This window comes from Paenibacillus sp. FSL R7-0333, from assembly GCF_038000365.1.
GTDB lineage: Bacteria > Bacillota > Bacilli > Paenibacillales > Paenibacillaceae > Paenibacillus_AQ > Paenibacillus_AQ silagei.
In genome coordinates, this window is the sequence record NZ_JBBOBZ010000001.1 from 346,029 (window position 1) to 403,699 (window position 57,671).

The following is a 57,671-nucleotide window of genomic DNA, read 5'->3' on the forward strand; positions in this document are numbered from 1 at the left end:
ATCGAGAAGCCCCAGACCACAATCTGGTCTGCCCCCTTCTCCTTGGCGAAGGCAATGGCTCCGAGCAGCTGCTGGGATTCTTTTTTGCCGCCGGTTGCGATATCCCTGTCGGTCTTGGAGGCGAAGCCGTAGTCGAACATGACGACATTGAATCTCAGGCTGTGCGCGTAGTGGGCCAGATCATACATGGGAACCCAGCTCTCCTCGCGGTTCGCGCCATAGCCGTGACTGAAAATAATAGTTTTGGTAGCTCCTTTGGAAGGAATATACCATCCCTCCATCATCCGGCTGCCGTCCTTGGCAGGGAAGCTGATATCCTCGTAGGCAAGCCCCTTGGCCTGATAAGGATTGGAATAGAGTGGGGCTACAGTAGGATTCGAGAGTACCCAGGCAATGTAGGCATGCAGGGCGATGAAGCAGAATACAAAGAAGAAGAATACGGATAACAGCAGGGCCACAATGATGTGCTTGAGGCGTATCATCCGAAGTGGAATTAGTGGTGACGAAGCGGGCTTACCCTCGTTAGGCATACGGGAGACCGGCGCGCCGGGATGACTAGTTGCCAGATTCATAAGGTCCCCTCCTGGAAAGTTTCAAGATTCAGAGCATGAATAGTTCATATATTTAATCGTAAATTTATGCCCTTACAAAGTCAATGGAAATGGTTCTTTTGTAATGTAACTGTAAACTGCGGACGGCTGATTATGGATACGGAATCTGCTGGACTTTATTTAGGCTTTTGCACTAAGATAGGGATATCTTAATAATTATGTAACCGGGTTTCAATAGGTGAAACATGTGAAGGGGAGATCGGGGTGGAAGACCGGAAGCTGACTGTACGCGCCGTAGAACGTGCGCTGGATATATTACTGTGCTTCACTCAGGATAATGATGATTACGACCTTAGTCTGACGGAGATCTCTGCGAAGATCGGCCTGCATAAAAGCACAGTGCACCGCCTGCTGACCACACTGGAGGAGAAGGGCTTCCTGCAGCGGGATGAGGGGACGGACAAATACCGCCTGGGCATCCGCATCTGGGAGCTGTCCACACATCTCCCGACGCTGAACGAGCCGGCGGTGCTTCTGCTGCCCGCCATGGAGCGGCTGCGCGACCGCCTGGGAGAGACGGTCAGCCTGTATCTGCGCGACAATCTGGAGCGTGTGCGCATTCAGGCGGTGCAGAGTCGGCAGGCTATCCGCCGGGTAGCCCAGATCGGGGCAAGGCTGCCGCTCTCGGTAGGCGCATCAAGCAAGGTTCTGGCTGCTTACGCGCCGCCGGAAGTGCAGGTCCGGCTGCTGGCCGACCCCGCATGGCCGGACAGTGTAGACCGCAGCCAGTACCTGGAGCAGCTGAAGGAGATCACCCGCTGCGGCTATGCAACTAGCTTCGAGGAACGGGAGCCGGGAGCGGCAGCCGTGGCTGTGCCCATCGCCGGACGGGCCGGGGGCGTGGTAGCAGCGCTCTCGATGTCCGGCCCGGTCAGCCGTTTGTCGCGGGAGACTCTGGAGGAATATGCTGTCATTTTGGCTGAGGCTGCTGCTGAAATGGGCCTAATGATGGGCTGATCTGAGGCCTCCGGCAGCAGATCTATGAAGGAAAACTTTAGGACATACAGGCTATTCAGCCTTCGTCATTCATTGTATATCTAGTTAAAATGAACTATCATTAGTGATGATTAGCTAAATTAAGAGTGAAGAAATAATAGGAATCCAGGGGCACGAGGTGATGGGATGAAAGTAGCTATACCCGATTCACTGATGGGAGAAATTCAAGAGCTCCAGGATACGTTCGGCTCTGTTACGGGCCAGGCGCTTGTGCTTACGGATCAGGCTGGGAATGTGGTTACGCGCCCGACGCTTTCCGGAATATTCTATCAGAAGATGTTTAAATCTTTACAGGTCATAGAGCGTCCCTTCGAGCCTGCATTGCTCAGAATGGGCCCCTTATCATATCCTGCTGTACTTGAAGAGTGGGTCCCCGGACTGAAGTATGTGGTCAGTCCGCTGGTTCCAGACTATGGGCAGACGTACTATTTATGGTCCGGCTTATATATGGAAGAAGGTACCCGCGGGCTTGTGCTGCAGGCGTTCGAGGCCAAGATGCGGAAACACCCCGACTATGAGATGTTGAAGGATGTACTGGCCGCCATGCCTGAGCTTAGCCGGGAAGGCATCGTCAGCATCAGGGGGAAATTGAGTGTGCTCGGGAATGTGCTCTCCAAATTGCTGGCGGGGTGCGCAGTGAAGCCGCTGGAACAGAGACGGAGCCTGGTGATTACCCAGCTGTTATCCAATCTGGAGAGTGAGTTCCTGAAGATAGAGGTTGTGCTGCAGCAGATGGCCGGTATGTTCTCTGATGCGGAGCTGTATGCCTTTGCCCAAGAGGAGGAGGCCGGACAGTTCAAGGTCAAATATTCTGCCGGCAAAGAAGCAGGACTTCTCATGAATGCCGGGTTCCAGCAGGGAGACGGCTTCCTGGGACAGGCAGTTCTGGGCAGGGAGCCCCGGCACTGGCAGGACATTGCCCAAGATCCGAGATCGTTATTCTTCACTCAGCGCGCAATGACGCAGCCGGAATATTTGTCATGCTATCCGCTGAGAATTCACAGCGGGAAGAGGGCATTGCTGCTTGCTGTAGGCTTTGGGAAGAGCCGTCCAATCCAGGATTATGCCCAGTATGAGCAGAATGTTGCTGCGCTCCTGGGCTTATCCGGACGGGGAGAGCAGCTGGTGCAGCGCGAAGCCCTGCGCAGGGAAGCCACCCAGCGCTTGAAGGAGGCTGCCCGCCTGCTGCCGCAGGCCGCATCCACTCAGGAGCTGGGCACTGTGCTGCTGGATATGGTAATGGGCATGCCGTTCTTCCCGTCATCGGTGCTCGTATTCTTCGAGGAGCAGCCGGGGGATACCCATTACGCCAAGGGGTGGAGGCCGGAGGAGATTGCGCCGTATGTCCAGGACCTCCAGTCCCGTTACTCCTCGCAGGCCTTTCTCTCTTCTGCGATCATCAACGGGGAGGCCGAGGGGCAGGTCTTGCTCGAATGTCCGCTGATTGCCGAGAAGGTATTCAAGGGCATTCTGTCAGTGGGCTTCAGACGCCGCAGCGAAGCCGAGGAGTGGCTGTCCTTAACCGGCTGTCTCGCCAGTCTGGCGAGTACTTCGATCCGTCTGATCGAGAAGGAAGCCAGACATATGAAGCAGGCAGGGGTCTTCACCGGGCAGACACTTCATTACCTCCGGCTCAGTAATCCCGAGCTGCACCGCCTGTCGGCAGAGGCTTCTGCCATGGCGTATGAGCTTGCCCGTTATACAGGACTGCCGGAGCGGGAGTCAGAGCAGATGAGAACGGCTGCTCTGCTGGCTCCGTTCAGGCTGGATTTCCTGCATGGGTACGGGTTCTACCCGGAGGAGCTTTCTTTGCTGAAGCAGGTGGACCAGTTTGCTTCGTTCTATTTTCAGATCAATAAGCCTTCGGTCTCTGTCACTGCCCAACTGCTCGCGCTAGTGCTTCATCATGCAGGCAAGGGCGCGGATAAGGAGCTGCTGGCGGATTCGGATCTGGAGTGGCTGGACCCCTCCCGCTTCAACCTGGATGATCATGTAGTCGGGGAGCTGTACAGTGAGCCGCGAACTACCTTCCAATCCTTCTTGCGCAGCCGCTCGGAAGCGATGTCCGCCAAAAGAGGCGTGTCGGCAGGGAAGCTGCTGAACAGTACGGCACTGAAGACGCCCAAGGAGGAATGGGGAATCTCGCCGCGCGAGGAGGAAGTGCTGGAGCTGATTATTCTGGGCAAGACGAACAAGGATATTGCCAGCGCCTTGTTTATCAGCGAGCATACCGTCAAGAATCATCTGAGCCGTATTTTTAATAAAATGGACGTAACAGACCGCTCACAGATCATAGCACTGGTCTACAAAAGAATATTCGATTCCGAGCGTATCGAGATGTCCTGAAAGCCCTCCTGAGGCTGCGATAATTTATCCGCTTATTTCAGAAAAATGAAATCCCCTTTTAAGCGAAAGGGGATTTTTTTTGATTGCGTGCCCAGAGGCACGCATTATCTAGTTGGTGAAAGTCCAACCAAAGGAGGGACCAAGCCACCTTTGTAGCTAGGATGCTTGCGCATGGCGAAATCTGTGTGTAAAAGCGCATCGACAAAAGTACCGGTCAGAGACCGGGCGAGCAACAATCCAGGCCGCAACATGAAGTGAATCTTGCCGCGCCGTCAAAAAGGCCTTGCGAAGGGGAAGAGAGGATGCCGAGTCTCGAATCAATAGACGAAGGCCAAGGAAACTGTAAAGAACTTGGAACAGCAGTGAAGAATCCTCCGGCGTATAGGGAACGGCATGGATTGAAAGATAATGCAGTGAACTGGGGAGACCCTCCCCCACACGGAAGAAAAAAAAGAAAAAAAAAAGAAAAAAAAAAGAAAAAAAATTTTTTTTTTAGGAACCCGTAAAGAGACGCTCTATAAGTCCAGAAGACGAAATGAACCGTCTGTGGGAAGGGAGTCCGAGGGGCTTATAGTACCGAAGAACCTAAGGACAACATAACCTTAGGGAGGGAAGGAGCCCTGCTTTGTTTACGCTTTTGGAGGAGGTACGAGTGAGTGAATGCCAAACGGCTAACGACACCCAAGGAAAAAGTTCAAGAACTCCAAGAAAAGCTAGGTCATGCGGCCAAGGAGAACAACAAGCGTAAATTCCACGCCTTGTACGACAAAGTCTACCGGTGGGATGTGCTATGCGAAGCCTGGAAACGGGTGAAAGCGAATAAGGGAGCTGCGGGAGTAGATGCCGTAACGCTCGCAGATATTGAAGAACAAGGAGAAACAAGATTCCTCAAGGAATGCGAGCGAGAACTGAAAGAAGGCAGCTACCATCCGCAGCCCGTACGTCGGCACTATATCCCAAAGAAAGACGGGAAGCCAAGACCGCTAGGCATCCCTACCGTGCGTGACCGAGTCCTACAGATGGCAACGAAACTGGTGATTGAACCCATCTTTGAAGCCGATTTTAAAGAAGTCTCCTTCGGATTTCGTCCGAAACGAAGTGCGAAAGGAGCGTTGGAGCGAATTCGTAAAGCCTGCAACCGCAAAGGAAATTGGATAGTCGACATCGATATCCAAGGCTACTTCGACAATATCAATCAGGAGAAGCTCATGAAGTTAATACAAATGCGTATCAATGACAGGCGGATCTTGAAGCTGATACGGAAGTGGCTACATGCGGGAGTGATGGAAGAAGGAAACGTACGGCGCTCCGATTTAGGGACACCCCAAGGTGGCGTGATTTCGCCACTGCTGGCGAATATCTATTTGAACTACTTTGACCGGTTATGGGAGAAACACGGAAGTGGGCTGGGAGAACTGACGAGGTATGCAGACGACTTCGTTGTGGTCTGTAAAACCAAAAAGGATGCGGAACATGCGTATGAACTCATCCGCAACATTATGGAACGTCTGGAACTCACGCTACATCCGACCAAAACCCGCATTGTAGGTCTGTGGACAGGAGACGAAGGCTTCGACTTCTTAGGAATGCACCACCGAAAAACGAAAGCAGAAACCTCTCAAGGGAAGGTGTACTATACCACACAGCAGTGGCTAACGAAGAAGGCAGAGGAACGTATCCGGGGCGTGGTCAAAGACCGATTAGCACCACCCGGCATGCGCTGGAAATCGTTTGAGGAACACGTGGAATGGCTCAATCCCAAGATACAGGGATGGAGAAATTATTATTACACGAAGTATAGCCAAAAGAGGTTAGCGAAGCTGGATTGGTATATTCTGCAGCGATTCACCCGGTGGTATGCAAAGAAGAGAAATCGGAGGAGATGGATGAGTTCATTCCCGGAGGTCAAGTATATGGCCAATAAGTGCGGACTAAAAACGCTATTGTAATCTGCATGCCCATGAATGACAAACATCGGAAAGCCGTATGAGGGAAAACCTCACGTACGGTTTGATGAGGAGGGGCTGGGTTATTACAGCCCTTTACTCTAGAGGAAATTATGATTTTTAACTATATTCTGAATCAGTAATAGGAATGACTTCGCTGATTTCACCGAACACATGGACAGCGCGTGGTCTCATCTGGGCCGAATGTGGTCGAAAAACCGACCACAATGGGGATGCTGCAGGTATTTTGTTCCTGCGGAAAGTTCTCGGGAGAGTTGTCAGCATGTCTACTCTGTGATATATTACTAATGATAATGATTATCAATATCATACATACATAGGGGGATTATCTTGCGATACTCTAAACAAAGTCTTGTCCTGATTGTCTTTACTCTCGTCATGGCTGTCCTGCTGGCAGCCTGCGGTTCATCGGGTAATTCCGGCTCTGGCTCCGGGACGGCAGCGAATGCTCCTGCACCTGCAGCTTCTGAAGCACCCACTGCTGCTCCGGCTGCTGGCGAGCCTTCCGCTGAAGCAGAGATGGTTACCTTCCAGGATAGCGCCGCTGAGGTTCAAGTGCCTAAGAATCCGCAGCGAATCGTGGATACTACAGCCTTTTATACAGGATATCTTCTGGCGTTGGGTGTGAAGCCGGTAGGGGTCATGCAGGGAGCCAAGGATAGTCCGTATCTTGCAGACATGCTTGAAGGTGCAGAAGGGCTTGGTGACGATGTCACCCCGGAGAACATTCTGTCCCTGGACCCTGACCTGATTATTGTGTATACCGGCACAGAAGGCATCGATAAGCTGAAGGAAATTGCGCCTGTGGTACAGATTCAGTATGGCGCCAAGAATTATAAGGATCAGATGCTCGACTACGGCAAGCTGGTGAACAAGAATGATGAAGCTAAGGCCTGGATCGCCCAGTGGGAGGCCCGCATTGCTGAGCTGAAGCCGCAGGTACAGGCTGCTGTTGGCAATAAGACGGTTTCTATCCTGAATCCATATGCCAAGGGACTGTTTGTATTCGGACATAACTATGGCCGAGGCGGTGAGATTCTGTATGGGGAGTTCGGGCTGAAGGCTCCCGCAGAAGCGCAGAAGGAGGCCATCGACAGCGGAACTGGCTGGGCTTCCATCTCCCTGGAGAAGCTGCCGGACTTTGCCGGAGACATTATCTTCACCTGCCCGTGGTCAGGGGATACTACAGACCCGAAGATTGTCTATGACAATCCGCTGTGGAAGGGGCTTCCGGCGGTCAAGGCAGGGAATGTATTCCAGTTGAACCCTGCTGCCGATACGTACAATGACCCGATCTCTCTGGAGAAACAGCTGGATTTCATTACGACCAGCCTGCTGTCAGTCAAATAGGGCATTCCTGAAAAAGACAAAAAGCTGCGCCGGTATCAGACTGAAATCTGATACCGGCGCAGCTTGTATAATGATCTATTCTTATGAAGCCGAATTATTCTACCGGCTGAGCCGCTTCCGAAGCTGTAGCATCTGCCAGCATCTGGCGGAGGACTGTCTGCAGAATACCGCCATTGCGGTAGTAGTCGATGTCTACGGTACTATCGAGACGGGCAATGACCGGGAAGTCGAACTGGGTGCCGTCTTCACGGGTAGCAGTGACTGTCAGCTCCTGTCCGGGAAGGACATGGTTGTCAAGACCGGTAATGTCGAAGGTCTCACGTCCGGTCAGCCCCATGCTGCTCCAGCCATGGCCTTCCTGGAACTGCAGCGGCAGCACGCCCATGCCGACGAGATTGCTGCGGTGAATCCGCTCGAAGCTCTCAGCGATGACGGCTTTGACTCCGAGGAGGAGTGTTCCCTTAGCAGCCCAGTCGCGGGAGCTGCCTGTGCCGTATTCTTTACCGGCGATAACGATCAGGTTCTGTCCGGCAGACTGGTACAGCATGGAGGCGTCATAGATCGACATGACCTCATCGCTCGGCAGGAAGGTGGTGACGCCGCCTTCTGTTCCAGGAGCCACTGCGTTGCGGATACGGATGTTGGCGAAGGTACCGCGCATCATCACCTCATGATTCCCGCGGCGTGAGCCGTAGGAGTTGAAGTCAGCGCGTTCCACGCCATGGCCGCGAAGATATTCTCCGGCCGGACCGGAAGTGGAGATATTCCCGGCTGGCGAGATATGGTCGGTAGTGACGGAATCGCCAAGCAGCGCAAGTACACGCGAGCTCTTGATGTCCTTAATGTCAGAGATACCGTCAGCCAGGTGCTCGAAGAATGGCGGATTCTGAATGTAGGTGGAGTTGTTATCCCATTCATACAGCTCGCCTTCCGGTACCGGAATGTTATTCCAGCGTTCATTGGCTGTGAATACATTCTCGTATTTGCTGCGGAACATTTCCGGACTGAGCGAGAGCCCTATGGCTTCGCGGATCTCGGCTGTAGTCGGCCAGATATCGGCCAGGAAGACAGGCTCACCCTGCGGGTCATAGCCCAGCGGCTCGGTCTTCAGGTCAATATTGACCGTACCGGCCAGTGCGTAGGCGACAACCAGCGGCGGTGAAGCCAGATAGTTGGCTTTGACCTGGGCATGCACGCGGCCCTCGAAGTTACGGTTCCCGGATATTACGGCGGCAACCGTCATATCATGCTCTGTAATGGCTTCGCTGACTTCATCCGGCAGCGGACCGGAGTTGCCGATACAGGTAGCGCAGCCGTAGCCGGCCAGGTAGAAGCCGAGCGCTTCCAGCGGCTTCAGCAGATCTGCCTTCTGCAGGTATTCCGTAACGACCAGCGATCCGGGAGTCAGGCTGCTTTTGACATAGCCCGGTTTGGTCAGCCCGCGTTCTACAGCCTTCTTGGCAAGCAGTCCTGCGCCCAGCATTACGCTCGGGTTAGAGGTGTTCGTACAGCTCGTGATGGCTGCAATGACTACCGCTCCTGTAGAGAGCTTGCTAGTGCTTCCGTTCTTATGCTGAATCTCAACTTCTTCGGCAATCTTCTCGTCGCTGAGGCCATAGCCGCCCTTGTCGACAGGTGTACGGATAATGCCTTCGAAATTCTCCTTCATATGGGTAAGCTCTACCCGGTCCTGCGGACGCTTCGGTCCGGCCAGGCTGGGAACCACAGAAGCCAGATCCAGCTCAATGACATCGCTGAATGTGGGGTCCGGTGTCTCTGCGGTGCGGAACATACCCTGCGCCTTATAATAATCCCCTACCAGCTCTACCAGTTCATCCGGGCGTCCGGTGCTGCGCAGATAGGCCAGTGTCTCCTCATCTACTGGGAAGAAGCCGACGGTTGCGCCGTATTCAGGAGCCATGTTGGCTACTGTCGCCCGGTCTGCCAGACTGATGTTCGCCAGACCCGGACCGTAGAATTCGACGAACTTGCCGACCACGCCTTTCTTGCGCAGCATTTGGGTAACGGTAAGGGCCAGATCGGTAGCTGTAGCGCCTTCCATCAGACTGCCGGTCAGTTTGAAGCCAACGACATCCGGGGTAACGAAATACAGCGGCTGTCCAAGCATTCCTGCTTCAGCCTCAATTCCGCCGACGCCCCAGCCTACTACGCCAAGGCCGTTAATCATTGTAGTATGGGAGTCCGTGCCGACCAGGGAATCCGGGTAGACAACCGTCTCTCCGTCAATGGTCTTGGTGGCCGCAACAGAAGCCAGATACTCCAGGTTCACCTGATGCACAATTCCGGTTGCCGGAGGAACCGCACGGAAATTATTGAAGGCGGTCTGTGCCCAGCGCAGGAAGCGGTAGCGCTCCTCATTACGCTCAAATTCTACGTTCATATTATATTCAAGGGCATCGGCCGTTCCGAACGCATCCACCATAACCGAATGGTCAATAACAAGGTCAACCGGTACAAGCGGGTTGATCTTCTTCGGGTCTCCGCCCGCCTTCTTAACGGTATCGCGCATAGCGGCGAGATCCACAACTACAGGTACGCCGGTGAAATCCTGCAGGACAATCCGGGCAGGAATGAACGGGATTTCCTTATTGCGGTCAATGCCGCCGGACCAGTTGGCCAGCTGCTTGACATGTTCTTCAGTAATTGCCCGTCCGTCATATTGGCGGACAGCCGCTTCGAGTAAGACCTTAATGGAGAATGGCAGGGAGGAAATGTCGCCTGCACCTTGCTCCTCCAGAGCATTCAAATGATAGTAGCGATAAGTTTTGCCACCTGATTTCAGGTTCTTGGCCAATGAAAAATGGTCCTTGCTTGGCATATATGCGCCTCCTCGTTTCATCTGGTGAAACTACATTTCATAATTCCTATACTTTAAGTATAACGTTTACAATGGGGGGAGTAAAGTTTTTTTTGCTCCTTGATGTAAGGTATATTCAGGGTTTCCACGGATGCATAGAACCGCCGGCTCCCTGACTTCCTTGCAGTTAAATCGCTCCCGCTTCCGTATAGGTGCGAGCAATCCTTCATATACATAGGACAGCAGCCATTGTGGCGGTGAAACCGTGAAGGAATATTCTTAGCTTACATCATATACATTCTTATCTGTGAACGAAAGGGCGGAGGATGAATGGAGCAGCAGTGGAAGAAAAGTCTCTATGTCTATGTGGACCAGCTGAACAAGGGGCGGGTTGCACCTGGCGCCGAACCGCGCCATACCACAATTAGGGACCCCCGGTTCCTGGACGAACAGCGCACGCGTTCCCGCCGGATCGCCCAGTGGTACACCCGCCGGGGCATTACTCCGCTGCGCGGGGAGACGGGGGTGCGGACGCTGCGAACTGTGCGGCAGAATCCTGCCGAGGTGGTCGCCGATGTGGCGCTGCACAGCGCCTTCTATTATGAGAAGGGCGGGATGACGCACCGCGAGGATGTGGTGGAGTCGGAGCGACTGACCTTTGTACGTGAAAAAGACGGCTGGGAGATTGTGAACGTGGAGCGCCGCGTGCCTGAGCGGAATGGGGTGCGCAAGGTGGTGGAGAAAGATCCGGCTCTGCGGCTCTCGGAATGGGGGGAGGCTCTGCCCGATCCGCGTCCGTCCCAGCCGCTGCTGAACCGCCGTGTCCTGAAGGGCGCAAGCGGCGTAAGGGAGGTGCGGTACCGCAGGGAGGAGGCTGCAGCCTATGCCGACCTCTGGTGGAAGGAGGGGAATCCGGAGTTCGAGATTTTTGAGGTGGACTGCACGAATTATGTCTCCCAATGTCTCTTTGCAGGGGGAGCGCCTATCAACTATACTGGTAAAAGAGAAACGGGCTGGTGGTACAAGGGCTATAATGGAGCCCAGGAATGGTGGAGCTTCAGCTGGGCGGTCTCCGACAGCCTGAAGCGTTATCTGAGCGGGAGCCGTAGCACCGGGCTGCGGGCAGAGATTGTAGAGCGGCCGGAGCAGCTTCAGCTGGGCGACATTATTCAGTATGACTGGGACGGCAACGGGCATTATCAGCACAGCACGATCGTTACCGCTTTTGATGCTGGCGGGCAGCCGCTGGTGAATGCGCGGACGGTTAGCAGCCGTCACCGCTTCTGGGATTACAAGGATTCCTACGCCTGGACGGACCGGACGGCATATCGTTTTTTTCATATCAATGACTATTTATAGATCAGAAAGAGGTTAGGGCATGGGGAACGCTAAAACTACCGTAGGACTGGTGTACGGCGGCAAATCCGGAGAGCATGAGGTATCGCTGCAGACGGCTTATGCGGTTATGAACGCTTTTGACTACGATAAATATGAGATTATTCCGTTCTATATCTCCAAGCAGGGGGTTTGGAAGGTGGGTGCAGTGCTGGAGGCTCCCTTCCCCGCGATTGAGCAGCTTAAGCTCTCCGGGGCTGCCGGAGATATGGGCATGGCCCTGAATGCCTTGTTCAGCGGACTTGGCGGAGGCGAGCAGGTAATAGACGTCATGTTCCCGCTGCTGCATGGCACGAACGGCGAGGACGGTACCATTCAGGGTCTGTTCGAGATGGCGAATATCCCGTACATTGGTGCAGGCGTACTGGCTTCATCGGCGGGTATGGATAAGGTCGTTATGAAGAAGCTGTTCGGCGAGGCGGGGCTGGAGCAATGTGACTACTGCTACTTCAATGCTGCGAACTGGAGACAGCGCAAGCACGAGCTGATTGTAGATCTGGAGGATAAGCTGGGATATCCGGTATTCGTCAAGCCTGCCAACCTGGGCTCCAGCGTAGGAATCTCCAAGGCCACCGACAAGGAAAGTCTGATCAAGGCTGTGGATTATGCCTTCCGTTATGACACGAAGGTAATTATTGAGGAGTTTGTGGATGCGCGGGAAGTGGAGGTGGCGGTCCTCGGCAATGAGGAGCCGGAGGCCTCGGTTCCGGGTGAAATCGTCTCTTCCGGTGAATATTATGATTATGCGGCCAAATACACGGACGGCAAATCACAGATGCTGATCCCGGCACCTGTCGATCCCGAGGTAGCGGACCGTCTGCGCGAGTCGGCAATACTGGCCTTCAAGGCTATTGAGGGCAGCGGAATTACCCGGGCCGACTTCTTCCTGCGGAAGTCTGACGGCAAGATACTTATTAATGAAGTGAATACCATGCCTGGCTTCACCCCGTTCAGCATGTATCCTCTGCTGTGGCGTGAGACCGGTGTGTCTTATAAAGCGCTGTTGGACCGTATGATCGGGCTGGCGCTGGAGCGTTACCGGTTCAGACAGGGCCTGAAATACGATAATGAATAAACCACGTTGATCGGCGGGAGCATTCCGGCCGGGAAGGAGAGAGAAGCATGGGGTTTCAATCAGAATTCAATTCGGTGTGCAAGTTCAAGAATGAGCAGGAGCTGTACGAGCTGCTGGAGTACGGACGTACCAAGATGGTGAAGCAGGGCTTCCGTGTCTATCCGACCGGCCAGAAGGTGATCGCCTATAACCCGGAGAATGTAGCGGTGGCCATTGTCAAAATTTCTGCGTCGATTGCTGAAATCAATTTTCAGGGCAATGAGGTTACGGCGGTGGAAATGGATCTGGTCCGGAAGCTGAATGAGGAAGAGTCGCGCGTTCAGACGGCTCTTGCCTACGAAATGTTCTTCGGGGAAGAGGGATGATTGTCCGCTTCGGCTATGTTGCCATGTCTACGGTGATCCCTGACTGTTCTCCCTCCAAAACGATGACGATGGCAAGCTTCAACAAGCTGGGCGACCGGGAGGCAGGCCTTCGTAAGCTGGAATCCATCGCCCGGATGAATCTGCATAATACGCTCCGTCTGCTGAAGCATAATGTCGGCTCGGATATTAAGGTCTACAGGCTCACCTCCAAGCTGGTTCCGCTGGCCACCCATCCTGATCTGGCGGACTGGAATCCGCTGGCTGCTCTTGCGGAGGAATTCGCTGAGGTGGGCAGCTATGTGAAGAAGCACGGGCTGCGCGTCAGCTTCCACCCGGATCACTTCACGGTGCTGAGTACGCCGCGGCCGGAGGTGCTTGCAAGCTCGATCCGTGATCTGCAGCATCATACGGACATGCTGGACGCGATGGGGCTGCCGGCGACGGCTAAGAGCAATATCCACATCGGCGGCGCTTACGGGGACAAGCCTCTGTCTGCGGAACGCTTCTGCGTACAATGCTCCTCGCTGCCGCTTGCGCTTAGAGAGCGGATGACGCTGGAGAACGACGACAAGACGTTCAATGCGGTGGAGACACTGGAGGTCTGCCGCAGAATGGAGCTGCCGATGGTGCTGGATATCCATCACCAATGGGTCAACAATGAAGGTGAGCTCCCCTGGGAGCTGTGGCCGGAGATCCTGAAGACATGGACAAGCCCTCTGGCGCTGAAGGATGTGCCGCCCGGCGGGCAGCTGCCGCCGAAGATCCATGTGTCCAGCCCGCGCAGCCCGTCTGATCCGCGCAGCCATGCCGATGGGGTGGAGCCGGCACCGCTGGTTGCTTTTCTGAAGCGGATTGCTGCGGATACTCCCGCCGTAGATGTGATGATTGAGGCGAAGCTCAAGGATGGGGCCCTGTTCGGTCTGATGGAGGAGATGAAGGGACTGTCAGAAGGCGGGAATGGAATTATGGTACTAAACGGAGCGAGTGTGAATATAGAACCATAACTGGCAAAAAACTTGCCGGCCAGGCCCGTGAGCGGCACTAGTCATGACTTGATAAACCGGCCGAAATGAGGTACGTTGAAAGAAAGTTGAGCAGTCATGTTCTAAGGCAGAGAAAGGGTATCCTGCGGAAACAGCGGTCCCCGGGAGAACAATCATGCGCAAAGAAAGCGGAGTGAAGAGATGAGTCCTGTAAGTCCTGATAACCGAAATGAACGGCAGCCCTATGTAGTTACAAGCAAGGGACATACGGCGGCAGCCATCAATGCTGCGGCCAAAGCGGGGGAATGGATCAAGAGCAGACAAGGCCAGGTGAAGGAGCTGGGCAGTAAGACATCGGCCCAGGATCTGGTCACGGAGGTCGATAAGGGTGTGGAGCAGATGATCCGCCGGCTGATCCTGACCCATTATCCCGACCATGCCATCCTTGGCGAGGAGGGTGTTGAGCCTGGTGCGGAGGCACTGACGGCCGCCCTGGATGAAGCTCGGGAGCATGAATATCTGTGGATCGTCGATCCGATAGACGGCACGACTAATTTCGTGCACGGCTTCCCGTTCTATTGTGTATCGATTGCTCTGGTCGTTAAGGGAGAGCTTACGGTAGGCGTGATCTATGATCCGATCCGGGACGAGATGTTCGTGGCCGAGAAGGGGAAGGGCGCATACATGCACGGGATTCCTACGAAGGTATCGGCTGAGACTCTGCCGGGCAACAGCCTGATCGCCATGGGCTTCCCGCCGGACCGCGTGGTGGCCCAGCCGGCGAATATGGCCGGGCTGCAGCAGATTATGCCGCAGGTCCGCGGCATTCGTGCCGGAGGATCGGCGGCACTGCATCTGGCTTATGTTGCTGCCGGACGAGTGGACGGGTATTGGGAGGTTGGACTGAGCCCTTGGGACTGCGCAGCGGGGGTGCTGCTGGTGCTGGAATCCGGCGGCAAGGTCACGAATACGCTGGGCGATCCCTACGATATCGGCACACGCCATGTAGTCGCAAGCAATGGACGAATTCATGATTATCTGGTTACGTCCCTGCAGGCCGCAGATGCTACAGGCTTCAAGAAGCAGTAGGAGGGCTTACACCGTTATGAATGAGAATGAAGATCTGGAGCGGAGGCTAAGCGAGCTTCTGGAGGACGGCGAGATGGAGCAGGCGGACCGGCAGGCCAAGGAGATCCGTCAGATTTCGCCCAAGTATGAGATCCGCATACAGACTACACTTGACCCCATAGTCGAAGAGACGCTTCGTTACCGCAAAATCGCCTATGAGCTGGACGACCGGTATGATAAATATGTGAAGCGCTCAGACCAGGCAAGCGGTCCGCCCAGTATTGGCGAACCGAAGAAATCTTCAGAATCCGGCAGCGGAGAGCGATAAGCTGCTGTTATCCACAGGAGCGGTTTTTCCGAATTATCGGGAGACCGCTCTTTTGTGATGAAGAGAGGGATGTTAGAATAGAATTATACTAATTTAGGAGGAATACGATGCTGAAGACATGGAGAAGGTTAATATCAGCTTCTGCTAGCGGACTGCTGTTGTTCACCGTATTAATCAATGTGCATGCAGGTCCGGCGGTTGCGGCTGCAGCAGCCGTGGCGCAAGGAACGGAGCAGGATGTCTTTCGCATCGTGGCACTTGGAGATTCTATTACTGCCGGGTATGAGCCGGGGATGACTGATCCCTCCGTGAAGCCGTACGGATACGCTGAGCGATTACTGGAGCAGGGCTGGTATCACGGCAGAAGTGAGCTTAAGAATTATGGCATCTTGGGCCTTAAGACAGCGGGACTCCTTCAATACACCGGAGCGATTAAGGACAGCGCGGTAATTACGCCGGAGGCTATTCAGCCGGGGCTGTCTGATCCGCGTACCTTGCAATTTGCTGCGCTGGCCCCGCAGATTAGAACGGAGCTCGCTGCGGCGGATCTGATTACCATTACCATCGGGGGTAATGATGTCAGTAGCCTGTTCTTGAATTACAAGACGCTGACCGATGCCGATTTCGCTTCCCAGCTTGCGGAGCGTCTGACGGAATACAGCAGTAATGTAACAGCGCTGCTGAAGAATATCCGGGAAGTGAATCCGCAGGCAACCATTCTGCTGGCCGACCAGTATCAGCCTGCTCCGAAAATCGCCCTGGGGGCTTCGTATGACAAGCTGATGAATGCGGCTGCACAGTTCACCATCGCGGCTGAGAATATCGCGGCTACCCTGAACCAGGCAGGCGCTCCGCTTAAGGTAGCTCATGTAGCCGCAAAGTTCGCCGGGGTAGAGGGATCGCTAACTCATATCATCGGAGCCGGGGCGGCAGACTTCCATCCTACGCAGCTTGGATATGAACGGATTGCCACTGTATTCGCTGAATTGCAATGGGGGGAATACCGTACGCCGGCAGTAACGGCGATGGCTTCGGAGACAGCGCCGATGTCCATCGTGGTGAAGGGGAAGGAACTGAATACGCCCAATAAGCCCATTTTGAAGAATGGGCAGAACTTTCTGGCGCTGAAGGATATTCTGAATGCAGTGGGTGCGGATGGCAAATGGGATAACAAAACCTCTAGTGCGACTGTAATTTACGGAGGAAGAACGGTGGTTATTACGATCGGCTCGAAGACCATTAAGGTGAACGGTGCGGATGTAGCGATTGATACTCCAGCTTTTCTGCATAAGGTTGGCAAAGAGGATAAAACCTATCTTCCGCTCGCCGCGCTCGCTACCGGACTGGGCTTCGATGTGAATTACAGCAGCAAGCTGCGGACAGCTTTCATTAATCCTTAATCGCGCATAATCTAACCATAGCATCATCAAATCAGTCCCGTAGTGGAAAAGGTGGATGAACCCAGTTGTCTAGTACAAAGTATAATGCTGATTACATCATCACGATGGAGGATATCATACGGGAAGGCGACCCTGTCCTGCGTACGGTAGCGGAACCCGTACAGCTGCCGCTGCAGGCAGAAGACCGTGGTGTACTGCAGAGCATGATGCAGTTCCTGAAGAACAGTCAGGATGCCGAAATGTCTGCCAAGTATAAGCTGCGTTCAGGGGTAGGCTTATCCGCTAACCAGATCGGAATATTGAAGCGGATGTTTGCCATGTTTTTGAAGGATGATAATGGCAAGAATGTGGAATATACATGGGTGAATCCCAAGATTATCAGCCATTCGATGGCAATGGTCTATCTGCCGGAGAGCGAGGGCTGTCTGTCTGTGGACCGGCCGGTGCACGGCTTCGTACCGCGTTATGAATCTGTGAAGGTCAGGGGCTTTGATCTGAACGGTGAGGTGATTACCCAGAAATTCAAGGGCTATCAGGCGATCATCATCCAGCATGAGATGGATCACCTGGACGGAATGATGTTCTATGACCGGATCAATCCGCAGAACCCGTTCAAGCTTCCGCAGGATGTGGAGATCCGCAGCCTGTATGAGCAGAAGAGCAGATAACGGCGGATATGAATTTGATGGACGTACGGCTGGTGACCCCGCTCGCGGTGGCAGCGTTGTTCATGTATGGACGGTACTCACATGGATCTTAATCTTACGTAAACAAAACAAAGGCTGTCCCACGAAGTCATTATCTGACTCTTGGGACAGCCTATTCTTATAGTTGGGCGATTACTTCTCCGCCGCCATAGCCGCGAATGAAGCCTCTGCCGCCTCCAGGGTGAGGTCGATGTCGGCATCCGTGTGGGCTGTGGTCAGGAACCACGCCTCATATTTGGACGGGGCCAGGTTGATGCCCCGGCTCAGCATATGCCGGAAGAAGCTGGCGAACATTTCACCATCGGTATCCTGCGCTTCTTCATAATTCGTAATGGGATGGCTGCAAAAATGTGTGGAGAATGCACCACGAATTCGGTTGATGGTCAGCGGAATACCGTGACGGTCAGCGAACGCCTGAAGTCCTTCGGTCAGGCGGATGGCCAGCCGCTCCATCTCGTCATAGACGCCTTCCGCGCTAAGCACCTCCAGGCAGGCGATCCCTGCCGAGATCGAGGCGGGGTTACCGGCCATCGTGCCTGCCTGATAAGCAGGACCGAGCGGAGCGACCTGCTCCATGACATGCTTGCGGCCGCCGTAAGCGCCAATAGGCAGCCCGCCGCCGATGATTTTGCCAAGGGCCGTCAGATCGGGAATGATCTCCTCATGATTAGCAAGACCGGCATAGGTCTGTGTGGAGCCATAGTGGAAACGGAAGGCGGTAATGACTTCATCATAGATAACCAGGGAGCCGTTCTCGTGCGTCAGCTTACATAAGCCTTCCAGGAAGCCAGGCTCCGGCATAACCATACCGAAGTTGCCGACAATTGGCTCGACCATCACGGCAGCCACATCCTGGCCCCATTTGTCCAATGCTATACGCAGGGCGTCCAGATCATTGAAGGGAACGGTGATGACCTCCTGGGCGATGCTGGCTGGAACGCCTGCGCTGTCCGGGATACCCAGCGTCGATGGACCTGAACCTGCGGCTACAAGCACAAGATCAGAGTGGCCGTGATAACAACCGGCGAATTTGATGATTTTGCTGCGCTTGGTGTAGGCGCGGGCGACGCGGATGGTCGTCATGACGGCTTCTGTACCGGAGTTGACGAAGCGTACCTTGTCCATCGAGGGAATAGCTTCCTTCAGCATCTTGGCCAGCTTGATCTCAAGCCGGGTTGGCGTTCCGTAGAGCAGTCCGTTCTGCGCGGCCTCAGTAATAGCGGCGGTGATATGAGGGTGGGCATGTCCGGTAATAATCGGGCCATAGGCGGCCAGATAATCAATATATTCATTGCCGTCCTCATCCCAAAAGCGTGAGCCTCCGGCGCGTTTCATGAAGACAGGGGCGCCTCCGCCCACGGCCTTGAAGGAGCGGGAGGGGCTGTTCACGCCTCCGACAATATGCTGGAGAGCTTCCTCGTATAACTGTTCTGATGTGCTGCGGTTCATAGGTAATGTTCCTTTCTTCTTGGCTTGCGCCCATGGGAAAGGGCGAACCGCGGCTGATTCCCGCTGTCCGCCCGCCCCGTGTGCCAAGCATGGTTATATTGGAGTTTACTTTGTTCCCGGTGATGCGGAAGGGCTGCTGCCCGGTGAAGCCTCTGCTCCAGGAGTTGGCGAAGGTTCGGGTGCGGTTAGCGTATCCTCTACGAACTGCTTCAGCGCCCGCTCGCTGCTGAACCCGATCACCTGGGAGCCGTCCTTGAGGGTCTTCTCCCGGATCAGATTCATCGGCGGAATCTGCGCGCTGCCGCCCATAGAGCTGTCATAGCCTACAGCGCCGAGCTTCCACATGTCGCTAATATCCAGATTCGTGTCAATATAAGGTGTAACCTCACCAAGAATGGTCGGCAGCTTGATAATGGAGGTGGTGCTGATCACCTTATCTGCTACAGCCTTAAGGAAGCCGCGCTGGCGCTCTGTCCGGGTGAAATCGGAGGTCGCGTCATGACGGAAGCGCACATACTGCAGAGCCATTTTGCCATCCAGGTGCTGGAAGCCCTTCTTGAGATCGATATCGAACTCAGGCCCGTCCGCCTTGGTGGTATAACGCATATCCTTCTCAACCTCATAATCCACACCGCCTACAGCATCCACCAGCTTCATGAAGCCCTGGAAATCGGTATAGACATAATATTGAATCGGGATACCGAGCAGGTCGCTGACCGTCTGCATCGCCGTGTTGGGTCCATAGGTAATGGCGGCATTGATCCGCTGTGAACCGTGGTCAGGGATGTCAACATAAGTGTCACGAAGAATGGAAAAGACATAGAACTTCTTCTTCACCGGATCAAGTGAGGCGACCAGCATAGTGTCGGAACGCGGCACCTCGCCCTTCTTCACCCCGCGCGCATCCACGCCCATGAGCAGGATATTGACCGGCTCTGTGCCTTCCCATACAGGGGGCTTAACCGCCTCCGCCGAGGCTGTGGGAACATTGGCGAACGGAGAATCTTCACCTGTCTTGTGGAGGTTATCGAGCTGATTGTAAATTGCAGTGAAATAGTAAACCAGACCTCCGATGATTAAAAGGAGTATGATTGCCAGAGTCCAGAGCAGCGTTTTCTTCTTTGACTTGCCGGCTTTGGCGTGCCGGTTCTTTCTTGGTGGCATTTCGTTCGTCCTTTCCAGTTCACATTCTCTACATTATAATTTCTTTTGGGAAGACACGCAATTTCAGAAATCAACAACTACATTAAGAGGAGTGAATAATAAATGAATATCACAGTAGGTGATAAGGTTCCGGACTTCACACTCCCTGCCTCAACAGGGGGCAATATCAGCTTAAACGATTACCGCGGCAGGAAGGTGCTGCTCTATTTCTATCCTAAGGACAGTACCCCGGCCTGCACCCAGGAGGCCTGCGATTTCCGTGATGCCCACGATACGATTGCCGCGAATGGGGCGGTTGTTCTTGGAATCAGTGCCGATCCGCTGGCCTCACACAGCAAATTTATTGCGAAGAATAGCCTGCCCTTTCCGCTATTATCCGATGAGGAGCATAAGGTGAGCGAATTGTTCGGGGCATGGCAGCTTAAGAAGCTCTACGGCAAGGAATTCATGGGGATTGTGCGCTCTACTTTTCTGATTGATGAGGAAGGAATTCTGAGAGCGGAGTGGCGAAAAGTCAGAGTGAAGGGCCATGTGGAGGCCGCATTAGAACAAATCGTGAAATAATTAAGTATGCTGGTAATTAATTGTATTTGTCTGTTACTTTTCTAACAGCTATAGTCAGGCGCTCTCGTGATATAGTTGCCTCATATTACTTCAAATTTGGAGCAAGGTATGGGGGATGGCATGAAGAGACTGCGTATTGGGCTTGACGTCGGATCAACTACAGCCAAATTGGTGGTTATGGAACGGGATATCATTATATATCAGGATTATGTGCGTCATTTCAGTGATATAAAAAAGGCGGCAGTTACCCTGCTGTCAGAGGTGCAGCAGAGGTTCGCAGGCAGTGAAGCAGCGCTCACCGTAAGCGGCTCCTCGGGGTTGTCCCTGTCCAAGCTCGGGGAGATTCCGTTTGTCCAGGAGGTCATTGCCTGCACGAGGGCGATCAGCGGACGGATTCCAGAATGTGATACCGCGATTGAGCTGGGCGGAGAGGATGCCAAAATCATCTATCTCAGCGGCGGCATCGAGCAGCGGATGAACACAGCCTGTGCAGGCGGTACAGGCGCATTCATCGATCAGATGGCCTCTCTGCTGCAGACGGACCCTGCGGGTCTGAATACGCTTGCGGTGAAGCATGAGCGGATCTATCCCATCGCTTCGCGCTGCGGGGTATTTGCCAAGAGCGATGTGCAGCCGCTGCTGAATGAAGGGGCGCGGCGTGAGGATGTGGCGGCCTCGATCTTCCAGAGCATCGTGAACCAGACAATCAGCGGCTTGGCCTGCGGACGTCCGATCCGTGGGCGTGTTGCTTTTCTCGGGGGACCGTTAACCTTCCTGTCCGTTCTGCGGGACCGGTTCAAGGAGACGCTTGGACTGAAGGAGGAGGAGGTGCTGTTCCCGGAGCACTCGCAATACTTCGTCGCCATCGGTTCGGCGCTTGCCGGGTCAGATCCCGTATTCCTGCCGCTCAGCGGCTGGATCGCCCGGATCATGGCTGTAGACTTCTCGCAGGACCGCGCGGAGGATGCAGAGCTGGCGCCGCTGTTCAGAGCGCCGGATGATCTGGCACAGTTCAGACTTCGTCACAGTCAGGCTACAGCACCGCGTTCCGCGCTGGCTGCCTACCGGGGGCCGGTCTATCTGGGCATTGATGCCGGCTCTACCACGACCAAGCTGGTGGTCACCGGAGCGGCGGATGAGATTCTGCATACCTTTTACGGGAGCAATGGAGGCAATCCTCTGCAGTCGGTTACGGACGCGCTGAAGGAGCTCTACCGGATTCTGCCCTCAGGCTGCTACATTGCGGGAGCTTACGCAACCGGTTATGGAGAGGGTCTGGTCAAGGCGGCGCTGCGGATGGACGGCGGAGAAGTAGAGACGGTGGCCCATTACAAGGCAGCCTCCCGGTTCATGCCGGAGGTCGACTTCATCCTCGATATCGGCGGCCAGGACATGAAGTGCATCAAGATCCGCGGGGGAGCCATCGACAGCCTGATGCTTAATGAAGCCTGCTCGGCGGGCTGCGGCTCCTTTCTGGAGAGCTTTGCTTCCGCGTTGGAGCTTGGCATAGAGGAGTTCGCCGCTGCGGCGCTCGAATCGAAGGCACCAGTGAATCTCGGCTCGCGTTGTACCGTGTTCATGAATTCCAAGGTGAAGCAGGTCCAGAAGGAGGGGGCTACGCTTGCCGATCTCTCGGCCGGGCTGGCTTACTCCGTGGTGAAGAATGCGCTGCAAAAGGTGATCAAGATCCGTAATCCCGAGGATTTGGGCCGGAATATCATCGTTCAGGGCGGTACCTTTTATAATGAGGCTGTCCTGCGGGCTTTTGAGCTGCTGACGGGAAGGACGGTAGTCAGACCCGATATCGCCGGCGTGATGGGCGCTTACGGCTGTGCGCTGATGGCCAGAGAACAGGCTGCCCCGGAAGGAATCAGCACGATCCTCGGACCGCAGGAGCTGGAGGACTTCAAGTATTCAGTCGCTCCAGGCCGCTGCAGCCGCTGTGCCAACAGCTGTGCGCTGACCATCAGCCGGTTCCCGGACAAGAGCTTCCATGTGACGGGGAACCGCTGTGAACGCGGCGCAGGCGGCAAGAAAGAGAAGAACACGCTGCCGAACCTGATGCAATATAAATATGAGCGGTTCTTCGCCTACGAGGGCTTGCCTGAAGTGGCAGCGCTCCGGGGAACGGTTGGACTTCCGCGCACAATGAATATGTTCGAGAATTACCCGTTCTGGCATACCTTTTTCACCTCGCTGCGCTACCGGACCGTGCTGTCTCCGAAGTCCAGTAAGAAGCTGTATGAGAGCGGAATGGATACCATTCCTTCGGAATCCATCTGCTATCCGGCCAAAATGGCCCACGGGCATGTACAGCAGCTGATCGGCCAGGGCGTGGACTTCATCTTTTACCCGGCGGTGGTGTATGAGAAGAAGGAGGATGATGCGGCACAGAATCACTTCAACTGTCCGGTGGTTGCCTCCTACCCCGAGGTGATCCGCAATAATATGGACGGCCTGAAGGAGCAGGGGGTTCCGCTGGTCAGCCCGTTCCTGACCTTCGACGATATTCCGGCGCTGACCCGGGTGCTGGCGCGAACCTTCGCCGAGGTGCCTAAGGAGGAGATTGCGGCTGCTGTCCAGGCGGGACTGGCGGAAGCGGAGCAGGCGAAGAACGATGTGCGCACCAAGGGCGAGGAGACGCTGGTCTTCCTCACGGAGACAGGCACGAAGGGGATTCTGCTCTGCGGACATCCGTATCATGCCGACCCTGAGATCAACCACGGGATTGCTGATATGATTACCGGGATGGGACTTGCGGTGCTGACCGAGGATTCGATCTGCCATCTGGACCGCAGCGAAGGGGATGTTGGCGTAGTGAACCAGTGGACCTACCATGCGCGGATGTACCGTGCGGCCCGGCTGGCGGCGGGAAGAACTGATCTGGAGCTGGTCCAGCTCACCTCCTTCGGCTGCGGGATCGATGCGATTACCTGCGATGCGGTTCAGGAGATTATGGAGCGTCACAACAAGGTCTATACACTCATCAAAATCGATGAAATCAGCAATCTCGGAGCCGCGCGGATTCGCCTGCGTTCGCTCCAGGCCGCGATGCGTGAGCGCGAGAGAGGTGAGGTTAAGCCGCAGCTGCTCTACAAGCCGCAAGTCAATGTGCCGTTCACCAAAGAAATGAAGGATACCTATACCATCCTTGCCCCGCAGATGTCGCCGATTCATTTCGAGCTGTTCGAACGGGTCTTCCAGGATGCGGGCTACCGGCTGAAAATTCTGGAATCGACCGGTCCGCAGGAGACGGAGGAAGGCCTCCGGTACGTCAACAATGATGCCTGTTATCCCGCGATTGTAACGATCGGGCAGATGCTGTCGGCCCTGAAGAGCGGCGATTATGACCCGGACCGGACCGCTGTAATCATGTCGCAGACCGGGGGCGGCTGCCGGGCGACGAACTACATCTCCCTGCTGCGCAAGGCGCTGAAGGATGCCGGTCTGGGGCAGATCCCGGTGATCTCCCTGAATGCCTCCGGGATGGAGAATCAGCCGGGCTTCCGCATCAGCCTGAAGCTGGCGAACCGCCTGATCGCCGCAGCCTGCTACGGAGATCTGATGATGCGCCTGCTGCACCGCTTCAGACCATATGAAGCAGTGCCGGGAAGCGCAGAGGCCTTATTCCGCCAGGGAATGGGCCGCTGTAAGGGCAGCCTGTCAAACTTCTCGTTCCGCGAATATAAGCGGCTAACCCGTGAGATTGTTGCCGGGTTCTCGCGGCTGCCGGTTATCCCGGCGGATAAGCCCAAGGTGGGCATTGTCGGGGAGATTCTGATCAAATTCCATCCGGATGCCAACAATCATATCATCGACATGATTGAGGCGGAGGGCGGAGAGGCCGTGATGCCTGATTTCCTGGACTTTATTTTCTATTGTGTCTACAATCCGATCTACAAGGCCGAGCAATTCGGCAAAAGCAAGCGGCTGGGCTATATCAATCCCATGCTGATCTCCTATCTCGAAATCTACCGCAAGCCGGTCAAGGTAGCGCTGGAGCAGGCTGGACTATCCAAAGGCCGGGAGAATATATACGGTCTGGCCGAGAAGGCAAGCCGCCTCGTGTCGGTCGGCAACCAGATGGGCGAAGGCTGGTTCCTGACGGCTGAGATGATGGATCTATTGGATAACGGCGTGAACAATATTGCCTGCATTCAGCCGTTTGCCTGCCTGCCGAACCATATTACCGGGCGCGGGATGATTAAAGGGCTTAAGGATCTATATCCTGGTGCGAACATCGTCGCCATTGATTATGATGCCGGAGTCAGCGTGGTCAATCAGGCCAACCGGATCAAGCTGATGATGTCGATTGCCAGCGGCCTCGCCGCCGGTACCCAGCCGTCAGCGGACGAGGTGGCGCAGCTCTTGCCGGTACTGGCCGGCAGTGTGGGGTGCCAAGGATAGAGCGAGTTGCCTGAATAGATGAAGAGCGGACCGGAGGAAACTCCGGTCCGCTTTTTTTGGCCTTCGTGCGTGAAACGCGCGAAAAAAAACCTTGGACGGGGGCCTGGCCTCTTGGGGGAGAGATATGCTCAGGCGGGATGGGAGACGGGGGATATGGGACAGGAAATGGGGAATGGAGAATGGAGAATGGAAACAAGTGGATTTTCTCCAACTACTAGTGCACAATTAGGCTGCTGCTGAATCAGCAATTGGAAAAAAGGCACTTAAATCTACCCGTTTCATCCATAGTAGCGATAACTGTCCTAAACAGATGGTGTTTATCCACTTGCTTCCGGCTAAACCCCGCATCTGGTCAAATTAAGATACATTTATCCAACTGCTTCCGGTCAGCCCCGCATCTGGGCTACCTACTTCTAGGCAGAAGGCGGCTTCATTGCAGGTTCCTCGATATTTTTAAGCTTTGTTCCAGGCTAGGCAAGAATAGCCGATTACCGCTGGAGCTTCTGCTTCACACGCATGGCCTTGGTAAGATGGACGAAATTATGGCGTGTAACCGGCATCAGAACATGGCCGGCAAAGGTCTTGCCGCCCCAATAATCCATTAGCCACTGCTCGCTGTCGAGTACCGCTTTCTCCTCCCGGACTCTCTCGAACTGCGCCGGAGTTGCCTTCATCCCGAGCTGTCCCGGCTCCAGAGCGGATAGAATGGAACGTGTTCTGCGGGCGACATCGCGCCGGTACTCGGATAGCGCTCCGAGGTTCACCTCTCTACTGAGTGTAGCAACATCCTGTTCACTCATTCCGTTGCCGGAATGAACGTAAGGAACCCCCAGCCTCCGGGCATACTGACCGGAGTATAGCACCTGCTCACGGTCTGCCCCCAGGATGTTCATGGTGATATCCTCTATTCGTGCACTGTGCCACAGATGCCAGACTATAGAATTACGGCTGCCGGGTGTCTGCACCGGGTAGCTGCGCGCGGTGGACTCCAGCAGCTGGTCCCATAAGGCATCCTCATAGGTTGCCTGTTCCCCGTTTCCTTCTTCAGAGGCGTAGAGGGAGGTATGCAGCTCCAGAATGATAGCGACTGCTTCAGTATGCGCCTCCGGCTTGGTGATGATCCTGGGCAACATTTTATGCTGCCTGTTCCAGTGATTTCGTTGTTCTGTATTCATGTTTAATCCTCGCTTTCCGTAATTTTCAGAAAATTTCTGCAAGAAAATCATTGACGGATAAATAGGTAAATAGTAAAATAGTTCGTATGCGAAGTATTATTGTGCATTTGTGCATTATGCTTGTGGAGGGATAAGGCTTGGAAGAAAAGGAAAAGCAACTGGACGATATTCTGTCCTCTTTCCGCTGCATTACCCATAATTTCCAGCAGCTTCTGTGGAAGGATGCAGAGGAGCTTAACATCACATCTACCCAGCTGATGGTATTGCGTAAGTTATCCTTGCATCCAGATATCGGGATCACGGAGCTTGCCGATCTTCTGCATCTGGGCAACAGCGCAGCCAGCGGTGTAGTGGACCGGATGGTGAAGGCCGGACTGATTACCAGAGAACGCTCGCAGAGCGACAGACGAATATTTAAGCTGGCGATGACTGAGAAAGGCAAGGAGATCCGTCTGCTCAGCAGGCAGTCACTCCGAAGACATTTACAGCCCTTGGCAGACATTCCTGCGGAGGATGTACAGGAGCTGCTGCGGCTGCATGGTGAAATTATCCGAATTCTAGAACAAGGGAGAGACAACAAGAAGCTATGAGTACAATTACAGCCGGTAATGCACCGTCCAAGACGGTCCGCAGAGGCCCGATTATCGCAGCGCTCCTGATCGGCGCCTTCGTGGCGCTACTCAATCAGACGCTGATGAATGTGGCGCTGCCCAAAATGATGGAAGACCTGAATATCCTCGCCAATACGGCCCAATGGCTGACGACAGGATTCATGCTGGTTAATGGTGTGCTCGTGCCGATCAGCGCCTATCTGGTGGAGAAATTTACGACCCGCCAGCTCTTTACGACGGCAATGATGTTATTTTCGATAGGTACACTGGTCTGTGCAATAGGAACAGGCTTTGAGATGATTATGGTCGGCAGAGTCATTCAGGCTGTAGGTGCCGGAATTCTGATGCCGCTGATGAACATTGTGTTCCTGCGTATCTTCCCGATTGAAGAACGGGGCAAGGCGATGGGACTGATGGCGGTTGCGATGATTTTTGCTCCGGCTGTCGGACCTACCTTGTCCGGCTGGGTCGTGCAGAACTATTCCTGGCGCGTGCTGTTCTACATCGTGCTTCCGCTGGCCATTTTCTCAATGCTGCTCGGCATGAAGACTATGCAGAATGTCGGTAAGCTGACTTCTCCGAAGCTGGATAAACCGGGTGTGATTCTGTCTACACTGGGCTTCGGCGGGCTGCTCTACGGCTTCAGTGATGCCGGAACAGACGGCTGGGGTAGCACGACCGTTATTCTCTGCCTGATCCTGGGTATCGTGTCCCTGGGGCTGTTCGTATGGCGTGAGCTGACCACGGATAAGCCGCTGCTTGAGTTCCGCATTTTCCGCTACAACATGTTCTCCCTGACTACCGTGATCAACATTATCGTCACTATGGCTATGTATGCAGGGATGATCCTGCTGCCGATCTATCTGCAGACCATCCGCGGCTTTACACCGATGGAATCCGGACTGATGCTGCTCCCGGGTGCGGTTCTGATGGGCGTGATGTCACCGATCACCGGAATTATATTTGATAAAATCGGAGCCAGATGGCTGGCGGTTATCGGCCTTGCCATCACCACTGTAACGACCTGGGAATTCAGCCAGATCAGCACTACTACCACTTATACTCATCTGATCCTGACGTATACGGCCCGCATGTTCGGGATGTCGATGCTGATGATGCCTATCGTCACCGCCGGTCTGAACCAGCTGCCGCAGCGTCTGGCTTCTCATGGTACAGCCATGTCCAACACCCTGCGTACTGTAGGCGGCGCACTGGGGATGGCCCTGTTCGTCAGCCTGATGACCAACCGTACGAAGAGCAACATCACCGATGCACTGGTCAGCGGTGCGGTGTCGAAGACAGATAAGGCTGCGATGCTGAAGCTTACTCAGGACGCAACAATTAACGGGATTACCCACGCGTTCACTGTAGCAACCTGGGTGACTGTTGTTGCCCTGGTGCTGGCGCTGTTCATCCGCAAGACCTCTCCGCAGCCCGACTTCCTGAAGACGGAAGAAGCGGAAGGCGGACAGACGCAGCCGAGCCTGACGAAATCACAGAGAGCATAAATCCTGTATACAGTATAAAAAAGACGATCCGATATAACCGTTAACGGTTGCCGGGTCGTCTTTTTGCGTCTGCGAGCTAGGGTGGAATTGCCCCACTGTCCTTCATCCTCCCCAGTCTCCCAGTCAAAAACCGGCTTCTCCCTTAGAGTATAAACCGGCAAACCTGACAACATGGATTCAGGTTCGGATGCGGATGGAAAAAGATTGTACATGCTTGAATGCGGGTGGGGCGGTTATTGCTTCTCTGCCAGATCTGCTGAATATACCGCCGCGACGCCGCGGGCCACCTCGCCTAATCTGCGGCGGATGTGCTCCGGTCCCAGCACCTCCAGGACGGTTCCGAAGCTTAGCAGGAAGCCGTATAGCCAGTCATTCTCAGGGTACTGGAGCGTTAGGGTATATCCGCCGGTATCATCCTGCTGGAGCGTCTCACAGTCGAAGTATTCTTCGGCGAGATGCTTGCCTTCCGGCGTGAAACGCAGCTTGACCGGTGTGAGATTCTGCGGTTCCTTCCAGCTACTACTCCACGGCAGCTCTGTAAGCGGAATATCCTGGCGGATATAGTGCCTGTTCTCCTTCACTAGCGCTTTCATCCGCAGCAGCTTGAAGAGGCGGAAATCCTGACGCTCCTCGCAGAACCCGTATAAGTACCAGAATTGTCCCTTGAGGACCAGCGTATAGGGCTCGACCGTACGCTGGCTTACCCTGCCTTCGGCAGTTATGTATTCAAAAGTGACCATGATCTCCTCCTCTAAGGCTTCTTTAAGGAGGTCCAGCCGCTCCTCCAGCGGAGCTGTCAGCTCCCAGGGGGAGAAATCGACGATCATTTGGGTGGTTTTGCTGCGGAAGGCGGAGATCTGGGAGGGAGGGACAACACTGCTGATCTTCTCCATCAATAGCTGATGGCCCTCTCCTCCGATGGAGGAGGCGCTTTGCAGCGCACTGAAAATATCGGCCAGCTCGCGTTGCGATAATACGTTGCGGTCCAGCCGGTAGCCCTGCATGAGGCCGATGCCGCCCCCTGCGCCCTGATAGGTAACCACAGGGATGCCTGCGCTGTTAATGCTGTCTATATCGCGGTAAATCGTACGCACGGAGACCTCGAACATATCGGCCAGCTCCTTGGCCTGAATCAGCGGCCGGTTGAGCAGCAATATGACAATGGAGAGCAGACGGTCTATTTTCACAGGGATACCTTCTTTCAGACGTTAGGTGAGGCTTTAGTCAACGGGTCTTGGAGGTCTCTTTGACCTTCACTTGGACCTTGGGTTCAAGCGTAGCCACTGGCTTGCGCCGGCGCAGCCGGAGAGAAATGGCAGCCCGGTAACGGTAAATGACAATCAGCGCGGCAATAGCCAGCACGCTTACCGCGATCCAGAGGGCATAGGATTCGATCAGGTGGAAGATGCCCATCCACTGCGGGCCGAAGATTTTGCCGATTCCAAGGAATAACACTACCCAGAATATTGCTCCCCCATAGGCATACATAGCGAATTTACGGAAGGGCAGGGCAATAATCCCGGCAAAATAGCCGGTGAAGTGGCGGACGCCGGGGATGAAATAGCCGATGGAGATCAGCACGCTGCCGTATTTCTCGAACCAGCGCTGCGTCTTTTCCAGCTTGGCCGGAGAGAACATGAACCATTTGCCGTACCGCTGGATAAAGGGCAGACCGGCTTTGAGCCCGATGAAATATGTAATGGTCATCCCGATTGTAGTCCCTAAGAAGGCTACGATCACCAGGGTGAAGAAATCCAGCCTCCCCGTGAAAGAGAGAAATCCTGCGAAGGCCATCGTGGTCTCCCCGGGAAAAGGCAGGGCGATAAATTCGAGCAAAAGCCCGAAAAACAATACGCTATAACCATAGCTCGCAAACAATTCTTGTATCCATTTCAGCATATCCATAGATTCTTCACTCTCCAAAGGCTGCGCGCCTATTCTATTCTGAAGCTTGTCTTCATACAATCTACCAAATGGTGCGGGTGCGCCAATAGAATGCTGGAGGTAGAGAAGATGAAGAACAACCTGGAAAATCCTATCCGCCGCATCATGATCTGCGGGTTGCTTGTTATTGCTGTTGTGCTGAGTCTGGGTGTGTCAGCCTATGGAGGGCAGGGGAATTCTTCCGGTTCGCGGATTACGTACTCCCTGCAGGCTGAAGCAGGCAGTGCGTTACCTCTACTCTCTAAGAATAATGCTCCGGCTGTCCCGGTGCAAGATTTGCCTCCGGCAGCAGGCAGAATGACAACCGCAGAATCACGGCAGCCGCATGTTTCGGGCGGTTCAGCCCCTAAGGCAGATGCAGAGCGTCCTGCTCCCGCTATACACCAAGTAGCTGCTGCTGCGGGGAAATCTGCTCCAGCAGCCGGTCACCGCAAGGAGAAGGTGGTCTATCTGACTTTTGACGATGGGCCAAGCGCAGTTACTCCCAAGGTGCTTAGGATATTGCAGGAGCAGGGGGTTAAGGCGACCTTCTTCGTGCTGGGGGATCAGGCCGCAAGGCGTCCCGAGCTGATCCATGCCATCTGGGAGCAGGGGCATGCTATCGGCAACCATACCTATAATCATAACTATCATGATTTATATAGCGGCTTCACGGAATTCTGGCGTCAAATCAAACAGACGGAGGAAACGGTACGTGAGATCACAGGCGTCCGTCCGCAACTGGTCCGTGCGCCGGGCGGCACGTTCGGCCATTTCGACAGTACATACTTCAATCTGCTGAAGCAGGCAGGCTACCGGGTGATGGACTGGACTGTGGACAGCGGAGATTCCCGCCGCCGGGGAGTGCCCGCTGCGGAGATTGTGCAGGCATCTGTGGCTGACTTGAACTCCGCCAGTGTGGTGTTGCTGCTGCATGACGGATCAGGCCATGAACAGAGTGCGAAGGCGCTGCCTGCCATTATTGAACGTTACAGAGCGGCCGGTTATGAGTTCGGCGTTCTGGATACGCAGAGTGATCCCGTACAGTTCAGGGTGTCCTCCAAGGCAGCCTCCCTTCAGCGGGGCAAGCCGTCACAGGATTGGATATCGGCCAATATTGCTCCGAATGCGGAGCTGTTTGCACCAGGCAAGGCGCTTGCACTTGAGATTGGGCGGATGGAGATCAAGCTGAAGCCCGGAGAGTACCGTCTCCAGGACGGGCAGTACTATGTTCCGCTACGCGCCACCGTGGAACGGCTGGGCGGGCGGGTCGGCTGGGATGCGGACACCCGCAGCGCAGCTGTAAGCTGGAACGGCCGCAGCATGACGTTAGACTCACAGAAGCAGGAGGTTGGCATTCACTGGCCGGACGGTACAGCAGAATACAGGGCGGCACAGGTGCAGCTCCAAGGCTCCTCCCTCTGGGTACCCCTGCGTTTGCTGCTGGAGGCGGCAGGTCATCCGGGTGCGGAAGCCTTTGTTAATGCAGAGGAGCGCAGGGTTACCGCAGCTTAAGACGGATATCCGTTTAAGAGGAGGGCTGGACGGAGGGGACGGCAGGATATGACAGGGACGGCAGGGGGGCTGGCGGGAAAAGCGACTACTGGCGGGAAAAGCGGCTGCTGAATGTCTGGGCATCCTTTTTCGTGGAAAGAATAAATAGCAACAGGCCTCAGCAAGTAGTATAGCCAGGGAAAGTACAGGCTGTCAGGGGGCTAGTCTATGACCATGGAAGGGTGTCCTCCTTGTCCTCATCATCATTGACAGATCCGAAATCACAGGTGTATTCACAGCAGAACAGGTACGGGAATGCAGAGGTAGCCGGGTTCCCCCGGAAGCGCATCCGCCGCGCAGCCAAGGAGTGGGGGCGAATGCTGCTCCTGATGGCAGTTACCGGAGGACTGTATATGTGGCGCGGTGGAGAATCGCTCCTGCTGCTGCTGACAGCGGGCGGAGTGGTCATGTCCGGCGGCCTGCTGATGCAGCTCTGCGGTCCCCGGAGAGTTAGTGTCCAGCGCACGATTGTTCCTGCGCGTCTGTCTGCGGGGGATGACGCCGTTGTGGAAGTTCAAATTTCTTTTGCCGCCAGAATCCCGCTGCCCTGGATGATTGTGACCGATTACTGGAGCGGGGGCAGCCATCAGGAGCTGCTGTTTCCCGGCTTCCGGCGTTCCTTCAAATATTCTTATGAGCTGCTGTCCGTTCCAAGGGGTGTACATCAGCTTCATGGGTGCAGTGTAACCTGGGGAGATCTGCCGGGGCTGTTCACCGGCGGCTGCCAGCCGGGCGGCAAGGCGGACTTCAAGGTGCTGCCAAGGGCGTTATATATGGGCACAGTTGTGCCGGATACCGGCTTGCTGCCGGGAGACCGTGTGTCCGGGCGGGGGAACCACAGCAGCCCGCAGGCAGCGGATATCCGTGATTATGCGCCGGGTGATCCGTTCAGCCGGATTCACTGGAAGAGCAGCGCCCGTAAAGGCAACCTGCAGAGCAGAGTGCCGGAACGTGAAGCGGGGCAGATGACCTGCATCGTGCTTGCGAGCAGTCCGGCGGATTACGAGATTCCCGGCGGTGCGCATCCTCCCCGCAGCCAGCGGAGGTCGGTGATCCCGGCCTTTGAACAGGCGGTATCGGCTACGATGGGGCTGCTGCTCTCTGCCGAGCGTACCGGCAGCTACATCCAGCTCTTCAGCGGCGGCTGGCCGGAAGGAATGGCCAGACATGAGGGGCTGGGCCAGATCCCCGGGAGGGTCCGGGATCTGCTTACAGAGATTGCTCCTTCCGGTTCACAGAGTCTCAGCAGACTGCTGGAGGATGCGTCACAGAGCTGGATTCCCGGGATGACGGTATCGGTCGTTACCGGCAGGCTGGAGGAGGAGTCGGCGAGAACGCTGGCCCGTTTCCTGGTTCAAGGAATCAGGGTGGAGCTGTATTATGTCTGGGACCAGCCTTCTCCGAGCCGGACTCCCGGTAGTCCTGTGCGGAGCCCGGCCGGAGCAGCGGGGACGCTGCCGGAGCTATCCCGCAGCAGCAGGCTGGCACCGGAGGGGTGGGAAACAACCGGGCAACATGATCCCGCAGCTTACGGGAACAGCAGACCGCCTGCCTCGGATACGATTGCGGGAAGTCTGATGCGGCTTGGCGCGAGGATTCACTGTCTGAGCTATGCTGCTACTGCACAAGGGTACAAGGGGGCGGAGCCTGATGGATTCCCGGATAACTCCACCTCCTGCTAGTGCGGGTACGGATGGCGCCAGTCCGAAGGGCTCAACCCACAGCGGGCAACGCCGCTACGGAAGCATCCGGTTTACAGCGGCAGGGATGCAGGAATCAGACCTTGCAGAGAACAGCTCCGCAGGTAAAAGAGAGAACAGTCCTCTGTGTTATCGCGGTCTGTTCTCTTTGGCGATTATGGGCGTCTTTGGGCTGTGGCTGCTGCCGCTCTACAGATTGCCTGCGGCAGCGGACCATACACAGCTCCTGCGGCTCCTAATGCTCTCGGCAGCAGCACTTCTCGCATGGGGCTGTCTGCTGTTGCCCCGTCTTGTCCAGGCAAGCGGTCAGTTTCTTCTAATCTTCATGACCTGGTATGGTCTCTGTGCTGGTGCGGGAGGCGGGGGCGGGTGGCTGAAGGTCTATGCCATGGAGAAAAGTGGACAGGATGCCCTGCTGTTGCTCTCTGGCCGGATCTCCGCATTAAGCGAGGACAGCAGGCTGCTGATTCTGGTGCTGGGCTGGGGGCTGCTGGTGTCCTCCGTCCAGCAGCTCGCGCTGTACAGGGGAAGTATTGCGCTGTTCACCGGTGTAACGCTGGTGTATCTGCTGGTGCTGGATATGGGTTATGCCGTTAATACTTCCGGGGATGTCCTGGTCACTGCGGGCCTGATCCTGTGGCTACGGGCTTTAAGCGGGCTGCTCCACCTGCAAGAGAGGACAGAAAGGCCTGTTCTTCCTTACGCCCGCTGGGGAGCCAGGGCATTCTCGGCAGCTGTACTGGTAACGCTGGCCGCCTGGATGGCCGGGCAAGGGCTGGGCGCACGCACGGCTTCCCCGGTTACACTGCAGCCGGTGCTGGACAAGCTGGAGCATTGGGCAGCGGCGCAAAGACCGGAGGAGGCAGGCGTACCCGGCACTGGCAGCACTGGCTACAGTATGGAAGACAGAGAGCTTGGCATGCCCCTGACTCCCAGCCGGGAGGCGGCCTTCACGGTCACTGCTTCCCGTCCCTATTACTGGCGGGGAGAAAGCATGGCGTATTATGACGGCCGCCGCTGGATCAGGAGCGGAGCCGCGTATTCAGCGCTGAATCTGCCCCGGTTGTCCGGGGCGCTGCCCGCTCTGGCGGATGCTGCATCAGCCGGGGGCCAGACGTTTATTCAGCGGATTCAGCTGGCCTCGCCTTCCGCTGGAGGTATGCCGCTGTTCAGTGCAGGCGCTATAACAGACATACAGAACATCCGGCTTGCGGACGGAAGCCAGCTGGGTTACGTGCTGGCCAGCCCGGACAGGCTCAGCTTCCGCCTGCCGGAAGTCTACAGCTCCGCAGGGGTTACGGAATATACCGTCAAGTCTGTTCTGCCGCCAAGCGATCCGGTAGCGCTGCGGAAGCTGAAGGGAAGTGATCCCGAAGGGGTACGCAGCCAGTATTTGCAGCTCCCCGCTGCTCTGCCGCCCAGAGTACGTGCCCTGGCCGGCGATCTTACCGCAGCTGCGGCGAGCCGTTACGATGCCGCCTTAGCTGTAGCCGGTTATCTTCAGGACGGCTACACCTATTCGCTGAAGACCCGAGTGCCGCCGTCCGGTGCCGATTTCACCGATGATTTCCTGTTCGGGACCCGTCAGGGGTATTGTGTGCATTTTGCCACTGCGATGACGGTCCTGCTGCGCAGCAGCGGCATTCCGGCGCGGTACGTCCAGGGCTACGGCCCGGGCACCGCTGTGCCCGGCTCTGTGCCGCAGCGCTACAGCGTGACCGGCGGCGATGCCCACGCCTGGGTCGAGGTCTATTTCCCCAGCGCGGGCTGGGTCCCCTTCGACCCCACGCCCTCCGCCGCTGCCGCCGCTGCCCTCGGCGCGGCGGCTACGGACCCGGCGGCGGCCTCCGCGCCGCCGGACACCCGCCGCTCCGCTGCGCTGCACGCGGACGCGCTCACCGCCGCCCTGCCGCAGGCGGGCGGCCCGGACACTGCGCCGCTCGCGCTGGCGGCGCTGGTGCTGGCTGCCGCCATCCGCTGGCGGCGCAGCCTGGCCCTGCTGCCGGCGGTGCGCCGCGCCGGCAGGCTTGGCCGTGAGCGGCAGCTGCGCGCCGCCGCTGCGGCCTGGCACGGGCTGGCGGCGCGCTATGGGCCGCCGCTGCCCGGGGTTACCGCCAGGGAGTACGCAGACTCCCTGGCTATCGAGGACGGGCGGCTGCGCGCCGCCGTCCGGGGGTTTGTACGCCAGTGGGAGACCCTGGCGTATGGCGGCGCCGGAGGCGGCGTGCCTTTAGCGGCATCGGGCTCCGGTGGCGAGGCCGTGCCCTTAGCGGCGTCAGGCCCCGCTGGAAGCGGCGTGCCTTTAGCGGCGTCGGGCTCTGCTGGAGACGGCGTGCCTTTGTCGCATTCCGCGCGGATGTCACCCGCCCTGCCCAAGTCACCCACCGCGCCCTCTACGGCTTCCGCGTCCCAACGCTGCGCCCCCGCCAGCGCTGCCGATACCATGGACGCAGAGGCTTTCATAGCCCGTTGCCTGATGATCACCTTCCATCTAACCTGATCGAGAAGCGGCGTCCCTGCATTTGCAGCGGACGTCTTTGTGACGGCTAAGCTTGCCGCTCCAAATGTAATCGAAAAACCGACCACATTTAGCGCTGCATGGGCACGAGGGCCAAATGTAATCGAAAAACCGACTACATTCGGCGCTGCATGGGCACGAGGACCAAATGTAATCGAAAAACCGACTACATTCGGCGCTGCGTGGGCACCTGGGGCAAATGTAATCGAAAAACCGACCACATTTAAATCCAAGCTCCCCATGCCAGCCACTATCCACCGCCAGCCACGGCTACAATTCTTCTTTTTATCCCTATAACTTGGTGTCGGCTCCCGGCAGCGGCGAATGAGCAGACATTTGCTCATCTGCAGGTGTTCCGTACTGTCTTGGCTACGAGCCTGTTTCCCGCTACCTTTGCCCTCTGCAGGGATTCCCTCCACCACTACCACAACCAACCCAAAACCTTGAAACAGAGGGACCCCATTTCCTTGACGCTGAGAATTAACCATGAGTATAATGAATCCAATAATCAAGGGAGGCAAGTAATGAACAAGCCAAATGAAATAATCGTTGTTCTGGATTTCGGGGGACAGTATAACCAGCTTATCGCGCGCAGAATTCGTGACCTGGGGGTATACAGCGAGCTTCTGCCGTACAATACACCGATGGAGAAGATTAAGGCCTTATCACCCAAAGGGATTGTATTCTCAGGTGGGCCAAGCAGTGTCTATGCGGAGAATGCACCACATGTAGACCCGGCGATTTACGAGCTCGGGCTGCCGATCTTCGGAATCTGCTATGGGATGCAACTGATGGCACAGCAGCAGGGAGGCAAGGTGGAACGCTCCGCCAAGCGCGAATATGGCAAAGCCGATGTAGAATTCGCACCCAGCTCCGTGCTTGCAGCAGGTCTTGAGAGCAAGCAGACGGTATGGATGAGCCACGGCGACCATGTAGTGGAGCTTCCGGAGGGCTTTAAGCTGGATGCCGGTACAGAGAGCGCGCCGATTGCAGCCATGAGTAATGATGAACGCAAATTCTTCGCCGTTCAGTTCCATCCTGAGGTACGCCACTCCGTGAAGGGGAATGAGATGATCTCGAACTTCCTGTACGAGGTCTGCGGCTGCGAGGGCAAATGGACGATGGAGTCGTTCATCGAGGATGCCGTTAAGGATATCCGTGACAAGGTCGGCGACAAGAAAGTGCTCTGCGCACTCAGCGGCGGTGTGGATTCCTCTGTGGTGGCGATGCTGATTCACCGTGCGATCGGCGATCAGCTGACTTGTATGTTCATTGACCACGGCCTTCTGCGCAAAGGTGAAGCGGAGAGCGTCATGGAGACTTTTGTCGGCAAGTTCGATATCCATGTTGTCAAAATCGACGCCCGTGACCGCTTCCTCGGCAAGCTGGCCGGTGTCTCCGATCCCGAACAGAAACGTAAAATCATCGGCAACGAGTTCATCTACTGCTTCGACGAAGAATCGGCCAAGCTGGGTGACTTCGCGTTCCTGGCTCAAGGTACACTGTATACCGATATCGTAGAGAGCGGTACAGCAACGGCGCAGACGATCAAGTCGCACCACAATGTGGGCGGGCTGCCGGAAGATATGAAATTCAGTCTGATCGAGCCGCTGAACACCCTCTTCAAGGATGAAGTCCGTAAGCTTGGCGAAGAGCTGGGCATGCCGCATGCGATCGTGTGGCGTCAGCCTTTCCCGGGTCCGGGTCTGGCGATTCGTGTACTGGGTGAAGTGACCGAAGAGAAGCTGACCATCGTCCGCGACTCTGACTATATCCTGCGTGAGGAGATTGCCAAGGCGGGTCTCGACCGCGAGATCTGGCAGTATTTCACTGCACTCCCTAACATGAAGAGTGTGGGCGTAATGGGTGACGAGCGCACCTATTCCTACACCGTAGGCATTCGTGCGGTAACCTCCATCGACGGTATGACTGCCGACTGGGCGCGTATCCCATGGGATGTGCTGGAGAAAATCTCCGTCCGCATCGTCAACGAAGTGGACAACGTCAACCGTATCGTGTACGACATTACCTCGAAGCCGCCAGCGACGATCGAGTGGGAATAGATCAAGGATAAAATAAAAACTCTCTTCTGCCGGCGATTTTTGCTGATGGGAGAGAGTTTTTTTTCGAAATATAAGAAATTATATGTTGCACACGATAAATTATCCTTCTATTTCTCGCTGAAACGGTTATGACAAAAAAGAACTCCAAAACCCTATATTAAGGTTTGGAGTTCTTCCCGCTTAGACGGACAGCTGCAAGCTCTTCAATTCATACACCTTCTCCAGCGTATCCAGACACTCTGTCTTCTTATTATCATCCTCCGCATGAAGATATCCCTCCACCAGCCGGTATCCGAAGACGAGCAGAATGAATTCGTAGACGCAGTGGCCGGCAAGCGGGGCAATCTCTCCCGCATATTCCGTGAAGCCCCGGTAATAAGCAGGGACACACCGCTGATAGTATTCAATCATGTGATCAAGATCCACCTCATCTGCAATCAGGCTGGCGATGTCCTCGCCGAGGTAGCCCCAGCCGCTGGTATCCCAGTCAATCAGCGCGATGGTCCCGCCAGAATAGATGATGTTGGTTACCCAGAAGTCCCGGTGGCATAACACGAGAGGCAGGCTTTCAATCCGGGCAAAAATATCGTCCGAATGCTCATCGATGCCGATGAGCATTTGCCGCACATGCTGCGGGAATCCGCATTCCTCAGAACGGATATAGTAGTAGACAACCGGCCATGACCGGTAGTGCAGATAAGTATTCTTCATGAGGTCTGCATGGCTCAGGTTGGTCAGACTTTGCGGCACCTCCGGCTGCTCCGCGTACAACTTCCCTTGATACCGTCCCAACTCCAATGCGGCCTGTTCATACATGTCACCGGTCAGCTCCAGGCCGGAGATGCCGTTGATATATTCCAGCCATAGCTGGTACTCATTCTCTTCATCATTCATCTTCGCGTGATAACACACCGGCCAGCGGAAGGTATCATTGAAGGTCGCTCCCAGCTCAGAAGCGTAGAGATCATATTCCCGCCGCCATGAATCCGGGTCATTGTAACGTTCCCATTTCTTTTGAATTTTCAGCACGATGCGGAACGGCAGGCTCTCCCCGGCAGTACTTGCAGCGGTTCCGGTGACCAATTGCACATCCCCCACAGTTCCGCCGTGTAACTGTAGCGTTTCGTAATCCGCAGAGGTAATCGTTGTATTAAAAAGCTGAGATAGAGCAATATATAAAGCATCTTGGTTTATCTTCATTTGTATCGTCCTCCGTTTTTCTTCATTTGCTTGCGCTGCATTGCAGCTGACTGATTGCGGGCATCCTTGTCCCTGAGATAGTGTGTTCTGTCCTGGACGAACCGGTTCTCCTGCTGCTGTGAGTTGTAACGCTCCCAGCGTTCATGCGTCAGAGAGCCCTCCGCCAGGGCGGCGAGTACCGCACAGCCCGGCTCGGCTTCATGGCGGCAATCGTTGAACCGGCATCCGGCGAATAAGTCCTCCACATCGGTGAAGCCTGCCCTGATGCCTTCCTGGGCGTCGAACAGCCCCAGTTCACGCATCCCGGGCGTATCAATCACCATGGCGCCAGAAGGGAGCATGAACAGCTGGCGGTGCGTGGTGGTATGCCGTCCCCGACTGTCTTCCTCCCGGATGGCACTGACCTTCATAACATCCCGTTCCATCAGGGCGTTAAGCAGCGATGATTTGCCGATTCCGGACATGCCGAGGAACACAACGGTCTTGCCCGGCAGCAGATAGGGGGCCAGCTCATCTAATCCCAGCCCGGCATGGCTGCTGACCGCGTGTACCGGAACATCCGGGATGCTTCGCATGACCTCTGCAAGCTGCTGATGATAATCAGGGGCGAGATCCGCCTTCGTCAGAATGACGACCGGCTGGCCGCCGCTCTGCCTGGCCTGGGTCAAATAACGCATCATGCGGGTGACATTGAAATCCTTGTTCAGGGAAGACAAAATAAATACATAGTCAAAATTGGCGGCTACGACCTGTTCCAGAACGGTTCTGGTATATTCTGCGGCATGGCCGGAATAATTCGCACGCGAGAACTTGGAGCGGCGGGGGAGAAGCGCTGTAATGAGCGATTCCCCGCTTTCGTTCGGACGCAGCAGGACGAAGTCGCCGACGCACGGAAAGTCCCCGCGTGATTCCATACTGTGATAGAACGTGCCTTTGAGTACAGCGGTCAACTCGCCCCGCTTTGTGATTACCGTGAAGCGCTCCCGCCGGAGCTCTGTAATTCTGCCAGGCAATAATCCGGACGGGATTTCTTCTATTTCTGTATATCCATAGGTTTTTAGATCAATCATGTTTTTGGGTTTAGCTCCTTTTAATGTTGTTTTGTGGACGCAAAAATGCCGCGGAACAGCAGCCTCAAGAAGAAGCTGCTGATCTGCGGCATCAAGATGCAAAGAAGATACGACCTTCATCGTATCCCGCAAACAGCAATAATTCACGAAAGGTTACTTGGGATGGCATACCAAATAATACGGGCTTTTACCCGCCTTTTTAAGAAGCATGCCTGCTATGCAGTTCTAAACGGAAACCACCATATAAGTAGTAGCCAATCGAAACATCCCCTTTCGGATAAGGAACTTGTTAGAAATTTAATGCTTATCGCTAAGCACATTCAGATTAACATACATTTGGTATGCAAATCCATGTAGAGTTTGATTATAATCAATTACAAACTCCCTTAATCATGCGGGATTTGTCATAGAAATGTTCAATTTACGAACATTTGTGTAAACCTGACGGCCAATGTTCGTATTTACCATTGACAAGAGCTGTCATCTCCCCCTAAAATGATAAAGCGCTACAGCAAATATATTCGTATAATTCCGGGGATCGGCCCGGAAGTCTCTACGAGGTCACCGTAATGACCTGGCTACGATTAAGAAGAGCAACTTGTTCTGGGATTTCCGGCGATTGTCCGGAATTCCCGGCAGCCATCTCTTTTTCGGGCCGGTGTCTTCCCAGATGCCGGCTTTTGTGTTGCTGTATTGGCACAACATACAACCTTAGGGGGAGAACGATTTGAACCGCTTTTTCAAATTGAAAGAGAACGGCACCACAGTACGTACAGAGATCATGGCCGGTATAACCACGTTTATGGCAATGGCTTATATTCTGTCGGTTAATCCAAGCACTCTGACTGCCTTCGGCCGCATTGATATGGGCTGGTATTCCGTATTCCTTGCGACTGCGCTGGCAGCCGGTATTTTCACCATTGCCATGGGGGTATTCATTAACTTCCCGGTCGCTCTGGCACCTGGTATGGGCCTTAACGCATATTTCGCTTCCGTCGTCTTATCCTCCGCCACCACTGAACATGAGTTCACCTGGCAGATGGGTCTTACCGCCGTATTTATCTCCGGGATTATCTTCATCCTCCTGACCATTACCCGGGTCCGGCAAATTCTGCTCACTGCCATTCCAGACAGCCTGAAGCATGCGATCACTGTCGGTATCGGGATGTTTATCACCATTATCGGCCTGAAGAACAGCGGACTGATGACTATCGGCGTCGAAGCCGGAAGTGATATCGCCGCTAACAAATTTACAGATGTACTTTCTTTTGAAACTGTAATTCATATGGGCAGCCTGGAGAACACCAATGTTCAACTCGTGATTATCGGACTGCTGCTGATCTCCATCTTAATGGTACTGCGCGTTCGCGGCGCCATCCTGTTCGGAATTCTCGGGACTACCGTGGCTGCGATTCTCATGGGGGCTGTAGATTTCAGCTCACTAAGCAATCCGCAGACGCCATGGGTTCCTGACTTCACCCAGCTGAACTTCTGGGAATTCGACTGGGAAGGCATTATGCACACCGGTATCGTATCGGCGATTGCCACTTTTACCTTCGTAGAACTGTTCGATACCTTCGGTACGCTGGTGGGTACTGCTGAACGTGCCGGAATTATGAAGAACCCTGAAGAGGGCAAAAAGCGTGTCGGCAATGCCATGTTCGTAGATGCGGTAGCTGTTGCGGGCGGTGCGATGCTGGGTACTTCCACCACTACTGCTTATGTCGAGAGTGCAGCCGGTGTAGCTGAAGGCGGACGTACGGGTCTGACTGCAGTAACTACAGGGATCTGCTTCCTGCTTGCCTTGTTCCTGGCTCCGGTAGTCGCTCTGATCCCTGGTCCGGCCACAGCGGCAGCGCTGATTATTGTCGGTGTACTCATGGCTCAATCGATCCGTGATATTGATTTCCAGGACATGGTGCTGGCCATCCCGGCCTTCCTGACCTTCGTGATCATGCCGTTTACGTATAACATTGCTAACGGGATCTCGTTCGGGATTGTTACTTACGTGATTCTGGCTTGTGTGGCGAATATCGCCGGCAAGAAGAAATATGATATCCACTGGATGATGTGGGTGCTGGCGATTCTGATTATCCTGCGCTATGTTCTGATCGGCAGCCAAGGCTAATAAGCTCCACGGATTCTGACTTACATTCTGCGGTCTCTTCATTATATGAAGAGGCCGTTTTCTTTTTATTCTTTTAAGGGGGGAGCCGCGCGGGACAAGCTGGGTTTTACCCTTTTCATCAACCAATATTTAGATTATATTGTTGAAGAGGTGATAAATGGTGTCCGGTGTATTCAATCAAGTGTACAAGTCCTTCCGTAGCCAGCCCTGGCCGGTGCTGCTGTTCCTGCTTGGGGCAATAGTCCGTATTCTATACATAACTTCTATTCCACCGGGACTGAATCAGGACGAAGCCTCTATCGGCTATGATGCCTACGCCATTTTGCACTACGGGATGGACCGGAATGGTGTTCATCTGCCGATTCATCTAATCGCCTGGGGGAGCGGGCAGAATGCGCTCTATGCCTACTTGTCCATGCCTTTCATTCTGTTGTTCGGACTAACGCCGTTGTCTGTAAGGGCGCTTAGCCTGATCATGGGACTACTGGGCATGCTGTTTTTCTATCTGATTATGAAAAGACTGTCGGCCTCGCCTGGAGCCGGGACCGCTGCCATGTTCTTTATCGCCATTAATCCGTGGCATATTATGATGTCCAGGTGGGCGCTGGAATCGAATCTGTTTCCTACGATGATCTTGATCGCCGTATACTTTCTGCTGCGCGCCTTTACGAATCCACGGTGGCTGTACGCCTTTACCGGCATGCTGGCCCTCTCGCTGTATGCTTATGGAACAGCGTACTTTTTCGTCCCGCTATTTGCGCTCGGTACGGCAATTCTTCTATTATATAGCAAGGTCCTGAGACCTCGTGCCCTGGTCTGGAATTTCGTATGGTTTACGGTACTGGCGCTGCCTATATTACTATTTATTATCATTAACCGTTACGCCATGCAGGATATAGCTACTCCGCTGTTCACAATTCCGAAGCTTACAACGCCGCGCGTGGAGGAGATTTCATCCCTATTCGGCGGCAGGCTGTGGCAGGCGGCTGCCGATAACCTTAGTGCCTTCAGCAAGCTGATGTGGAGCGGTAGTGACGGCTTGGCCTGGAACTCCATCTCTCCTTACGGATATGCGTACCCACTGGCGCTGCCTTTCGCACTGCTCGGCCTGATCGTTCTCCTGCTTTCCTGGTGGACAAGCCGGCGGGAGAGGGAGAGCGCTGGTAGGGGAGCCGTGCTGCTCTGGTTCCTGGTGGCGGTGCTAATGGCGCTGATTACAACTGTGAATATTAACCGGATTAATATTATTTTTTATCCGTTCATTATGCTGGTAAGCACCGGATTCGTCTGGCTGGCAGGCAGAGTCAAAGGTATAGCCATCCTGGCCGCAGCCGGGTTCGCCATGATGTTTATTTTATTCTCTAATACGTATTTCCGCGAGTTTCCTGAGCGAATCGGTCCAGTCTTCTATGAATCCTTAGGGGAGGCAGTCCAGTATGCTTCGGAACATAGCACCGGTGAAGTCTATCTTACGAACCAGGTGAATATGCCTTATATTTATGTGCTGTTCTATGAGCAGATCAATCCGCATGATTTCCTGAAGTCTGTTCAGTATGCCAATCCGGGAGAAGCCTTTCAGCGGGTTTCTTCCTTTGGAAGATACAGGTTTGATGATTTGAACAGGGTGCCTGCGAATGCCGCATATATCTATGCGAATACTGCTGCGCCGCCTGCGGCAAGCGCCGGATCTAGAGTGAAGCGTTTTGCCAACTACAGCGTACTGCTCACCAGTGAACAGAATGACGGGCCTCAAGACACACCCAAGACTGCTGCAAGCGAATTTGTGAATGGCGGATTTGAAGAAGGGACGGCGGGCTGGTCCTTCTCTGCGGGAACGGGAGTTGCTGTCAACAACCCCTTCGCCGGGAGTCAGCTGGCATATCTTGATCCCGGAACGGAGAACATCGTTTCGCAGGCTTTCACTGCACCAGCCGGTGAGTACAGACTGACCGTCATGTCCAGTAGCGGCGGCAGCGGCGGGAAGATCGGCATCCGGGCAGCCGGTAAGCTGCTTGCAGAGACAGAGCTGCCTGCGGCGGAAGCCTATCAACAGATCACACTTCCTGCGTTCACTCTGGAGCAGGGGATACAGGCAGAAGTATACATAACCGGCGGTAATGGCTGGATTAACATTGACGAGGTGAGGGTAGAACGATGACCAAGAATGTACGTGCAGCGGCAACCGTTATACTGATGCTCCTATTATTTATTCTTCCTGTAACAAGCATTTATGCCGAAGGGAATGTATTGCAGAACCCGGGCTTTGAAGAAGGTGAAGACGGGGCCCCGACAGGCTGGAGCAAGGATATGTGGATTGCGGGGGATGCGGCGGGCTCCATATCCGTTCAGTCGGAAGAGGTTCATTCCGGCAGCAAAGCGGCGGTTATTGAGAATCTGCAGCCCAATCACCTGAAGTGGGTGCAGACCGTTACCGTCTTGCCGGATAGCTATTACAGAATCTCTGGATACGTCAAAATAGCCAGCATCGCAGGCGGGGGAATCGGGGCCAATATTTTCCCTGTAGGCATTGGGGGCGGTTATCCCGCTACCAGCGATACCGGCGGTGAATGGCAGCGTCTGGAGTTCATCGGCCAGACCGGCAAGGAGCAGACCGAGATCGGAATCGGCGCTGCGCTGGGCGGCTATGCCAATCTGATTCAGGGTAAGGCCTATTTCGATGATCTGTCCGTAGAGAAGCTGGATACGGTACCGGAGGGAGCGAATATCATCTCGCTGGACAGCGGAGCCCAGGCTCCGCCGGCAGATGCGGACGGTGGAAGCAAGCCGGAGGAAGTACCGCATAAAGTATCGCCGGCCAAGCTGCTGCTGCTTTCGGGAGTATTCTGCCTGTTTTTTGCTTTTCTATACACAAGAGCCTTCCGCAGTGAGCGTCTGCTGAGACAGGAGGATGTAATCTACACCCGCTGGCTGTACGTTTTGTTTGGGGCAGCATTCATCCTGCGGATCTGGATCGGCCTTACGGCACAGGGCTATAAGAATGATATGAACACCTTCATGGCCTGGGGCCAGCGCCTGACCGACCTTGGACCGGGCAAATTCTATGAGGAAGGTTATTTCGCTGACTACCCGCCGGGGTACTTATATGTGCTATACCTGCTTAGCCTGCTGCGCGGATTATTTAACTTTGCGGGCGGGTCAGGTGCAGAGACGGTTCTCTTCAAGCTGCCTGCGATGCTCTCTGATCTGGTGCTTGGCTGGATTATCTATAAGAGCGCGCGAACCAGGCTCGGCTCTGGACTGGCTATGGGGCTGATGATGCTGTTCCTGTTCAATCCGGCTGTGCTGATGGATTCGGCAGCCTGGGGGCAGGCGGATTCTTTTTTCCTCATCTTCCTGCTGCTCAGCATAATGGGGGTTGTTGATAAGCGCTTCGTACGTGCAGCGATCTTCTTTGCCGTCGCTACATTAATCAAGCCGCAGGCGCTGATTTTCACACCTGTGCTGCTGCTTGCCTTCTATCATCACCGGGCCTGGAAGCAGCTTGCGCTGGGCGCCCTGTACGGGCTGGGGATTTTCCTTGTCCTCGCAGCCCCGTTCTTCTGGAACAACGGCGGTTTTGCAGGCTTGATTAACCTCTACAAAAGCACACTGTCCTCCTATCCGTATTCCACAGTGAATGCATTCAATCTGTATGCCTTGACTGACCCGATGTGGTCGGCGCTGGATGTGACCTGGCTCGGCATACCGTATCGTATATGGGGCTTTATTTTCATCCTGGCGGCAGTAGCACTTGCTGCTTATTATTCCTTCAATACCAAGGAACGCAAGGATCTCTCCAAGTCCTACTTCATCGCTATGGTGCTGATCACGATTGTCTTCGTATTCGGTACCAAAATGCATGAGCGTTACTTGTATCCGGTACTGATTCTGTCCTTATTCGCCTTCATGGAGAGCCGGGACCGGCGGTTCCTGACTCTGTTCCTCGGGTTCTCCCTGACCCAGTACATCAATGTTGGTTATACACTGGCGTATTTGAATACCGGCGGAAATCCGCCGGCTGACGGCATTGTTCTGGTTACAGCTATTACCACTATCATTCTTGCGATATATCTGCTCTATATTGGATACGATGTATATATCCGCCGAACTGCGAAGCTTTTGCCTGAGCCGGTTACCCCCAAGGAGGCATACGCAGCAGATCTACTGCTTGCAGAAGGCATCAAGCCGCTTGCCCCTGCTGAGCGCCGTTCTCCGCTGAAGCTGAAGCGCAGAGACTGGATCTGGATGCTCGGTATCACCGTACTATACGGGGCGCTTGCCCTCTATCATCTGGGAGATAACAAGGCACCTGAGACTCTGTGGGAGCCAGCAGCCAGCGGCGAGAGCTTCTATGTGGATCTGGGGCAGGCCCATCAACTGGAGCGGGTCAATGTGTTCGGCGGTGTCGGAACAGGGAAGTTTCAGCTGGAATTCAGCCAGACCCCTGATAATTGGAGCAGCCCGCTTGAGGTAAGCGAGGATGTGGGCAATGTCTTCATCTGGAAAAGCCAGCCGCTTAACGTATCCGCAAGATATGTCAAGCTCTCGGTTACGTCTCCAGGCTTCACCCTCAATGAGATGGCCTTCTATGAGCAGGGGGCACCGGAGGTTCCTCTGACGATAGCAAGCGTGACACCCGATTCGGGAGCAGCAGCTAAAAGAGGAACGCCGGCCAATCTGTTTGACGAGCAGTCCGTCATTCCCAAGAACTCTAATTTCATGAACAGTACGTATTTTGATGAGATCTATCATGCCCGTACGGCTTATGAGCATTATCATAATATTGTTCCTTATGAGAACACGCATCCGCCGCTTGGCAAGCTGCTGATCGGGGTAGGGATGGAGCTGTTCGGCGTCAATCCGTTCGGATGGCGGATCATCGGCACCTTGTTCGGGATTGCGATGCTGCCGCTGATCTATATCATGGCCATGCGGTTGTTCCGTAAGACCACCTATGCTGCACTGGCAGCGGGACTATTCGCTCTGGACTTCATGCATTTCACCCAGACGCGGATATCGACCATCGATGTGTACGGTGTATTCTTCATTATGCTGATGTTCTATTTCATGCAGCGGTATTTCACGATGAATTTCTACCGGGTGCCGCTGCGGACCACACTGGTTCCGCTGTTCTGGTCCGGCCTGTTCTTCGGCATCGGGGTTGCTTCGAAGTGGATCGTGATTTACGGCGGCGCGGGACTTGCTATTATGCTGGTGCTGTCGCTGTTGGACCGCTACCGGGAGTATAAGGCTGCCGGTCGCCTGCTGGCTGAAGGCAAGCTAAGCGGTCAGGAGCTCAAAGCCGCCTGCCGGACTGCAGATCAGTCCTTCTGGAAGAACACGATCATCACGCTGGCCAGCTGCATCGGATTCTTCGTTATCATTCCGGGAATCATATACAGCCTGTCCTTCATTCCTTCACTATCTGCGTCGGCAGAGGGCTTCACCGTTAAGGGGCTGATTGATGCCCAGAAGAATATGTACAACTATCACAGTCAGCTTGTAGCTACACATCCGTTCGCCTCCTCCTGGTGGGAGTGGCCGTTCATGAAGCGTCCGGTGTGGTTCTTCAGCGGCGGCGAAGGCTTGCCTGCAGGCAAGGCGAGCAGCATAGTAACGATGGGCAATCCGCTGATCTGGTGGACAGGAATCTTCACGATGCTGGCCGCTGTATGGTTCACCCTGAAGCGCCGGGACAAGAGCCTGTATATGATCTGGATCGGCTTCTTCTCACAATATGTTCCATGGATGCTTGTGCCGCGTGAGACGTTCCTGTACCATTACTTTGCGATGGTGCCGTTTATGATTCTATCCATTGTGTACATCCTGAAGCTGCTTGACGGCAGGTTCCAGGGTGCCAAATATCTGCGGTACGCCTATATTGCGGCCGCCGCCATCCTGTTTGTAATGTTCTATCCGGTATTGTCCGGCATGCAGGTGAACAGCAGTTATATCATTCATGTACTTCGCTGGTTCCCTTCCTGGGTATTCTAGGAGGGGAGCTGTAAGAGCCGCATAGTTGTTCAAAGCTGATGTTGATGAAGCGCATCAAGGAAGCTGTGGCTTACAATAAATTGAGGAGGAACCCTTGTGAAGGCCAGATATAGTGTAATTGTGCCCATGTATAATGAGGAGGAAGTCATTCAGATAACCTACGAGCGGCTCAAAAAAGTGATGGATGAGTGCGGGGATTCCTATGAGCTCGTGTTCGTCAATGACGGCAGCCGGGACCGTACGGCTGAGATTATGCGCGGAATCAGTAATAGGGATGAGCATGTCAAGCTGATTGACTTCTCCCGTAACTTCGGCCATCAGGTGGCGATTACAGCGGGTATGGATTATGCTGAGGGCCAGGCTGTTGTGGTGATTGACGCAGATCTCCAGGACCCGCCGGAGGTGATCCTGCAGATGATCGCCAAGTGGAAGGAAGGCTATGAGGTAGTCTATGCCAAGCGGCTGAAGCGCCACGGAGAGACCTTCTTCAAGAAGGTGACAGCCAAAATCTTTTACCGTCTGCTCAGCAGCATGACCAGTGTGGAGATTCCCACAGATACCGGGGACTTCCGGCTGATCGACCGTAAGGTCTGCGATGTGCTGCGCGGCCTGAAGGAGAAGAACCGTTATGTACGGGGGCTGGTAAGCTGGGTCGGCTTCCGGCAGACCATGGTGGAATATGTGCGGGAGGAACGCTTCGCCGGGGAGACGAAATATCCGCTCAAAAAAATGATCCGCTTTGCGCTCGACGGAATCACCTCCTTCTCGCACAAGCCGCTCAAAATTGCCTCTTATGTCGGCTTCTTCCTGTCCTTCTCCAGCTTCATCTACCTGTTTCTGGTCTTATTCCAGAAAGTCTTCACCTCCTGGACCGTGCCGGGCTGGGCATCCATTGTCGGGGTGAACCTGCTGTTTAACGGCATTGTGCTGATGCTGCTGGGCGTGATTGGGGAATACATTGGACGGATCTATGACGAATCGAAGGATAGACCACTCTATATCGTAAGCGAGACCAGAGGCTACCCGGAGACAGAGGCTGAAGACACGCGGAAGGAAAGCGATTATGCAAGATAAGGCTTGGCGTGCAGGCATGATCCAGTTTCTGAAATTCAATGCGGTGGGCCTGCTTAACACGTTCATAGATTTTGCGGTGTTTACTCTGCTGCATTCCTTGGGCATGCTTAACACCCCTGCACAGATTATTTCCTACAGTGCCGGGACGGCCAACAGCTTTGTCTGGAATAAGAAGGTGACCTTCAAGGGAAGGGACAGAGGCGGGGATGGCGGCTTTGACCGGATGCAGCTGGTGAGATTTATGGTGCTGAATCTGCTGGTGCTGGGCATTTCGGTGCTGCTGATTCATCTACTGACTGACCGGCTGGGAGTCCAGGTGCTGATGGCCAAGGTGCTGGTTACCTTTATTACAGTAATCATTAATTTCTTTGGAAGCCGGAAGTGGGTATTCTAAAGAGAGCGTATATCTTCCCCGTATTCTGCGGAGGAAAGCACTTATTCTATATTGCGGAGGCGATTGTCATGCGGAAGTTATCCTATTTGATTATACTTGCCGGGGTCCTGATTATGCTCTACCCCAAAGGAAGCGAATGGTACGAGGACCGTCAGCAGCAGAAGCTGCTGGAAGAGGCTGAACAGGCCTACAGTGAAATCGTTCCTTCGGCTACGGCTCCTGCCAGCCAGGATCTGAGCAAGCCCTATGCGGAAGTCACCCAGCTGCTGGCTGAAGAGTCTGGTGCGGAAGAGCCGGTTCCCACTACAGCGCCCGAGATTGAAGTGGGAGGCAAGATCACCGCTATTATTGAAATCGATAAAATCGATCTGAAGCTGCCTGTACTGGAGGGCGCCACCAAGACCAATATGAAGCATGCAGCGGCGCATATGAAGGAGACAGCTCCGATTGGCGCGGTAGGCAATGCAGCGATTGCTGCGCATCGGTCAAGAACGGCAGGGCGGCTGTTCAACAGACTGGACGAGGTCGGTAAAGGGGATGCCATTACTGTTATTACAAGCGGCCAGGAATACAAATATGTTGTATATGATGTATCTATTGTAGAGCCTACCGATATTTCAGTACTGAAGGGTAAGGATGATGATAAGATTCTGACCCTCATTACCTGTGATCCGCTTGTCAATCCGACCCACAGACTCATCATTCATGCGAAGCTGACCTGATTCTATCAGGACAAGGCGATAAAGGTCGAAAAAACATAAAATTTTAGTATATTTGTGGTGAAATCTAGCAATTGGGTCTTGATAATAGAGATGGATATGGTAAGATAGAACTATCAAAAGCTAATGCACGATAACGGCAAACCTATCGAAAGGTAGGGACGCAAAGCTAAAGGGCCTTCCCGTCATGGATGGCAGCCAGCTACCGAATGAAGAGGCTTTTTTTGTTTGTTTTCATTCTGAATCTGTCATTATGTGGTAGTAGATTGGACAGATAAAGCTTATACGATAACGGCAAACCTATCGAAAGGTAGGGACGCAAAGCTAAAGGGCCTTCCCGTAAGAATGGCAGCCAGCTACCGAAAGGGGTTTTATCCATGAAGAAGTTTTATTTAATGCTGATTACACTTTTTGTGATCGTCACTTCCGTGCAGACAGGCACTGCTCAAGCGGCAAATGCAGATTCAAGCTGGTTAAATGTTGGACAACTTGATCAAGGGATTATCGGGGTTTCGTACGATGTTCCTAAGGACAAGAAGATGAAGCTCATGATTACCAAGGACAATAACAGCTATACTTACAACTTATACACTTCCAAACCGACCGAGACGTTCCCGCTGCAACAAGGTAATGGCTCTTACAAGGTCTCCGTTCTTGAGAATACTACCGGCAACAAATACAAAGTACTATCTTCCGAGACTGTATCTCTCTCCATGAGCAATGTGAATGCCGTATATTTGAGCTCTGTACAGAATGTAAAGTGGAGTTCTTCCGATAAATCCGTTCAAAAGGCAGCACAGCTTACAAAGGGTCTGACCACAGATGCAGACAAAGTTAAGGCTATCTACAATTACATCGTAGCTAACGTGAAATATGACTACTCTCTGGCCAACAGCGTAAGCACAGATTATATTCCGAACAACGACACCACACTGGCTACCAACAAAGGTATCTGCTACGATTACGCTTCCTTGTTCGCTACTATGCTCCGCAGTGAAGGGATTCCAACCAAGTTGGTTATGGGGAATACAAGCTATGTAACTTCATACCATGCCTGGAATGAAGTGTTCCTGAACGGCAAATGGGTGACGATTGATACTACAGTAGATGCAGGTCTGGGTAAGAAAACAGCATCAACAGAACTGGTCAAATTAGCAAGCAAATATACTGCAGCGAAATTCTACTAAGAATAGCTGTGAACTATAGCATTATCTGAGAATAACCCGCTTAATCATTAAGCGGGTTATTTTTATTTATATAAAGGTTGCTTTTTAATAGAAGGATAGGTTATTATAAATAAGCGTTGTTGGAGCGGCAAAGGAAATGAGAGATTACTTAAATAAGTGATTTCAAAAATAAAGCTTGCATTGCTCAGATGAACGTGATATATTATAAGAGTTGCTGGTGGCGACAACATCGACACTAACAACGAGCTTGATCTTTGAAAACTGAACAACGAGTGAGTGGGAAATCACTTCGGTGAGATCCAAAATTAGAGAATGTAAATTCTCGTCAGATGTTTCAAAATGAGCAATCGCTCTTTCTAAATACCAATTTGGAGAGTTTGATCCTGGCTCAGGACGAACGCTGGCGGCATGCCTAATACATGCAAGTCGAGCGGAGTTTGAGAGGAAGCTTGCTTCCTTTCAGACTTAGCGGCGGACGGGTGAGTAACACGTAGGCAACCTGCCCTCAAGCCTGGGATAACTACCGGAAACGGTAGCTAATACCGGATAATTTCTTTTTTCTCCTGAGAGAAGAATGAAAGGCGGAGCAATCTGCTGCTTGGGGATGGGCCTGCGGCGCATTAGCTAGTTGGTGGGGTAACGGCCCACCAAGGCGACGATGCGTAGCCGACCTGAGAGGGTGAACGGCCACACTGGGACTGAGACACGGCCCAGACTCCTACGGGAGGCAGCAGTAGGGAATCTTCCGCAATGGGCGCAAGCCTGACGGAGCAATGCCGCGTGAGTGATGAAGGTTTTCGGATCGTAAAGCTCTGTTGCCAGGGAAGAACGTCCGGTAGAGTAACTGCTACCGGAGTGACGGTACCTGAGAAGAAAGCCCCGGCTAACTACGTGCCAGCAGCCGCGGTAATACGTAGGGGGCAAGCGTTGTCCGGAATTATTGGGCGTAAAGCGCGCGCAGGCGGTTATTTAAGTCTGGTGTTTAAACCTTGGGCTCAACCTGAGGTCGCACTGGAAACTGGGTGACTTGAGTACAGAAGAGGAAAGTGGAATTCCACGTGTAGCGGTGAAATGCGTAGATATGTGGAGGAACACCAGTGGCGAAGGCGACTTTCTGGGCTGTAACTGACGCTGAGGCGCGAAAGCGTGGGGAGCAAACAGGATTAGATACCCTGGTAGTCCACGCCGTAAACGATGAGTGCTAGGTGTTAGGGGTTTCGATACCCTTGGTGCCGAAGTTAACACAGTAAGCACTCCGCCTGGGGAGTACGGTCGCAAGACTGAAACTCAAAGGAATTGACGGGGACCCGCACAAGCAGTGGAGTATGTGGTTTAATTCGAAGCAACGCGAAGAACCTTACCAGGTCTTGACATCCAACTAACGAAGCAGAGATGCATCAGGTGCCCTTCGGGGAAAGTTGAGACAGGTGGTGCATGGTTGTCGTCAGCTCGTGTCGTGAGATGTTGGGTTAAGTCCCGCAACGAGCGCAACCCTTGACTTTAGTTGCCAGCAGGTTGAGCTGGGCACTCTAGAGTGACTGCCGGTGACAAACCGGAGGAAGGTGGGGATGACGTCAAATCATCATGCCCCTTATGACCTGGGCTACACACGTACTACAATGGCCGGTACAACGGGAAGCGAAGCCGCGAGGTGGAGCCAATCCCAGCAAAGCCGGTCTCAGTTCGGATTGCAGGCTGCAACTCGCCTGCATGAAGTCGGAATTGCTAGTAATCGCGGATCAGCATGCCGCGGTGAATACGTTCCCGGGTCTTGTACACACCGCCCGTCACACCACGAGAGTTTACAACACCCGAAGTCGGTGGGGTAACCCGCAAGGGAGCCAGCCGCCGAAGGTGGGGTAGATGATTGGGGTGAAGTCGTAACAAGGTAGCCGTATCGGAAGGTGCGGCTGGATCACCTCCTTTCTATGGAGAATCGTCTTCTGCAATGAAGACATTCAAATCGGAAGCTAAGCTTCCACAATAGAACCCTTGGGTTCGAATACTCACTCGTTGGTCAGTTTTGAGAGTTTAAGCTCTCAAGTAAGAAACTTGATCCTTGAAAACTGGATACCGAAACGAATTTGCGTTTTAGAACATCTTTTAGCTGAAACTTGTGTAAGCAAGTGGAAATAGTTATTAGTTGCTACCGTGATTTTCCTAACGGAAAACACATTGGTTAAGCTACTAAGAGCACACGGAGGATGCCTAGGCGCCAGGAGCCGACGAAGGACGTGGCGAACAACGAAACTGCCTCGGGGAGCTGTAAGCAAGCTTTGATCCGGGGGTGTCCGAATGGGGAAACCCAGCTGTGGTAATTCGCAGTTACTCGTATCTGAATACATAGGATACGCAGAGGCAGACCAGGGGAACTGAAACATCTAAGTACCCTGAGGAAGAGAAAACAATAGTGATTCCGTCAGTAGCGGCGAGCGAACGCGGAACAGCCTAAACCAAGGGGCTTGCCTCTTGGGGTTGTGGGACGTCTCACATGGAGTTACAAAGGAATATGGTAGGTGAAGAGGTCTGGAAAGGCCCGCGATAGAGGTAAAAGCCCTGTAGCCTAAACTGTGTTCTCTCCGAGACGGATCCCGAGTAGTGCGGGGCACGTGAAACCCCGTATGAATCCAGCAGGACCATCTGCTAAGGCTAAATACTACCTGGCGACCGATAGTGAAACAGTACCGTGAGGGAAAGGTGAAAAGCACCCCGGAAGGGGAGTGAAATAGAACCTGAAACCGTGTGCTTACAAAAAGTCAGAGCCCTCTTTATGGGTGATGGCGTGCCTTTTGTAGAATGAACCGGCGAGTTACGTTTAACATGCAAGGTTAAGGTGAGAAGCCGGAGCCGCAGCGAAAGCGAGTCTGAATAGGGCGACTAAGTATGTGGACGTAGACCCGAAACCGTGTGATCTACCCCTGTCCAGGGTGAAGGTGCGGTAACACGCACTGGAGGCCCGAACCCACGCATGTTGAAAAATGCGGGGATGAGGTGGGGGTAGCGGAGAAATTCCAATCGAACTCGGAGATAGCTGGTTCTCCCCGAAATAGCTTTAGGGCTAGCCTCGGTGAATGGAGTGGTGGAGGTAGAGCACTGATTGGGTGCGGGGCCCGCAAGGGTTACCAAGCTCAGTCAAACTCCGAATGCCATTTACTTCTTGCCGGGAGTCAGACAGTGAGTGCTAAGATCCATTGTCAAAAGGGAAACAGCCCAGACCATCAGCTAAGGTCCCCAAGTGTGTGTTAAGTGGGAAAGGATGTGGAGTTGCACAGACAACCAGGATGTTGGCTTAGAAGCAGCCACCATTGAAAGAGTGCGTAATAGCTCACTGGTCGAGTGACTCTGCGCCGAAAATGTAACGGGGCTAAACACACCACCGAAGCTATGGCTAGGATCGACTTCACTGCGCCTTTGAGGCGTGTTTATCCAGATTGACATTGATGCCGTGAAACATCCGAAGGGGTGAATGGCTAAATGCTTTCAGGGGATAAACACAGACTTCGAAGCTGGAGTGAAGTCGATCCTGGGGTAGGGGAGCGTTGTATATACGTTGAAGGTGTACCGTAAGGAGCGCTGGAGAGTATACAAGTGAGAATGCCGGTATGAGTAACGAAAAGATCAGTGAGAATCTGATCCGCCGAAAGCCCAAGGTTTCCTGAGGAAGGCTCGTCCGCTCAGGGTAAGTCGGGACCTAAGGCGAGGCCGACAGGCGTAGTCGAAGGACAACAGTTTGAAATTACTGTACCACCGTAATCCGCTATGAGCGATGGGGTGACGCAGGAGGGTAGTGACGCGGACTGATGGATGTCCGTCTAAGCAGTGAGGCTGGTGTGTAGGCAAATCCGCACATCGTAAGGCTGGGCTGTGATGGGGAGCGAAAATTATAGTAGCGAAGGTCATGATCTCACACTGCCAAGAAAAGCCTCTAGTCAGGAGAAGGTGCCCGTACCGCAAACCGACACAGGTAGGCGAGAAGAGAATTCTAAGGCGCGCGGAAGAACTCTCGTTAAGGAACTCGGCAAAATGACCCCGTAACTTCGGGAGAAGGGGTGCCTCGGTAGGGTGAATAGCCCGAGGGGGCCGCAGTGAAAAGGCCCAAGCGACTGTTTAGCAAAAACACAGGTCTGTGCGAAGCCGTAAGGCGAAGTATACGGGCTGACGCCTGCCCGGTGCTGGAAGGTTAAGGGGAGCGGTTAGGGGTTAAACCCGAAGCTGTGAACCGAAGCCCCAGTAAACGGCGGCCGTAACTATAACGGTCCTAAGGTAGCGAAATTCCTTGTCAGGTAAATTCTGACCCGCACGAATGGCGTAACGACTTGGGCGCTGTCTCAACGAGAGATCCGGTGAAATTTTAATACCTGTGAAGATGCAGGTTACCCGCGACAAGACGGAAAGACCCCATGGAGCTTTACTGCAGCTTGATATTGAATTTGGGTACGATCTGTACAGGATAGGTGGGAGCCGTGGAGGCAGGAGCGCAAGCTTCTGCGGAGGCGCCGTTGGGATACCACCCTGATCGTATCTAGGTTCTAACCTAGTGCCCTTAGCGGGTACGGGGACCGTGTCAGGCGGGCAGTTTGACTGGGGCGGTCGCCTCCTAAAGAGTAACGGAGGCGTTCAAAGGTTCCCTCAGAATGGTTGGAAATCATTCGCAGAGTGCAAAGGCATAAGGGAGCTTGACTGCGAGACCTACAAGTCGAGCAGGGACGAAAGTCGGACTTAGTGATCCGGTGGTACCGCATGGAAGGGCCATCGCTCAACGGATAAAAGCTACCCTGGGGATAACAGGCTTATCTCCCCCAAGAGTCCACATCGACGGGGAGGTTTGGCACCTCGATGTCGGCTCATCGCATCCTGGGGCTGAAGTAGGTCCCAAGGGTTGGGCTGTTCGCCCATTAAAGCGGTACGCGAGCTGGGTTCAGAACGTCGTGAGACAGTTCGGTCCCTATCTGTCGTGGGCGCAGGAAATTTGAGAGGAGCTGTCCTTAGTACGAGAGGACCGGGATGGACGTACCGCTGGTGCATCAGTTGTTCCGCCAGGAGCATGGCTGAGTAGCTACGTACGGACGGGATAAGCGCTGAAAGCATCTAAGCGTGAAGCCCCCCTCAAGATGAGATTTCCCAGTATGTAAGACCCCTTGAAGACGACGAGGTAGATAGGTTGGAGGTGGAAGTGCAGCAATGCATGGAGCTGACCAATACTAATCGGTCGAGGGCTTATCCAAATTTCTAACACGCAGATTCGTTTCGGATTCAGTTTTCAGGCGATCAAGCCTGGCAGGATGTTAAACCGATGGTTTGATATTTTCTGTAGCGATTATTTTGGAAGGTTGATTATTTTCCTGAAGAAATTCAGGGAGTAAGCCGACCGGAAAAAATCCGTTTGGTGGCGATAGCGGAGGGGTTCCACACGTACCCATCCCGAACACGACCGTTAAGCCCTCCAGCGCCGATGGTACTTGGACCGAAGGGTCCTGGGAGAGTAGGACGTTGCCAAGCACACATGACCACTGTTGATTTCTCAACAGTGGTCTTTTTGTATTTTCGGGGAAGCATTGTGGACAGGTTGTGAGTAGATTCCAGGTCTTCTTACAAGTGGCGCATAGTTATACACATGTGGATAGATTTAGTTTTTTTGATACTTCTCCCCAAATGATGTGGATATCCGTTAGAATAATGTGGATAGGTACCGAAAATTGGGGATAGACAGGTGAAGGAGCCAAAAGTTATGGACAAGCATAGCAGCTTTTTGTGGACAGAGCAGTTCAGGGTTCAGGCAAGTGACACGGATTACCGGTCAAGGGGCAAGCTCTCCTTCCTGCTGGATATCATGCAGCGTGCTGCGGATTCGGCTGTAAGC

General features: G+C 54.2%; 38 protein-coding genes, 3 rRNA genes and 3 riboswitches (2 of these 44 cut by a window edge). Of the genes, 32 read left to right on the forward strand and 9 right to left on the reverse strand.

What is annotated here, in order from left to right; genetic code table 11:
* Nucleotides 1–530, reverse strand: the 5' portion of a protein-coding gene (locus MKY86_RS01485) for an alpha/beta hydrolase (protein WP_076085584.1). The gene continues 469 nt to the left of window position 1, outside the view; 530 of the gene's 999 nt are visible here — the first part of the coding sequence; the start codon lies at nucleotides 528–530; the stop codon falls past the left edge of the window.
* 285 nt (nucleotides 531–815) lie between these two features.
* On the opposite strand from MKY86_RS01485, the gene MKY86_RS01490 reads away from it, so the two are divergent.
* The 5 genes from MKY86_RS01490 (at nucleotide 816) to MKY86_RS01510 (ending at nucleotide 7,270) form a co-directional block, all read left to right on the forward strand.
* Complete coding sequence (locus MKY86_RS01490) at nucleotides 816–1,568, forward strand: IclR family transcriptional regulator (RefSeq protein ID WP_036723784.1); 753 nt, start codon at nucleotides 816–818, stop codon at nucleotides 1,566–1,568.
* A gap of 165 nt (nucleotides 1,569–1,733) precedes the next feature.
* Nucleotides 1,734–3,953 carry a response regulator transcription factor gene (locus MKY86_RS34125; protein WP_445669889.1) on the forward strand — a complete coding sequence of 740 codons (2,220 nt, stop codon included), beginning with the start codon at nucleotides 1,734–1,736 and terminating at the stop codon, nucleotides 3,951–3,953.
* 302 nt (nucleotides 3,954–4,255) lie between these two features.
* Entirely contained in the window at nucleotides 4,256–4,459 is a 204-nt protein-coding gene (locus tag MKY86_RS01500) for a hypothetical protein (protein WP_340825766.1), read from the forward strand.
* A gap of 150 nt (nucleotides 4,460–4,609) precedes the next feature.
* Nucleotides 4,610–5,902 (forward strand): group II intron reverse transcriptase/maturase, encoded by a 1,293-nt coding sequence (gene ltrA, locus MKY86_RS01505; protein ID WP_340825768.1) that lies wholly within the window; start codon nucleotides 4,610–4,612, stop codon nucleotides 5,900–5,902.
* 348 nt (nucleotides 5,903–6,250) lie between these two features.
* A complete protein-coding gene (locus MKY86_RS01510; RefSeq protein ID WP_143803879.1) occupies nucleotides 6,251–7,270 on the forward strand; it encodes an ABC transporter substrate-binding protein in 1,020 nt (339 codons plus the stop codon).
* Between the two features lie 94 nt (nucleotides 7,271–7,364).
* Here the strand turns inward: MKY86_RS01510 and acnA are convergent, their stop codons facing one another.
* The gene (acnA, locus tag MKY86_RS01515) at nucleotides 7,365–10,109 is read right to left on the reverse strand and encodes an aconitate hydratase AcnA (RefSeq protein WP_076084781.1); all 2,745 of its coding nucleotides are present in this window, start codon (nucleotides 10,107–10,109) and stop codon (nucleotides 7,365–7,367) included.
* A gap of 309 nt (nucleotides 10,110–10,418) precedes the next feature.
* Here acnA and MKY86_RS01520 point away from each other — a divergent pair, with 309 nt between their 5' ends.
* The 8 genes from MKY86_RS01520 to def all read left to right on the forward strand — a co-directional run bounded on the left by MKY86_RS01520 (nucleotide 10,419) and on the right by def (nucleotide 17,370).
* The gene (locus MKY86_RS01520; RefSeq protein ID WP_076084778.1) at nucleotides 10,419–11,447 is read left to right on the forward strand and encodes an amidase domain-containing protein; all 1,029 of its coding nucleotides are present in this window, start codon (nucleotides 10,419–10,421) and stop codon (nucleotides 11,445–11,447) included.
* Nucleotides 11,448–11,466: 19 nt separating this feature from the next.
* A complete protein-coding gene (locus MKY86_RS01525) occupies nucleotides 11,467–12,558 on the forward strand; it encodes a D-alanine--D-alanine ligase (RefSeq protein WP_076084775.1) in 1,092 nt (363 codons plus the stop codon).
* Between the two features lie 47 nt (nucleotides 12,559–12,605).
* A complete protein-coding gene (locus tag MKY86_RS01530) occupies nucleotides 12,606–12,923 on the forward strand; it encodes a hypothetical protein (RefSeq protein WP_039308646.1) in 318 nt (105 codons plus the stop codon).
* The gene (uvsE, locus tag MKY86_RS01535) at nucleotides 12,920–13,927 is read left to right on the forward strand and encodes a UV DNA damage repair endonuclease UvsE (protein ID WP_076084772.1); all 1,008 of its coding nucleotides are present in this window, start codon (nucleotides 12,920–12,922) and stop codon (nucleotides 13,925–13,927) included. Before MKY86_RS01530 ends, uvsE begins: the two co-directional genes overlap by 4 nt.
* A 180-nt stretch (nucleotides 13,928–14,107) precedes the next feature.
* Nucleotides 14,108–14,995 carry an inositol monophosphatase family protein gene (locus MKY86_RS01540; protein ID WP_036723796.1) on the forward strand — a complete coding sequence of 296 codons (888 nt, stop codon included), beginning with the start codon at nucleotides 14,108–14,110 and terminating at the stop codon, nucleotides 14,993–14,995.
* Between the two features lie 16 nt (nucleotides 14,996–15,011).
* Nucleotides 15,012–15,302, forward strand: a complete 291-nt coding sequence (locus MKY86_RS01545; protein WP_076084769.1) for a hypothetical protein — start codon at nucleotides 15,012–15,014, stop codon at nucleotides 15,300–15,302.
* Nucleotides 15,303–15,409: 107 nt separating this feature from the next.
* Nucleotides 15,410–16,702, forward strand: coding sequence for a stalk domain-containing protein (locus MKY86_RS01550; RefSeq protein WP_076084766.1), 1,293 nt, complete (start codon nucleotides 15,410–15,412; stop codon nucleotides 16,700–16,702).
* A 104-nt stretch (nucleotides 16,703–16,806) separates the two neighbouring features.
* Nucleotides 16,807–17,370, forward strand: coding sequence for a peptide deformylase (gene def, locus MKY86_RS01555; RefSeq protein ID WP_076084793.1), 564 nt, complete (start codon nucleotides 16,807–16,809; stop codon nucleotides 17,368–17,370).
* Nucleotides 17,371–17,541: 171 nt separating this feature from the next.
* On the opposite strand, the gene MKY86_RS01560 is transcribed toward def, so the two are convergent.
* Nucleotides 17,542–18,858: a glutamate-1-semialdehyde 2,1-aminomutase gene (locus MKY86_RS01560; protein WP_076084763.1), complete on the reverse strand. Its 1,317-nt coding sequence runs from the start codon at nucleotides 18,856–18,858 to the stop codon at nucleotides 17,542–17,544.
* A 105-nt stretch (nucleotides 18,859–18,963) separates the two neighbouring features.
* The gene (locus MKY86_RS01565) at nucleotides 18,964–20,022 is read right to left on the reverse strand and encodes an LCP family protein (protein ID WP_076084760.1); all 1,059 of its coding nucleotides are present in this window, start codon (nucleotides 20,020–20,022) and stop codon (nucleotides 18,964–18,966) included.
* Between the two features lie 102 nt (nucleotides 20,023–20,124).
* On the opposite strand from MKY86_RS01565, the gene bcp reads away from it, so the two are divergent.
* Both bcp and MKY86_RS01575 read left to right on the forward strand, forming a co-directional pair.
* Entirely contained in the window at nucleotides 20,125–20,586 is a 462-nt protein-coding gene (bcp, locus tag MKY86_RS01570) for a thioredoxin-dependent thiol peroxidase (protein ID WP_076084758.1), read from the forward strand.
* A gap of 120 nt (nucleotides 20,587–20,706) precedes the next feature.
* Nucleotides 20,707–24,993 carry a 2-hydroxyacyl-CoA dehydratase gene (locus MKY86_RS01575; RefSeq protein ID WP_076084790.1) on the forward strand — a complete coding sequence of 1,429 codons (4,287 nt, stop codon included), beginning with the start codon at nucleotides 20,707–20,709 and terminating at the stop codon, nucleotides 24,991–24,993.
* 488 nt (nucleotides 24,994–25,481) lie between these two features.
* On the opposite strand, the gene MKY86_RS01580 is transcribed toward MKY86_RS01575, so the two are convergent.
* On the reverse strand, nucleotides 25,482–26,168 hold the full coding sequence (locus MKY86_RS01580; RefSeq protein WP_076084756.1) for a hypothetical protein: 687 nt from the start codon (nucleotides 26,166–26,168) through the stop codon (nucleotides 25,482–25,484).
* Nucleotides 26,169–26,305: 137 nt separating this feature from the next.
* Between MKY86_RS01580 and MKY86_RS01585 the strand changes: the two genes are divergently transcribed.
* Together MKY86_RS01585 and MKY86_RS01590 are read left to right on the forward strand one after the other, a co-directional pair.
* Complete coding sequence (locus MKY86_RS01585) at nucleotides 26,306–26,758, forward strand: MarR family winged helix-turn-helix transcriptional regulator (RefSeq protein WP_036723807.1); 453 nt, start codon at nucleotides 26,306–26,308, stop codon at nucleotides 26,756–26,758.
* Complete coding sequence (locus tag MKY86_RS01590) at nucleotides 26,755–28,287, forward strand: DHA2 family efflux MFS transporter permease subunit (RefSeq protein WP_076084736.1); 1,533 nt, start codon at nucleotides 26,755–26,757, stop codon at nucleotides 28,285–28,287. The genes MKY86_RS01585 and MKY86_RS01590 overlap by 4 nt, the downstream gene beginning before the upstream one ends.
* Nucleotides 28,288–28,520: 233 nt before the next feature.
* Here MKY86_RS01590 and MKY86_RS01595 read toward each other — a convergent pair whose 3' ends face one another.
* Nucleotides 28,521–29,474, reverse strand: coding sequence for a helix-turn-helix transcriptional regulator (locus MKY86_RS01595; RefSeq protein ID WP_076084733.1), 954 nt, complete (start codon nucleotides 29,472–29,474; stop codon nucleotides 28,521–28,523).
* 37 nt (nucleotides 29,475–29,511) lie between these two features.
* A complete protein-coding gene (locus tag MKY86_RS01600) occupies nucleotides 29,512–30,192 on the reverse strand; it encodes a DedA family protein (protein WP_076084730.1) in 681 nt (226 codons plus the stop codon).
* A 108-nt stretch (nucleotides 30,193–30,300) separates the two neighbouring features.
* On the opposite strand from MKY86_RS01600, the gene MKY86_RS01605 reads away from it, so the two are divergent.
* From MKY86_RS01605 to guaA, 4 genes are all read left to right on the forward strand, one after another.
* Nucleotides 30,301–31,725: a polysaccharide deacetylase gene (locus tag MKY86_RS01605; RefSeq protein WP_340825790.1), complete on the forward strand. Its 1,425-nt coding sequence runs from the start codon at nucleotides 30,301–30,303 to the stop codon at nucleotides 31,723–31,725.
* 230 nt (nucleotides 31,726–31,955) lie between these two features.
* Complete coding sequence (locus tag MKY86_RS01610) at nucleotides 31,956–33,446, forward strand: DUF58 domain-containing protein (protein ID WP_143803878.1); 1,491 nt, start codon at nucleotides 31,956–31,958, stop codon at nucleotides 33,444–33,446.
* Nucleotides 33,415–35,964, forward strand: coding sequence for a transglutaminase-like domain-containing protein (locus MKY86_RS01615; RefSeq protein ID WP_076084725.1), 2,550 nt, complete (start codon nucleotides 33,415–33,417; stop codon nucleotides 35,962–35,964). Before MKY86_RS01610 ends, MKY86_RS01615 begins: the two co-directional genes overlap by 32 nt.
* A 542-nt stretch (nucleotides 35,965–36,506) precedes the next feature.
* Nucleotides 36,507–38,045 (forward strand): glutamine-hydrolyzing GMP synthase, encoded by a 1,539-nt coding sequence (gene guaA / locus MKY86_RS01620; protein ID WP_076084722.1) that lies wholly within the window; start codon nucleotides 36,507–36,509, stop codon nucleotides 38,043–38,045.
* A gap of 180 nt (nucleotides 38,046–38,225) precedes the next feature.
* Here the strand turns inward: guaA and MKY86_RS01625 are convergent, their stop codons facing one another.
* Nucleotides 38,226–39,245, reverse strand: a complete 1,020-nt coding sequence (locus MKY86_RS01625; protein ID WP_076084719.1) for an aminoglycoside phosphotransferase family protein — start codon at nucleotides 39,243–39,245, stop codon at nucleotides 38,226–38,228.
* On the reverse strand, nucleotides 39,242–40,315 hold the full coding sequence (gene rsgA, locus MKY86_RS01630) for a ribosome small subunit-dependent GTPase A (RefSeq protein ID WP_076084716.1): 1,074 nt from the start codon (nucleotides 40,313–40,315) through the stop codon (nucleotides 39,242–39,244). Before rsgA ends, MKY86_RS01625 begins: the two co-directional genes overlap by 4 nt.
* A gap of 501 nt (nucleotides 40,316–40,816) precedes the next feature.
* Nucleotides 40,817–40,916: riboswitch (purine riboswitch) on the forward strand.
* Between the two features lie 126 nt (nucleotides 40,917–41,042).
* Here rsgA and MKY86_RS01635 point away from each other — a divergent pair.
* The 11 genes from MKY86_RS01635 to MKY86_RS01685 all read left to right on the forward strand — a co-directional run.
* Nucleotides 41,043–42,443, forward strand: coding sequence for an NCS2 family permease (locus MKY86_RS01635; protein ID WP_076084710.1), 1,401 nt, complete (start codon nucleotides 41,043–41,045; stop codon nucleotides 42,441–42,443).
* 157 nt (nucleotides 42,444–42,600) lie between these two features.
* Nucleotides 42,601–44,601 carry an ArnT family glycosyltransferase gene (locus tag MKY86_RS01640; protein ID WP_076084707.1) on the forward strand — a complete coding sequence of 667 codons (2,001 nt, stop codon included), beginning with the start codon at nucleotides 42,601–42,603 and terminating at the stop codon, nucleotides 44,599–44,601.
* Entirely contained in the window at nucleotides 44,598–48,437 is a 3,840-nt protein-coding gene (locus MKY86_RS01645; protein ID WP_083685696.1) for a glycosyltransferase family 39 protein, read from the forward strand. Before MKY86_RS01640 ends, MKY86_RS01645 begins: the two co-directional genes overlap by 4 nt.
* Before the next feature lie 96 nt (nucleotides 48,438–48,533).
* Nucleotides 48,534–49,511 carry a glycosyltransferase family 2 protein gene (locus tag MKY86_RS01650; protein ID WP_076084704.1) on the forward strand — a complete coding sequence of 326 codons (978 nt, stop codon included), beginning with the start codon at nucleotides 48,534–48,536 and terminating at the stop codon, nucleotides 49,509–49,511.
* Nucleotides 49,501–49,905 (forward strand): GtrA family protein, encoded by a 405-nt coding sequence (locus MKY86_RS01655; RefSeq protein ID WP_076084701.1) that lies wholly within the window; start codon nucleotides 49,501–49,503, stop codon nucleotides 49,903–49,905. Before MKY86_RS01650 ends, MKY86_RS01655 begins: the two co-directional genes overlap by 11 nt.
* A 68-nt stretch (nucleotides 49,906–49,973) precedes the next feature.
* Nucleotides 49,974–50,627: a class D sortase gene (locus MKY86_RS01660; protein ID WP_036723825.1), complete on the forward strand. Its 654-nt coding sequence runs from the start codon at nucleotides 49,974–49,976 to the stop codon at nucleotides 50,625–50,627.
* 125 nt (nucleotides 50,628–50,752) lie between these two features.
* Nucleotides 50,753–50,834, forward strand: a riboswitch (cyclic di-GMP riboswitch).
* A gap of 73 nt (nucleotides 50,835–50,907) precedes the next feature.
* Nucleotides 50,908–50,988: riboswitch (cyclic di-GMP riboswitch) on the forward strand.
* 13 nt (nucleotides 50,989–51,001) lie between these two features.
* Nucleotides 51,002–51,811 (forward strand): transglutaminase-like domain-containing protein, encoded by an 810-nt coding sequence (locus tag MKY86_RS01665; RefSeq protein ID WP_076084698.1) that lies wholly within the window; start codon nucleotides 51,002–51,004, stop codon nucleotides 51,809–51,811.
* A 365-nt stretch (nucleotides 51,812–52,176) separates the two neighbouring features.
* Nucleotides 52,177–53,737: ribosomal RNA gene (locus MKY86_RS01670) — 16S ribosomal RNA — on the forward strand.
* A gap of 251 nt (nucleotides 53,738–53,988) precedes the next feature.
* A 23S ribosomal RNA gene (locus MKY86_RS01675) occupies nucleotides 53,989–57,036 on the forward strand.
* Nucleotides 57,037–57,193: 157 nt separating this feature from the next.
* Nucleotides 57,194–57,310: ribosomal RNA gene (gene rrf, locus MKY86_RS01680) — 5S ribosomal RNA — on the forward strand.
* The 16S, 23S and 5S rRNA genes sit together here, the layout of an rRNA operon.
* A 229-nt stretch (nucleotides 57,311–57,539) precedes the next feature.
* Nucleotides 57,540–57,671, forward strand: partial view of an acyl-[acyl-carrier-protein] thioesterase gene (locus tag MKY86_RS01685; protein WP_076080157.1) — the 5' portion only. It continues 627 nt past the right edge of the window; only the first 132 of its 759 coding nucleotides appear in the window; its start codon is at nucleotides 57,540–57,542; its stop codon lies beyond the right edge, outside the window.

Coding starts and splice junctions, on each gene's coding strand:
- MKY86_RS34125 (WP_445669889.1), top strand. CDS start 1,734: ATGAAAGTAGCTATACCCGATTCACTGATGGGAGAAATTCAAGAGCTC.
- MKY86_RS01500 (WP_340825766.1), top strand. CDS start 4,256: ATGCCGAGTCTCGAATCAATAGACGAAGGCCAAGGAAACTGTAAAGAA.
- acnA (WP_076084781.1), bottom strand. CDS start 10,109: ATGCCAAGCAAGGACCATTTTTCATTGGCCAAGAACCTGAAATCAGGT.
- MKY86_RS01520 (WP_076084778.1), top strand. CDS start 10,419: ATGGAGCAGCAGTGGAAGAAAAGTCTCTATGTCTATGTGGACCAGCTG.
- MKY86_RS01525 (WP_076084775.1), top strand. CDS start 11,467: ATGGGGAACGCTAAAACTACCGTAGGACTGGTGTACGGCGGCAAATCC.
- MKY86_RS01530 (WP_039308646.1), top strand. CDS start 12,606: ATGGGGTTTCAATCAGAATTCAATTCGGTGTGCAAGTTCAAGAATGAG.
- uvsE (WP_076084772.1), top strand. CDS start 12,920: ATGATTGTCCGCTTCGGCTATGTTGCCATGTCTACGGTGATCCCTGAC.
- MKY86_RS01540 (WP_036723796.1), top strand. CDS start 14,108: ATGAGTCCTGTAAGTCCTGATAACCGAAATGAACGGCAGCCCTATGTA.
- MKY86_RS01545 (WP_076084769.1), top strand. CDS start 15,012: ATGAATGAGAATGAAGATCTGGAGCGGAGGCTAAGCGAGCTTCTGGAG.
- MKY86_RS01550 (WP_076084766.1), top strand. CDS start 15,410: ATGCTGAAGACATGGAGAAGGTTAATATCAGCTTCTGCTAGCGGACTG.
- def (WP_076084793.1), top strand. CDS start 16,807: ATGGAGGATATCATACGGGAAGGCGACCCTGTCCTGCGTACGGTAGCG.
- MKY86_RS01560 (WP_076084763.1), bottom strand. CDS start 18,858: ATGAACCGCAGCACATCAGAACAGTTATACGAGGAAGCTCTCCAGCAT.
- MKY86_RS01565 (WP_076084760.1), bottom strand. CDS start 20,022: ATGCCACCAAGAAAGAACCGGCACGCCAAAGCCGGCAAGTCAAAGAAG.
- bcp (WP_076084758.1), top strand. CDS start 20,125: ATGAATATCACAGTAGGTGATAAGGTTCCGGACTTCACACTCCCTGCC.
- MKY86_RS01575 (WP_076084790.1), top strand. CDS start 20,707: ATGAAGAGACTGCGTATTGGGCTTGACGTCGGATCAACTACAGCCAAA.
- MKY86_RS01580 (WP_076084756.1), bottom strand. CDS start 26,168: ATGAATACAGAACAACGAAATCACTGGAACAGGCAGCATAAAATGTTG.
- MKY86_RS01590 (WP_076084736.1), top strand. CDS start 26,755: ATGAGTACAATTACAGCCGGTAATGCACCGTCCAAGACGGTCCGCAGA.
- MKY86_RS01600 (WP_076084730.1), bottom strand. CDS start 30,192: ATGGATATGCTGAAATGGATACAAGAATTGTTTGCGAGCTATGGTTAT.
- MKY86_RS01605 (WP_340825790.1), top strand. CDS start 30,301: ATGAAGAACAACCTGGAAAATCCTATCCGCCGCATCATGATCTGCGGG.
- MKY86_RS01615 (WP_076084725.1), top strand. CDS start 33,415: ATGGATTCCCGGATAACTCCACCTCCTGCTAGTGCGGGTACGGATGGC.
- guaA (WP_076084722.1), top strand. CDS start 36,507: ATGAACAAGCCAAATGAAATAATCGTTGTTCTGGATTTCGGGGGACAG.
- MKY86_RS01625 (WP_076084719.1), bottom strand. CDS start 39,245: ATGAAGATAAACCAAGATGCTTTATATATTGCTCTATCTCAGCTTTTT.
- rsgA (WP_076084716.1), bottom strand. CDS start 40,315: ATGATTGATCTAAAAACCTATGGATATACAGAAATAGAAGAAATCCCG.
- MKY86_RS01640 (WP_076084707.1), top strand. CDS start 42,601: ATGGTGTCCGGTGTATTCAATCAAGTGTACAAGTCCTTCCGTAGCCAG.
- MKY86_RS01645 (WP_083685696.1), top strand. CDS start 44,598: ATGACCAAGAATGTACGTGCAGCGGCAACCGTTATACTGATGCTCCTA.
- MKY86_RS01655 (WP_076084701.1), top strand. CDS start 49,501: ATGCAAGATAAGGCTTGGCGTGCAGGCATGATCCAGTTTCTGAAATTC.
- MKY86_RS01660 (WP_036723825.1), top strand. CDS start 49,974: ATGCGGAAGTTATCCTATTTGATTATACTTGCCGGGGTCCTGATTATG.
- MKY86_RS01665 (WP_076084698.1), top strand. CDS start 51,002: ATGAAGAAGTTTTATTTAATGCTGATTACACTTTTTGTGATCGTCACT.